This is a genomic window from Streptosporangium pseudovulgare (genome assembly GCF_014648055.1).
Taxonomy (GTDB): Bacteria; Actinomycetota; Actinomycetes; order Streptosporangiales; family Streptosporangiaceae; genus Streptosporangium; species Streptosporangium pseudovulgare.
Map to the genome: position 1 here is coordinate 759,356 of NZ_BMQJ01000001.1, position 57,671 is coordinate 817,026.

General features: G+C 74.0%; 50 protein-coding genes and 1 pseudogene (2 of these 51 running past the window's edge). 22 read left to right on the forward strand and 29 right to left on the reverse strand.

The window, feature by feature from the left end; all coding sequences use genetic code 11:
• Positions 1-118 carry the 3' portion of an NAD(P)/FAD-dependent oxidoreductase gene (locus IEZ10_RS03325; protein WP_189244901.1) on the forward strand. Its footprint begins 1,013 nt before the window's first position, so the window shows 118 of its 1,131 coding nt (coding positions 1,014-1,131); the start codon falls outside the window, past its left edge; the stop codon is at positions 116-118.
• A 178-nt stretch (positions 119-296) separates the two neighbouring features.
• On the opposite strand, the gene IEZ10_RS03330 is transcribed toward IEZ10_RS03325, so the two are convergent.
• The 14 genes from IEZ10_RS03330 to rimP form a co-directional block, all read right to left on the reverse strand.
• Complete coding sequence (locus IEZ10_RS03330; protein WP_189244902.1) at positions 297-812, reverse strand: GNAT family N-acetyltransferase; 516 nt, start codon at positions 810-812, stop codon at positions 297-299.
• Between the two features lie 408 nt (positions 813-1,220).
• Entirely contained in the window at positions 1,221-1,958 is a 738-nt protein-coding gene (dapB, locus tag IEZ10_RS03335; protein ID WP_189244903.1) for a 4-hydroxy-tetrahydrodipicolinate reductase, read from the reverse strand.
• A 290-nt stretch (positions 1,959-2,248) separates the two neighbouring features.
• The gene (locus IEZ10_RS03340) at positions 2,249-3,559 is read right to left on the reverse strand and encodes a M16 family metallopeptidase (RefSeq protein WP_189245093.1); all 1,311 of its coding nucleotides are present in this window, start codon (positions 3,557-3,559) and stop codon (positions 2,249-2,251) included.
• Positions 3,559-5,898, reverse strand: coding sequence for a polyribonucleotide nucleotidyltransferase (locus IEZ10_RS03345; protein WP_189244904.1), 2,340 nt, complete (start codon positions 5,896-5,898; stop codon positions 3,559-3,561). The genes IEZ10_RS03340 and IEZ10_RS03345 overlap by 1 nt, the downstream gene beginning before the upstream one ends.
• A 321-nt stretch (positions 5,899-6,219) precedes the next feature.
• Positions 6,220-6,489, reverse strand: coding sequence for a 30S ribosomal protein S15 (gene rpsO / locus IEZ10_RS03350; RefSeq protein WP_179818888.1), 270 nt, complete (start codon positions 6,487-6,489; stop codon positions 6,220-6,222).
• Between the two features lie 265 nt (positions 6,490-6,754).
• The gene (locus IEZ10_RS03355) at positions 6,755-7,732 is read right to left on the reverse strand and encodes a bifunctional riboflavin kinase/FAD synthetase (RefSeq protein WP_189244905.1); all 978 of its coding nucleotides are present in this window, start codon (positions 7,730-7,732) and stop codon (positions 6,755-6,757) included.
• Between the two features lie 240 nt (positions 7,733-7,972).
• On the reverse strand, positions 7,973-8,872 hold the full coding sequence (gene truB, locus IEZ10_RS03360; RefSeq protein WP_189244906.1) for a tRNA pseudouridine(55) synthase TruB: 900 nt from the start codon (positions 8,870-8,872) through the stop codon (positions 7,973-7,975).
• Positions 8,873-9,012: 140 nt separating this feature from the next.
• Positions 9,013-10,029 (reverse strand): DHH family phosphoesterase, encoded by a 1,017-nt coding sequence (locus IEZ10_RS03365; RefSeq protein WP_189244907.1) that lies wholly within the window; start codon positions 10,027-10,029, stop codon positions 9,013-9,015.
• A complete protein-coding gene (gene rbfA, locus IEZ10_RS03370) occupies positions 10,026-10,514 on the reverse strand; it encodes a 30S ribosome-binding factor RbfA (protein ID WP_189244908.1) in 489 nt (162 codons plus the stop codon). Before rbfA ends, IEZ10_RS03365 begins: the two co-directional genes overlap by 4 nt.
• A gap of 64 nt (positions 10,515-10,578) precedes the next feature.
• Positions 10,579-10,878, reverse strand: a complete 300-nt coding sequence (locus IEZ10_RS03375; protein WP_189244909.1) for a DUF503 domain-containing protein — start codon at positions 10,876-10,878, stop codon at positions 10,579-10,581.
• A gap of 128 nt (positions 10,879-11,006) precedes the next feature.
• Entirely contained in the window at positions 11,007-14,114 is a 3,108-nt protein-coding gene (gene infB / locus IEZ10_RS03380; RefSeq protein ID WP_189244910.1) for a translation initiation factor IF-2, read from the reverse strand.
• A 142-nt stretch (positions 14,115-14,256) separates the two neighbouring features.
• Complete coding sequence (locus IEZ10_RS03385) at positions 14,257-14,559, reverse strand: YlxR family protein (RefSeq protein WP_179818896.1); 303 nt, start codon at positions 14,557-14,559, stop codon at positions 14,257-14,259.
• A complete protein-coding gene (gene nusA / locus IEZ10_RS03390; protein WP_189244911.1) occupies positions 14,543-15,547 on the reverse strand; it encodes a transcription termination factor NusA in 1,005 nt (334 codons plus the stop codon). Before nusA ends, IEZ10_RS03385 begins: the two co-directional genes overlap by 17 nt.
• Positions 15,548-15,558: 11 nt before the next feature.
• Complete coding sequence (gene rimP / locus IEZ10_RS03395) at positions 15,559-16,059, reverse strand: ribosome maturation factor RimP (RefSeq protein WP_189244912.1); 501 nt, start codon at positions 16,057-16,059, stop codon at positions 15,559-15,561.
• A 153-nt stretch (positions 16,060-16,212) separates the two neighbouring features.
• On the opposite strand from rimP, the gene IEZ10_RS38650 reads away from it, so the two are divergent.
• From IEZ10_RS38650 to IEZ10_RS03410, 4 genes are all read left to right on the forward strand, one after another.
• Positions 16,213-16,776: a hypothetical protein gene (locus tag IEZ10_RS38650; RefSeq protein ID WP_229810886.1), complete on the forward strand. Its 564-nt coding sequence runs from the start codon at positions 16,213-16,215 to the stop codon at positions 16,774-16,776.
• The gene (locus tag IEZ10_RS38655; protein WP_229810887.1) at positions 16,773-17,351 is read left to right on the forward strand and encodes a ferritin-like domain-containing protein; all 579 of its coding nucleotides are present in this window, start codon (positions 16,773-16,775) and stop codon (positions 17,349-17,351) included. Before IEZ10_RS38650 ends, IEZ10_RS38655 begins: the two co-directional genes overlap by 4 nt.
• Before the next feature lie 176 nt (positions 17,352-17,527).
• Complete coding sequence (locus tag IEZ10_RS03405; protein ID WP_189244914.1) at positions 17,528-17,716, forward strand: DUF4236 domain-containing protein; 189 nt, start codon at positions 17,528-17,530, stop codon at positions 17,714-17,716.
• 178 nt (positions 17,717-17,894) lie between these two features.
• A complete protein-coding gene (locus IEZ10_RS03410; protein WP_229810888.1) occupies positions 17,895-18,092 on the forward strand; it encodes a CDGSH iron-sulfur domain-containing protein in 198 nt (65 codons plus the stop codon).
• Positions 18,093-19,264: 1,172 nt separating this feature from the next.
• On the opposite strand, the gene IEZ10_RS03420 is transcribed toward IEZ10_RS03410, so the two are convergent.
• The 4 genes from IEZ10_RS03420 to IEZ10_RS03435 all read right to left on the reverse strand — a co-directional run bounded on the left by IEZ10_RS03420 (position 19,265) and on the right by IEZ10_RS03435 (position 23,970).
• Positions 19,265-20,401 carry an iron-containing redox enzyme family protein gene (locus IEZ10_RS03420; protein WP_189244915.1) on the reverse strand — a complete coding sequence of 379 codons (1,137 nt, stop codon included), beginning with the start codon at positions 20,399-20,401 and terminating at the stop codon, positions 19,265-19,267.
• 117 nt (positions 20,402-20,518) lie between these two features.
• Positions 20,519-21,250: a class I SAM-dependent DNA methyltransferase gene (locus IEZ10_RS03425; RefSeq protein ID WP_189244916.1), complete on the reverse strand. Its 732-nt coding sequence runs from the start codon at positions 21,248-21,250 to the stop codon at positions 20,519-20,521.
• A gap of 116 nt (positions 21,251-21,366) precedes the next feature.
• Positions 21,367-23,109, reverse strand: coding sequence for a proline--tRNA ligase (locus IEZ10_RS03430; RefSeq protein ID WP_189244917.1), 1,743 nt, complete (start codon positions 23,107-23,109; stop codon positions 21,367-21,369).
• A 216-nt stretch (positions 23,110-23,325) separates the two neighbouring features.
• Positions 23,326-23,970, reverse strand: a complete 645-nt coding sequence (locus IEZ10_RS03435; RefSeq protein WP_189244918.1) for a hypothetical protein — start codon at positions 23,968-23,970, stop codon at positions 23,326-23,328.
• A 321-nt stretch (positions 23,971-24,291) separates the two neighbouring features.
• Here IEZ10_RS03435 and IEZ10_RS03440 point away from each other — a divergent pair, with 321 nt between their 5' ends.
• Both IEZ10_RS03440 and IEZ10_RS03445 read left to right on the forward strand, forming a co-directional pair.
• Positions 24,292-25,596 (forward strand): FAD-dependent oxidoreductase, encoded by a 1,305-nt coding sequence (locus IEZ10_RS03440; protein ID WP_189244919.1) that lies wholly within the window; start codon positions 24,292-24,294, stop codon positions 25,594-25,596.
• 104 nt (positions 25,597-25,700) lie between these two features.
• Positions 25,701-26,882, forward strand: a complete 1,182-nt coding sequence (locus tag IEZ10_RS03445; protein WP_189244920.1) for a DUF6986 family protein — start codon at positions 25,701-25,703, stop codon at positions 26,880-26,882.
• 93 nt (positions 26,883-26,975) lie between these two features.
• Here the strand turns inward: IEZ10_RS03445 and IEZ10_RS03450 are convergent, their stop codons facing one another.
• From IEZ10_RS03450 to IEZ10_RS03460, 3 genes are all read right to left on the reverse strand, one after another.
• Positions 26,976-27,650, reverse strand: coding sequence for a copper homeostasis protein CutC (locus IEZ10_RS03450; protein ID WP_189244921.1), 675 nt, complete (start codon positions 27,648-27,650; stop codon positions 26,976-26,978).
• Between the two features lie 79 nt (positions 27,651-27,729).
• The gene (locus tag IEZ10_RS03455; protein WP_189244922.1) at positions 27,730-28,422 is read right to left on the reverse strand and encodes a GNAT family N-acetyltransferase; all 693 of its coding nucleotides are present in this window, start codon (positions 28,420-28,422) and stop codon (positions 27,730-27,732) included.
• 429 nt (positions 28,423-28,851) lie between these two features.
• Positions 28,852-29,598, reverse strand: coding sequence for a GntR family transcriptional regulator (locus tag IEZ10_RS03460; protein WP_189244923.1), 747 nt, complete (start codon positions 29,596-29,598; stop codon positions 28,852-28,854).
• A 92-nt stretch (positions 29,599-29,690) separates the two neighbouring features.
• Between IEZ10_RS03460 and IEZ10_RS03465 the strand changes: the two genes are divergently transcribed.
• The 5 genes from IEZ10_RS03465 (at position 29,691) to IEZ10_RS03485 (ending at position 37,133) form a co-directional block, all read left to right on the forward strand.
• A complete protein-coding gene (locus tag IEZ10_RS03465) occupies positions 29,691-30,086 on the forward strand; it encodes a hypothetical protein (protein WP_189244924.1) in 396 nt (131 codons plus the stop codon).
• Between the two features lie 598 nt (positions 30,087-30,684).
• Positions 30,685-31,134 carry a flavin reductase family protein gene (locus IEZ10_RS03470; RefSeq protein WP_189244925.1) on the forward strand — a complete coding sequence of 150 codons (450 nt, stop codon included), beginning with the start codon at positions 30,685-30,687 and terminating at the stop codon, positions 31,132-31,134.
• A gap of 236 nt (positions 31,135-31,370) precedes the next feature.
• A complete protein-coding gene (locus tag IEZ10_RS03475; RefSeq protein ID WP_189244926.1) occupies positions 31,371-34,748 on the forward strand; it encodes an AfsR/SARP family transcriptional regulator in 3,378 nt (1,125 codons plus the stop codon).
• Positions 34,749-34,969: 221 nt separating this feature from the next.
• Positions 34,970-36,196: an FAD-dependent monooxygenase gene (locus tag IEZ10_RS03480; RefSeq protein ID WP_189244927.1), complete on the forward strand. Its 1,227-nt coding sequence runs from the start codon at positions 34,970-34,972 to the stop codon at positions 36,194-36,196.
• A 97-nt stretch (positions 36,197-36,293) separates the two neighbouring features.
• A complete protein-coding gene (locus tag IEZ10_RS03485; protein WP_189244928.1) occupies positions 36,294-37,133 on the forward strand; it encodes a DMT family transporter in 840 nt (279 codons plus the stop codon).
• 107 nt (positions 37,134-37,240) lie between these two features.
• Here IEZ10_RS03485 and IEZ10_RS39760 read toward each other — a convergent pair whose 3' ends face one another.
• Positions 37,241-38,551 carry an MGDG synthase family glycosyltransferase gene (locus IEZ10_RS39760; protein WP_268246268.1) on the reverse strand — a complete coding sequence of 437 codons (1,311 nt, stop codon included), beginning with the start codon at positions 38,549-38,551 and terminating at the stop codon, positions 37,241-37,243.
• A 29-nt stretch (positions 38,552-38,580) separates the two neighbouring features.
• On the opposite strand from IEZ10_RS39760, the gene IEZ10_RS03495 reads away from it, so the two are divergent.
• From IEZ10_RS03495 to hpnH, 7 genes are all read left to right on the forward strand, one after another.
• Positions 38,581-39,525, forward strand: coding sequence for a polysaccharide deacetylase family protein (locus IEZ10_RS03495; RefSeq protein ID WP_229810890.1), 945 nt, complete (start codon positions 38,581-38,583; stop codon positions 39,523-39,525).
• 154 nt (positions 39,526-39,679) lie between these two features.
• Positions 39,680-40,549: a squalene synthase HpnC gene (gene hpnC, locus IEZ10_RS03500; protein ID WP_189244929.1), complete on the forward strand. Its 870-nt coding sequence runs from the start codon at positions 39,680-39,682 to the stop codon at positions 40,547-40,549.
• On the forward strand, positions 40,536-41,561 hold the full coding sequence (locus tag IEZ10_RS03505) for a phytoene/squalene synthase family protein (RefSeq protein WP_189244930.1): 1,026 nt from the start codon (positions 40,536-40,538) through the stop codon (positions 41,559-41,561). Before hpnC ends, IEZ10_RS03505 begins: the two co-directional genes overlap by 14 nt.
• A gap of 53 nt (positions 41,562-41,614) precedes the next feature.
• Complete coding sequence (gene hpnE, locus IEZ10_RS03510; protein WP_229810892.1) at positions 41,615-43,060, forward strand: hydroxysqualene dehydroxylase HpnE; 1,446 nt, start codon at positions 41,615-41,617, stop codon at positions 43,058-43,060.
• On the forward strand, positions 43,057-45,213 hold the full coding sequence (gene shc / locus IEZ10_RS03515; protein ID WP_229810893.1) for a squalene--hopene cyclase: 2,157 nt from the start codon (positions 43,057-43,059) through the stop codon (positions 45,211-45,213). The genes hpnE and shc overlap by 4 nt, the downstream gene beginning before the upstream one ends.
• The gene (locus IEZ10_RS03520; protein ID WP_189244932.1) at positions 45,210-46,025 is read left to right on the forward strand and encodes a phosphorylase family protein; all 816 of its coding nucleotides are present in this window, start codon (positions 45,210-45,212) and stop codon (positions 46,023-46,025) included. Before shc ends, IEZ10_RS03520 begins: the two co-directional genes overlap by 4 nt.
• Before the next feature lie 5 nt (positions 46,026-46,030).
• Positions 46,031-47,035, forward strand: a complete 1,005-nt coding sequence (hpnH, locus tag IEZ10_RS03525) for an adenosyl-hopene transferase HpnH (protein ID WP_189244933.1) — start codon at positions 46,031-46,033, stop codon at positions 47,033-47,035.
• A 109-nt stretch (positions 47,036-47,144) separates the two neighbouring features.
• Here hpnH and IEZ10_RS03530 read toward each other — a convergent pair whose 3' ends face one another.
• Positions 47,145-47,879 carry an SDR family NAD(P)-dependent oxidoreductase gene (locus IEZ10_RS03530; protein WP_189244934.1) on the reverse strand — a complete coding sequence of 245 codons (735 nt, stop codon included), beginning with the start codon at positions 47,877-47,879 and terminating at the stop codon, positions 47,145-47,147.
• A gap of 323 nt (positions 47,880-48,202) precedes the next feature.
• On the opposite strand from IEZ10_RS03530, the gene IEZ10_RS03535 reads away from it, so the two are divergent.
• Entirely contained in the window at positions 48,203-48,847 is a 645-nt protein-coding gene (locus IEZ10_RS03535; protein WP_189244935.1) for a class I SAM-dependent methyltransferase, read from the forward strand.
• A 168-nt stretch (positions 48,848-49,015) separates the two neighbouring features.
• Entirely contained in the window at positions 49,016-50,314 is a 1,299-nt protein-coding gene (locus IEZ10_RS03540) for a DUF2252 domain-containing protein (protein WP_189244936.1), read from the forward strand.
• A 122-nt stretch (positions 50,315-50,436) separates the two neighbouring features.
• On the opposite strand, the gene IEZ10_RS03545 is transcribed toward IEZ10_RS03540, so the two are convergent.
• The 6 genes and pseudogenes from IEZ10_RS03545 to IEZ10_RS03570 form a co-directional block, all read right to left on the reverse strand.
• Positions 50,437-50,622 carry a hypothetical protein gene (locus tag IEZ10_RS03545; RefSeq protein WP_189244937.1) on the reverse strand — a complete coding sequence of 62 codons (186 nt, stop codon included), beginning with the start codon at positions 50,620-50,622 and terminating at the stop codon, positions 50,437-50,439.
• 82 nt (positions 50,623-50,704) lie between these two features.
• Positions 50,705-51,718, reverse strand: coding sequence for an ABC transporter ATP-binding protein (locus tag IEZ10_RS03550; RefSeq protein WP_229810894.1), 1,014 nt, complete (start codon positions 51,716-51,718; stop codon positions 50,705-50,707).
• Between the two features lie 263 nt (positions 51,719-51,981).
• Positions 51,982-52,935 (reverse strand): annotated as a pseudogene (locus IEZ10_RS03555) (ABC transporter ATP-binding protein); the annotation flags it as partial.
• Positions 52,932-53,780 carry an ABC transporter permease gene (locus IEZ10_RS03560; RefSeq protein ID WP_229810932.1) on the reverse strand — a complete coding sequence of 283 codons (849 nt, stop codon included), beginning with the start codon at positions 53,778-53,780 and terminating at the stop codon, positions 52,932-52,934. The pseudogene IEZ10_RS03555 and the gene IEZ10_RS03560, both read right to left, overlap by 4 nt.
• Positions 53,781-53,923: 143 nt before the next feature.
• Positions 53,924-54,979, reverse strand: coding sequence for an ABC transporter permease (locus IEZ10_RS03565; RefSeq protein WP_189244940.1), 1,056 nt, complete (start codon positions 54,977-54,979; stop codon positions 53,924-53,926).
• Between the two features lie 7 nt (positions 54,980-54,986).
• The gene (locus tag IEZ10_RS03570; RefSeq protein ID WP_189244941.1) at positions 54,987-56,843 is read right to left on the reverse strand and encodes an ABC transporter substrate-binding protein; all 1,857 of its coding nucleotides are present in this window, start codon (positions 56,841-56,843) and stop codon (positions 54,987-54,989) included.
• Between the two features lie 380 nt (positions 56,844-57,223).
• On the opposite strand from IEZ10_RS03570, the gene IEZ10_RS03575 reads away from it, so the two are divergent.
• Positions 57,224-57,671 carry the 5' portion of an SDR family oxidoreductase gene (locus IEZ10_RS03575; RefSeq protein ID WP_189244942.1) on the forward strand. Its footprint extends 314 nt past the window's final position, so only the first 448 of its 762 coding nucleotides appear in the window; it begins with the start codon at positions 57,224-57,226; the stop codon falls past the right edge of the window.

Genomic DNA, 57,671 nt, shown 5'->3' on the forward strand with positions numbered 1-57,671 from the left:
CGGGGCGGCGGCCAAGGAACGGAAGGAGCTGATCCTGAGGATGATCCGGCCGCCGCTCGACGACGCCGGGGAGATCTTCCGCGCGGCCTCCCGTCAGGGCGTGGGCGTCCCTCGCTGATCCCCGTGCCCCGCCGTCCCGGCCCGGGAGCCGGAGACGGCGGGGGCGGGACCGGCACGGCCGCACCCGGGACGGCGACGCGGCACACCCTGGACGGCGGCGCGACCGCGGCCCGGGTACGGCCGCGACCGCACGTCGAGACGGACCACGGGAACCGGCCCGGCCGGCGAGGCGGGGCTCAGCCGGACAGCGGGCGGCGCATCACCACGCGGGGCGCGAGCTCGATGCCCAGCTCGCGTTCATGCGCCACCAGCGCGGCCATCTCCGGCCCCCACTCGGCGGGGTCCAGTACGGCGAAGCCCCGCCGGGCGTACCAGGGCGCGTTCCACGGCACGTCCCGGAACGTCGTCAGCGTCACGGCTGCCGCGCCGGTCGAGGCCGCGTGGTCGCAGACCGCCTCCAGCAGCCGTCCCCCGATGCCGCGCCGCCCGTGATCGGGGTGGACGGCGAGCTGATCGAGGTGGACGTCGCCGTCCACCCGGCCGATCATGGCGAAGCCGACCGGCGGCGTGCCGGCCACCAGGACCCGCGACGGGTCGCCGGCCTCCTCGATCATCGTGGTGCCCGGCGGGAAGGTGATGCCCACCGCGGCGAACACTCCGTCCGCGGCGGTCTCCACCGCGGCCAGCCCGGCCAGCTCCCCCGCCTCGGCCCAGCGCACCCCGGCTGGGTCCGGGCGTCGATCTCCTGTCACGGAACCGGAGGATACCGGGGACGCGTGCCTCCTCGCCGGGTGACCGGGCCGTTGGGAAGGCCCGCGGCAGCCGGGTGCCCGGGATCTCGGGACGCCGGGGGATCCGGCGGAGGTCCGGAGTTCGGCGCCCGCGCCCCGGACGACGCGACAGAACGCCTCCGCGCCCCGGACGACGCGAGAGGACACCTCAGCGCTTCGGACGACCTCAGCGCCCCGGACGCCACGAAGGGACGCCTCCACGCCCCGGACGACGCGAGAGGACACCTCAGCGCCCCGGACGACATGAAAGGACGCCTCCACGCCCCGGACGACGCGAGAGGGCGCCTTTGCGCCCGGACGGCACGAAGGACGGCATCGGACGGCCCGCCGGGCCCGTCAGATGCCGCCGGACGGGCCCAGGACGGCCGCTCAGAGGTCGAGCAGGTGCTCCAGGCCCACGGTCAGCCCCGGCGTCTCCCGCACCCGGCGCACGCCCAGCAGGACGCCGGGAGTGAACGACGAGCGGTTCATGGTGTCGTGGCGGATGGTGAGGGTCTCGCCGTCCCCGCCCATCAGCACCTCCTGGTGGGCGATCAGCCCGGCCAGCCGTACGGCGTGGACGTGGACCCCGTCCACCTCGGCGCCGCGCGCGCCGTCCAGCTCGGCGCTGGTGGCGTCGGGCATCGGCCCGGTCCCGGCCTTGCGCCGCGCCTCGGCGACCAGCTCGGCCGTACGGCGGGCGGTGCCGGAGGGCGCGTCGGCCTTGTTCGGGTGGTGCAGCTCGATGATCTCGACGGAGTCGAAGTAGCGGGCGGCCTGCTGGGCGAAGCGCATCATCAGCACGGCCGCGATGCCGAAGTTGGGGGCGATCAGCGCGTTGACGCCGGGGTTGGCGTCGAGCCAGCCGCGCACGGTGGCCAGGCGGCCGGCGTCGAAGCCGGTGGTGCCGACCACCGGGTGGACGCCGTGGGCGATGCACCATTCGAGGTTGCCCATGACGACGTCGGGGTGGGTGAAGTCCACCACCACGTCGCAGCCGGTGAGCCCCTCGATCGGGTCGCCCTTGTCGAGGGGGGCGACCAGCTCCAGGTCACCGGCGGCCTCGACGGCCTTGCACACTTCCCTGCCGACGCGTCCGCGCGCGCCCAGAACTCCAACCCTGATCACGGCCACCAGGTTATACCGTCGGCCGTCCCGCCCCTCGCGAGCGCCGCCCCGCGCGGCGGGGCGACGCCACGGGAACGGCCCGGACGCGGCCCGGATGCGGAACGGCCCGAGCGAGAGACAGCCCCGACATGAGGCGAAACGGAGCGCAACGACCCGGACGCGGGACGACACGGACGCGGAACGGCCTGGACCTGGGACGACACGATCCCGGACGCGGAACGGCCCCGGCGCTCGGGAGCGCCGGGGCCGTCCGTCGGGCGTGGGACCGACTGCCCTGGGAGGGCCGCCGGTCAGCCGGTCAGAGCCGCGCTGAAGTCCTTGCCCTCGTAGGGGCCGATGACCGCGAGGCTCATCGGGCGGCTGAGGACGTCACGGGCGACGGCGGTGATCTCCTCGGGGGTGACCGCGTCGATCCGGGCGAGGATCTCGTCCACCGACAGGTGCTCGTCGAAGACCAGCTCGCCCTTGCCGATCCTGGACATCCGGGAGCCGGTGTCCTCCAGGCCCAGCACCAGGCCGCCGCGCATCTGCCCCTTGCCCCGGGTGATCTCCTCCTCGGAGATGCCCTCGGCGGTGACCCGCAGGAGCTCCTCGCGGCAGATCTTCAGCACCTCGTCGATCTTCGACGGCAGGCAGCCGACGTAGACGCCGAACTGGCCGGTGTCGGCGTAGGAGGAGGTGTAGGAGTACGCCGAGTAGGCGAGCCCCCGCTTCTCCCGGATCTCCTGGAACAGCCGCGAGGACATGCCGCCGCCGAGCGCCGCGTTCAGCACGCCGAGCGCGAAGCGGCGGTCGTCGGTGCGGACCAGGCCGGTCGTGCCGAGGACCAGGTTGGCCTGCTCTGTCGGCCGGTGCAGCACCCGGACGCCGGAGCGCGACTCGACGCCGGGCCCCGAGACGCGCGGCGGAACCGGCGCGGCGTCCCCGCCGAGGGCTCCCGCCCGCTCGTAGGCGGCGGCGACCAGCTCCACGACCCGCTCGTGGGTGACGTTGCCCGCCACCGCCACGACGGTGTGCGTGGGCAGGTAGTACCGCCGGTAGTACTCGGCGATCCGGTCGCGGTCGATGGCGTTGATCGACTCGACCGTGCCGAGGATCGGCCGGCCGACGGGCGTGTCGCCGTACAGCTCCGCGGAGAACTGCTCGTGCACCACGTCCGACGGGTCGTCGTCGTGCATGGCGATCTCTTCGAGGATCACGCCGCGCTCGGCCTCGACGTCCTCGGGGGTGATGACCGAGGAGGTCACCACGTCGGAGAGGACGTCGATCGCCACCTGGAGGTCCTCGTCGAGGACCCGCGCGTAGTAGCAGGTGTACTCCTTGGCGGTGAAGGCGTTGATCTCACCGCCGATGCCCTCGATCGCCGCGGAGATCTCCAGCGCGTCCCGCGTGGGGGTGCCCTTGAACAGCAGGTGCTCAAGGAAGTGGGAGGCCCCCATGTGCTCGGGGGTCTCGTCCCTCGATCCGATGCCGACCCACATGCCGACCGCGACGGAACGCACGGTCGGCATGGACTCGGTCACCACCCGGAGCCCACCGGGGAGGACGGTGCGCCGCACCACCCCGGCGCCGTCCTTGCCGGGGTGCAGAGTGGTCGTGATCACGAGTTGCGGTCTTCCCCCCCGCGGCTGCCGCCGCCGCTGCTGCTGCGGGTGCGGGTGCGGGTGCGGCGCGGCCGCTCCTCACCCGACGCGGCCGCCGGGGCGGTGGACGCGACGGGAGCGTCGTCACCCGACTCCGGGGTGCCGGCCTCGCCCTTGGCCTCCGCCTCCCGCTCGACGACCTCGACCGGGACCAGGGACAGCTTGCCGCGCGAGTCGATCTCGGCGATCTCCACCTGGATCTTCTCACCGACGTTCATGACGTCCTCGACGTTCTCGATGCGCTTGCCGCCGTGCAGCTTGCGGATCTGGGAGACGTGCAGCAGGCCGTCCTTGCCCGGCATGAGGGAGATGAAGGCGCCGAAGGCGGCGATCTTGACGACCGTGCCCAGGTAGCGCTCCCCGACCTCCGGCATGTGCGGGTTGGCGATGGCGTTGATCGCCGACCGGGCCGCCTCGGCGGACGGGCCGTCGGTGGCGCCGATGTAGATCGTGCCGTCGTCCTCGATCGTGATCTCGGCGCCGGTGTCGTCCTGGATCTGGTTGATCATCTTGCCCTTCGGGCCGATGACCTCGCCGATCTTGTCGACCGGGACCTTGATCGTGATGATGCGCGGCGCGGTGGCGTTCATCTCCGCCGGAGAGTCGATGGCCTCCTGCATCACGTCGATGATGGCCAGCCGCGCGCCCTTGGCCTGCTTCAGCGCGGCGCCCAGGACCGAGGCGGGGATGCCGTCGAGCTTGGTGTCGAGCTGGAGCGCGGTGATGACGTCCTTGGTGCCGGCGACCTTGAAGTCCATGTCGCCCATGGCGTCCTCGGCGCCGAGGATGTCGGTCAGCGTGACGTACTGGTCGCCCTCGTTGATCAGGCCCATCGCGATGCCCGCGACGATGCCCTTGAGCGGGACGCCCGCGTCGAGCAGCGCCATCGTCGAGGCGCAGACCGAGCCCATGGAGGTCGAGCCGTTGGAGCCGAGCGCCTCGGAGACCTGGCGGATCGCGTAGGGGAACTCCTCGCGGGCCGGCAGGACCGGGATGAGCGCCCGCTCGGCGAGCGCGCCGTGGCCGATCTCGCGGCGCTTGGGCGAACCCACGCGGCCGGTCTCGCCGGTGGAGTAGGGCGGGAAGTTGTAGTTGTGCATGTAGCGCTTGGTGCGCTCGGGGTTGAGCGTGTCGATCATCTGCTCCATGCGGAGCATGTTCAGCGTCGTGATGCCCAGGATCTGGGTCTCACCGCGCTCGAACAGGGCCGAGCCGTGCACCCGGGGCACGACGTGGACCTCGGCGTTGAGCTGGCGGATGTCCTTGACCCCGCGGCCGTCGATGCGGACGCCCTCGCTGATGACCCGCTCGCGCATGAGCTTCTTGGTCACCGTGCGGAAGGCCGCGGAGATCTCCTTCTCGCGGCCCTCGAAGTCGGCGCCCAGCTTCTCCAGCGCCAGGGCCTTGACGCGGTCGAGCTCGGCCTCGCGCTCCTGCTTGCCGGCGATGGTCAGCGCCGCGGCGAGCTCGCTGCGGATCGCGGTGGTCACCGCCTCCAGGACGTCGTCCTGGTAGTCGAGGAACAGCGGGTACTCGGCGGTCTCCTTCGCGGCGACCTTGGCGATCCTGGCCTGCGCGTCGCACAGCACCTTGATGAACGGCTTGGCCGCCTCAAGGCCCTGCGCCACGGTCTCCTCGGTCGGCGCGACGGCGCCCTCGGCGACGAGCTTGAGCGTGTCGCGGGTGGACTCGGCCTCGACCATCATGATCGCGACGTCGCCGTCCTCCAGGACGCGGCCGGCGACCACCATGTCGAAGGTGGCGCGCTCCAGCTCCGGGTGCGTCGGGAACGCGACCCACTGGCCGTCGATCAGCGCGACGCGGACGCCGCCGATCGGGCCGGAGAAGGGCAGCCCGGCGAGCTGGGTGGACAGGGACGCGGCGTTGATCGCGACCACGTCGTACAGGTGGTCGGGGTGCAGCGCCATGACGGTCGCCACGACCTGGATCTCGTTGCGCAGGCCCTTGACGAACGACGGGCGCAGCGGGCGGTCGATCAGCCGGCAGGTGAGGATGGCGTCCTCGGAGGGACGGCCCTCACGGCGGAAGAAGGAGCCGGGGATGCGGCCCGCGGCGTACATCCGCTCCTCGACGTCGACCGTCAGCGGGAAGAAGTCGAGGTTCTCCTTGGGATGCTTGGAGGCGGTGGTGGCCGAAAGGACCATCGTCTCGTCGTCGAGGTAGACGACGGCGGAGCCCGCCGCCTGGCGCGCCAGCCGCCCGGTCTCGAACCGGACGGTACGCGTGCCGAATGAGCCGTTGTCGATGACGGCTTCGCTGTTGTGGACACCCTCCACGGGGGACCTCCTTGTGGGATCGGTCGCCCGCGCCCGGTCAGGCACGCGTGCCGCGCCTGATCGCTTTCGTGCCGGCCTCCCCGTAGGTGCAGCGCCGGTCTTCGATCGAAGCGCCCGGTTCCGTACGGCTCTCGCCGTGATGACCGGGGGCCACTACCGAGGACCGGCCCTCCCACGCCGTGGGGCGCGCTTGCTGGCGGACGCGGGGCAGTTGTCTCGGCTGTTCAGTTTTGCGCACCGGGCCGGTGTCCCCATGGCGCGACGCGCCGGACACCGCCCGATGAGGCCGGGGAGCGGCGCGTACGCCGCTCCCCGATCATTCTATCGCCGCAGGCCGAGCCGCTCGATGAGCGAGCGGTAACGCTCGATGTCCTTGCTGGCGAGGTACTTGAGCAGACGGCGACGACGACCGACGAGCAGCAGCAGGCCGCGGCGGCTGTGGTGGTCGTGCTTGTGCACCTTCAGGTGCTCGGTGAGCTCGCTGATGCGCTTGCTGAGCAGCGCGATCTGCACCTCGGGGGAACCGGTGTCGGTCTCGCCCTTGGCGTACTCACCGATGATCTGCTTCTTTGCTGCGGTGTCGAGCGACACGTCTCTCCTTGAACCTCTACGGGCACGCGGGATCTCAGATGCCCGAACGACCATGCGTGCCTACAGTCGCCGTGGCGGTGTCAGCACCGGCGTCGCGACCTCGTCGACATCGCCGGTTACAGAACTGACATGCCAGATTACCACCCGGCTCCAAGGTCTCGCACATCCGGCGCCGCGCGCCCCCGGGCGCCCGGCGTCATGCCCGCTGATACCCCTCGCGGCCCGTTCCATGCCCGCCGGTGGGAACCGGGGCCCCCGGGACGGCTCAGAAGGAGTCGGGAGGGGTCCAGACGGAGGTGAGACGGCGGGCCTCGTCGACGTCGGCCCGCATCTGCCCGATGAGCGCCTCGACCGAGTCGAACCTGAGGTTGTCGCGGAGCCGCGGTCCGAAGTCGACGGCCACGTGGGCGCCGTACAGCTCCAGGTCGTCGCGGTCGAGCGCGTACGCCTCGACGGTGCGGGGCACGCCCTCGAAGGTCGGGTTGGTGCCCACGGAGATCGCGGCGGGCCAGCGCTCACCGTCGTAGGCGACGGGGAGGTTGCCGTTCGGGACGCACTGCAGCCAGCCGGCGTAGACACCGTCGGCGGGGATCGCGGTGAAGGCGGGCGACTCGACGTTGGCGGTGGGGAAGCCGAGCTGCCGGCCCCGCTGGTAGCCCCGGACCACCACGCCCTCGACCCGATGGGGGCGGCCGAGCGCCACCGCGACGGCCTCGGTGTCGCCGGCGGCCAGCCGGTCCCGGATGAGGGTGGAGGAGATGATCCCCCCGTTGCTCACCAGCGGGACGGCCTCGGCCACGAAGTCGTACTTCTCGCCGAGCGTCTGCAGCGTCTCGATGTCGCCGGCGGCCTTGTGGCCGAACCGGAAGTTCTCGCCGACCACGACACCGCCGGCGTGCAGCCGGTCGACCAGGATGGTCTGCACGAACTCGTCCGGGCTCATCCGGGAGAACTCCAGCGTGAACGGCAGCACGCAGACCGCGTCCACGCCGAGCGCGGCCAGCAGCTCGGTGCGGTGCCGGGGCGTCGTCAGCCTCAGCGGGTGCGTGCCCGGCCGCACCACCTCCTCCGGGTGGGGGTCGAAGGTGATCACGACCGAGGACATGCCGAGCTCGCGGGCCATCTCCACGGCACGGGTCACCATCTTCTGGTGACCGCGGTGGACCCCGTCGAAGACGCCGATCGTGATGACGGACCTGCCCCAGTCCCCGGGCACGTCTTCCAATCCGTGCCAGCCTCGCACCGCAGCCTCTTCCCTCGTACCGGATCGACTTCCTAAAGCCTGCCACGTTCCGGGGGCTTTCCCGCAACCGGGGAGGCCGACGGAGATGACAGGCCACCTTACCTCGGACGGGGGAGCCGCCCTCCCGGGCACCGCCCTCAGCGCACGAAGACGCACCGTGCCCGGGGCACGAAGACGCGCCATGTTCAGGGCACGGAGACGCGCCGTGCCCAGAGCACGAAGACGCGCCGTGTTCAGGGGTCAGGGCACGAAGACCGCCAGCGACCTGGTGGACCTGCCGCGCTCCTCGACCAGCGCCAGGAGCGTGCCGTCCGGGCCGAACACCCCGATCGGCCCCTCACCGGCCCCCAGGGCGGGCAGCCGCCCGCCGTGCCCGACGACGGCCGCCTCCTCGGCGGTCACGTCCCGCCGTGGGAAGGCCGCGGCCACCGCCTCGGCCATCGGCGTGATCACGCAGTCCGCGGCGAGCTGCTCGATGGTCCGGGCCGCCGACAGGTCGTAGGGGCCCACCCGGGTGCGGCGCAGGAACGTCAGGTGCCCCCCGGTGCCCAGCGCGGCGCCCAGGTCGCGGGCCAGCGCCCGGATGTAGGTGCCGCTGGAGCAGGTCACCGAGGCGTCGACGTCGACGACGTCGCCCTCGCGGCGGACGGCGGTGACCTCGAAGGCCGACACCGTGACCGGCCGCCCCCGCAGTTCGACCTCCTCCCCCGCCCGGACCCGCTTGTAGGCCCGCTCGCCGTTCACCTTGATGGCGCTGACCTGCGGCGGGACCTGCGTGATCCGGCCGGTCAGCGCGGCGATGCCCTCGGCGATCCCCTCGTCGGAGACGTGTGCGGCGGACGCGGTGGCGGTGACCTCGCCCTCGGCGTCGTCGGTGTTGGTGGACACCCCGAGCCGGATCGTGGCGTCGTAGCCCTTCTCGGTGAGCGCGAGGTGCCCCAGCAGCCGGGTGGCCTTCTCCACGCCGACCACCAGCACCCCGGTGGCCATCGGGTCCAGCGTGCCGGCGTGCCCCACCCGGCGGGTGCCGGCGATGCCGCGGAGCTTGCCGACGACGTCGTGGGAGGTCCATCCGGCGGGCTTGTCCACCACGATCAGCCCGCTCGGCGGCGGGGTGCGCTTGGCGCGAGCCGTACTCATGTCGGGGTCGTCCTTCTGCGAGAGCCTCTGCGGGAGCTTCGGCGGGGTTCTTCCGGGCGCGGGTTCTTCCGGGCGCGGGTGGTCCGGGTCGGGTTCTCCGGTGCGGGTTCTCGGCGCGGTCCCTCCGGGCGCGGGGTTCCTCAGGCGGCGCGGCGCAGCAGCGCGCGGAAGGCGGCCATCGTCTGCTCGACGGGCTGGTGGGAGGTGAAGCCCGCCGCCTTGGCGTGCCCGCCGCCGCCCAGCGTGGCGCAGACGCGGGAGAGGTCGATCCCGCCCTTGGAGCGGGTGGAGACCTGCCAGGCGCCCCCGTCGTCCTCCTTGAGGATCACCGCCACGTCCGCGTCGTCGGTGCGGCGGACCACGTCGATGATGCCCTCCACCTCGTGGTACGGCAGGCCGTAGGCCGCCCGGTCGTCGCGGGTGACGTACGTCCAGACCAGCCCCAGGCCGTCGCCCGTCTCCGGTTCCAGGACCACCCGCTCCAGGGCGAGGCCGAGCACCCGGAGGTAGCCGAACGGGGAGCGGTCCCACAGTTCCCGGGCGATCTCCTCGGGGTTCAGGCCGGTGGCGATGAGCCGCCCGGCCATGGCGTGCACCTCGGAGGTGGTCGAGGAGTGCCGGAACGACCCGGTGTCGGTGACCAGCCCGGCGTACAGGCAGGTCGCGATGTCGCGGTCGACCGGCAGGCCGAGCCGCCGGATCAGCTCCTCGGCGAGCACCGCGGTGGCCGCGGCTCCGGGGTCGACCAGGTTGAGCGTGCCGAAGCCGACGTGGGACGGGTGGTGGTCGACCACCACCAGCTCGCGCGCCTTGCCCGCGACGCGGGCCAGCTCGCCCAGCCGGTCGGCGGTGGGCGCGTCGAAGGAGATCATCAGCTCGGGCGCGGCGGGGTAGTCGTCGGGGTCGACGAGGAGGTCCTGGCCCGGCAGGAAACGCAGCAGCCGGGGCACTGTGAAGCCGCGTTCCCCGAAGGAGGCCACGACCCGCTTGCCCACCGCCCGCAGCGCCAGCCCGACCGCCAGGGTCGAGCCGAGCGCGTCGCCGTCCGGGGAGATGTGGCAGGCCAGCGCGACCTCCTCGGCGGAGGAGACCAGCTCGACGGCCCGGTCCCAGTCACGGCCGGGAACCGGGCCCTCGTCACGCGGCTGCGGCGTCACGTCGCCGAGCGTCCCGCGCGCTCGGACGGCTCGCCCTCGGCCTCCTCGGCCTCCTCGGAGCCGTCCCTGTCCTCGGGCCTGCGGTAGGGGTCGGCGTCACCGGCGTGCCGCGCGGTCTCCGCCCGCCTGGCGATCTCGGCGTCCCTGGCCCTCGCCTCGGCGAACAGGTCGTCGAGGTGCCGGGCGTTGTCGGGGAGGGGGTCGTGGGTGAACAGCAGCGTCGGCGTGTGCCGCAGTCCGGTCTGGCGGCCCACCTCCGAGCGGATGAGCCCCTTGGCGCTCTCCAGCGCCGCCGCCGAGTCGGCCCGCTCGGCCTCGGAGCCGAACACGGTGTAGAACACCGTCGCCTCACTCAGGTCGTTGGTGACCCGCGTGTCGGTCACCGTCACGAAACCGAGCCGAGGGTCCTTGATCCGGCGCTCCAGCATCTCGGCGACGATCTGCTGGATCCGGTCGGCGATCTTACGTGCGCGTCCTGCGTCCATGTTCGCTCTCCCCCCTTCTCACAGTACGGCCGGACGCAAGCGGGGGGCGGCCGGCCGTCTGCGGCTAGTCCTCGTTGTCGTTGTAGAGCCGCTGCCTGGCCGACAGCAGCTCGATCTCCGGGTGGAACGCGACCAGGCGCTCGCAGTCGTCCATGACCGCGCCGCAGTTCGCGGCGGTCGCCGAGACGACCGCGATTCCGATCTCCGTACGGCGGTGCAGGTCCAGATGGCCGGTCTCGGCGACGGCCACACCCGGGAACCGTCGCTGCACCTCGGCGATGATGGGTCGCACCACGGAGCGCTTCTGCTTCAGCGAGTGGACGTCGCCGAGCAGGATGTCCAGTGTGAGGGCACCTACATACATGTCGGATCACGCCACGAGTGTCGTCGTGCCGCCGGCGGGCGCGGGACCGCCCGCCGGCCGGTGGCCCCCGCCCACGAGGTGGGCGGGGGCCTTCCGGCCGGCGGGCGGCCCGTCACCGGACCGGGACATCAGACGCGCGGCTTCTCCCGCATCTCGAACGTCTCGATGACGTCGTCGATCTTGATGTCGCTGTAGCCGACACCGATACCGCACTCGAAGCCCTCGCGGACCTCGGTCGCGTCGTCCTTGAACCGGCGCAGCGAGGAGACCGTGAGGTTGTCGGAGATGACGACCCCGTTGCGGATGAGCCTCGCCTTGCTGTTGCGGACGATCGTGCCCGAGCGGACCAGCGCACCGGCGATGTTGCCGATCTTCGGCACCTTGAAGACCTCGCGGACTTCGGCGGTGCCCATCTGGACCTCTTCGAACTCGGGCTTGAGCATGCCCTTGAGGGCCGCCTCGATCTCCTCGATCGCCTGGTAGATGACCGAGTAGTAGCGGATGTCGACGCCCTCGCGCTCGGCCAGGTCGCGCGCCCGGACCTCCGGACGCACGTTGAAGCCGATGATGACGGCGTTGTCGTCGGCGACGGCCAGGTTGACGTCGTACTCGGTGATGGCGCCGACGGCGCGGTGGAGCACCCGCAGGCGCACCTCGTCACCGACGTCGATCTTGAGCAGGGCGTCCTCGAGGGCCTCGACCGAACCGGAGACGTCACCCTTGATGATGAGCTTGAGCTCGTCGACCTGGCCCTTCTCCATCTCGCTGAAGAGCTCTTCGAGGGTGCGGCGACGGCCGGACCTGGCCATGTCCGCGGTGCGCTTGCGCGCCGCCCGCTGCTGGGCGATCTGACGCGCCATGCGGTCGTCGGTGACGACGATGAAGTTGTCACCGGCGCCCGGCACCGCGGTCAGACCGAGGACCTGGACCGGACGCGACGGGCCGGCCTCGTCGATCGACACGCCGTTGTCGTCCAGCATCGCCCGGACGCGGCCGAAGGCCTCGCCACAGACGATCGAGTCGCCGACGCGGAGCGTGCCGCGCTGCACCAGCACGGTCGCGACCGGGCCGCGGCCCCTGTCGAGGTGCGCCTCGATGGCGACGCCCTGGGCGTCCATCGCGTCGTTGGCCCGCAGGTCCAGCTCGGCGTCCGCGGTGAGCAGGATGGCCTCGAGCAGGTCGTCGATGCCGGTCCCGTTCTTGGCGGAGATGTCGACGAACAGCGTGTTGCCGCCGTACTCCTCTGCCACCAGGCCGTACTCGGTGAGCTGGGCACGGACCTTGTTGGGGTCGGCGCCCTCCTTGTCGACCTTGTTGACCGCGACCACGACCGGAACCTCGGCCGCCTGGGCGTGGTTCAGCGCCTCGATGGTCTGCGGCTTCACACCGTCGTCGGCCGCGACCACCAGGACGGCGATGTCGGTGACCTTGGCACCTCGGGCACGCATGGCGGTGAACGCCTCGTGACCCGGGGTGTCGATGAAGGTGATCTTCCGGTCTTCGCCCTCGTGCTCGGCGGCGATCTGGTAGGCGCCGATGTGCTGGGTGATGCCACCGGCCTCCCGCGCCACCTCGTTGGTGTGCCGGATCGCGTCGAGCAGCTTGGTCTTACCGTGGTCGACGTGACCCATGACGGTCACCACCGGCGGACGCGCGACCAGGTCGCCCTCGTCGCCCTCGTCCTCGCCGAACTCGATGTCGAAGGACTCGAGGAGCTCGCGGTCCTCCTCCTCCGGGCTGACAACGAGCAGGTTGTAGTCCAGCTCGGCGGCCAGGAGCTGCAGCGTCTCCTCGTTGACCGACTGCGTGGCGGTCACCATCTCGCCCAGGTGCAGCATGATCTGCACCAGGGACGCCGGGTTCGCGCCGATCTTGTCGGCGAAGTCCGCCAGGGAGGCGCCGCGCGACAGCCGGATCGTCTGGCCGTTGCCGCGCTGGACCTGCACGCCGCCGATCGCCGGGGCCTGCATGTTGTCGAACTCTTGACGCCGCTGGCGCTTGGACTTGCGACCGCGGGTCGGGCGTCCGCCCGGACGGCCGAAGGCGCCCGCCGTGCCGCCACCGCGGCCACGGCCACCGCCGCCACCGGGACGGCCGGCGAACCCGCCGCCACCGCCACCGGGACCACCGGTGCCGACGCCGGGACGGCCACCGCCGCCACCCGGACGGCCGGCGAACCCGCCGCCACCCGGACGGCCACCGCCGCCACCGGGACGACCGGCGCCGCCACCGGGACGGCCACCGCCGCCACCGGGACGACCGGCGCCACCGCCGGGACCGGCGGGACGGCCCTGGGGCATCATCATCGGGCTGGGACGCGGACCGCCGGGACGCGGGCCGGCGACACCGGCGCCGCCACCCGGACGCGGACCACCCGCGCCGGGACCCGGACGCGGTCCGGCCGCGCCGGGCGGGCCGGGGCGGGGCCCCGGACGCGGTCCGGCGCCCTCGCGCTGTCCCTGCTCGCGGGGACCGCCGTCGCGCGGACCGGGACGCGGGCCGCGGTCGCCCGGGCCTCCGTCACGGCCGCCGGGACGCGGCGGACGGGCCTGGCCCATGCCGCTGGCGTTCGAGGAGAACGGGTTGTTGCCGGGACGCGGGCCACGCGGACCCGGACGCGGACCCGGCTTGGGACCGCCGGCGCCGGCACCGGAACGCGGAGCCGAGGGGGCGCCGCCGGGACCGCCCGCGGGGCGGCCCTCCGGACGCGCCGCCTCGGGACGCGGACCCGGCTTGGGGCCGGGAGCCGGGCGCGGACCCGGCTTGGGGCCGGGAGCCGGGCGCGCGGCCTCGGGCCGGGGCGCCTCGAAGCGCGGCGGCTGGACCGGCGAGGCCGGCGGCTGCTGCTGAGGCTGGGGCTGGGAGACCTGCGGGGCCTGCTGAGCCTGCGGCGCGGGGGCCGCGGGACGGGCCGCGGGGCCGGGCCGCGGGCCCGGCCTGGGAACAGGTCCCGGCCTGGGAACTGAGGATCGCGGCGCCGCGGGGGCGCCGGTTCCGGCCTGGCCTTCGGCCGGCCGGGGTGCCGCCTGCGGCGGCCTGGACGGCCTGTTGCCGCCCCTGTCGGACGACCCCTTGGCGGGGCCGCCCAAAGCTTCGGTGAGCCGACGGACCACCGGCGCCTCGATGGTCGAGGACGCCGAACGCACGAACTCGCCCATCTCCTGGAGCTTGGCCATGACGACCTTGCTCTCGACGCCGAACTCCTTGGCGAGCTCGTATACCCGGACCTTCGCCACTGCACTCCCTTACTCGGCCCGGGAGGCACAGCCGCCGGACCGTCGTTACGTAGACGTACTCATCGCCGCATGCTCATCAGGCGCTCATAGCTATCTGACCAGCCCATCAACTCGGCGTCCTACATGACAGTTGGCAACCATTTCACCCGATCCTTTCGGAGTGGAGCTCTTCCAGGTGAGCCCGTACCGGCGACGGGTCGAGCGGTCCCGCGACGCGAAACGCCCGCGGAAACGCCCGCCGCCGCTCGGCGAGCTCCAGGCAGCTCAGGGAGGGGTGCAGTGAAGCACCACGCCCGTGGAGCCGTCTTCGCAGGTCGGGGACGATGACGCCCTCGACCGCCACCAGGCGGAGCAGCTCGGAGGAAACCGTGCGAACCCGGCACCCCACACACGTTCGCAGTGGGGCGGCCTGGTCACCATATTCCAGCTTACCGCGTGGGCGCATCTGCGGAACCGGCCGCCTCCCCCGTCTGGGTGTCGGACCGGATGTCGATGCGCCACCCGGTGAGGCGATTGGCCAGCCGGGCGTTCTGCCCCTCCTTGCCGATCGCCAGGGAGAGCTGGTAGTCCGGCACGGTCACGCGGGCGGCACGCCCCTCGGTGTCGATCACCTCGACATGCGAAACACGCGAGGGCGACAGGGCATTCCCGACGAACTCCGCCGGGTCCTCCGACCAGTCGATGATGTCGATCTTCTCACCGTGGAGTTCGGCCATCACGTTGCGCACCCGCGAGCCCATCGGGCCGATGCAGGCGCCCTTGGCGTTGACGCCGGGCCGCCGGGAGCGGACCGCGATCTTCGTACGGTGGCCCGCCTCGCGGGCGATGGCCGCGATCTCGACGGTGCCGTCGGCGATCTCCGGCACCTCCAGGGCGAACAGCTTCTTCACCAGGCCGGGGTGGGTGCGCGACAGGGTCACCGACGGCCCCTTGGGGCCCTTCTTGACCTGCACGACGTAGCAGCGGATGCGCTCGCCGTGGACGTACTCCTCGCCCGGCACCTGCTCGTTGTGCGGCAGCACGGCCTCGATCTTGCCGAGGTCGACCAGGACGACCCGCGGGTCCTTGCCCTGCTGGATGATCCCGGCCACCAGCTCGCCCTCGCGGCTGGCGAACTCGCCGAAGTTGATCTCGTCCTCGGCGTCCCGGAGCTGCTGCAGGATGACCTGCTTGGCGGTGGTCGCGGCGATGCGGCTGAAGTTGCCCGGGGTGTCGTCGTACTCCCGGAGCACCTGGCCGCCGTCGTCCAGCTCGGCGGCGTAAATGGTCACGTGCCCGGTCTTGCGGTCGAGCTCGGCGCGGGCCTTGGCCGCCGCCCCCTCGCTCCGGAAGTACGCGATCAGCAGCGCGTCCTCGATGGCCTTGACGACCAGGTCGAAGGAGATGTCCTTCTCGCGTTCCAGGCTGCGCAGGACGCTCATGTCGATGTCCACGAGGCTCCCCCTTAGCCCTCGTCGCCGTCTTCGCCGTCGTCTTCGGCGTCGTCGAACCGGCGGAACTCCACCTGCACCCGTCCTCGGGTCAGGTCCTCGTACTCGACGCGGCGCGGCGTGCCCGCCACGTCGAACTCCACGCCGGTCTCGTCGGTGGCGACGATCCGGCCCTCCACGCTCGTGCCGTCCCGCAGGTCGGCCTTGACCAGCCGCCGCACCGCCCGGCGCCAGTGGCGCGGCTCGGTGAGCGGACGGTCGACCCCGGGGGAGGAGACCTCCAGCACGTAGGGGGAGCCTCCCATCACGTCCCCGGCGTCCAGCGCCTCGGAGACGGCCTGGCTGACCTCGGCGACGTCGTCCAGGCTGACGCCGCCGTCGCGGTCGACGACGACACGCAGCAGGCGCCGCTTGCCCGCCGGAGTGACCGTGACGTCCTCCAGGTCGAGCCCGGAGGCGAGGGCGACGGGTTCCAGGAGCTTCATCAGGCGGTCGCGGGATGTGGCGCTGCCCATGCCGACCTCCCATTTTCACGATCTACAGCCGGGCGGACCTCGCCCTTGCGGTTCACAAGCCTATCCACATCAGGGCGCGGAAGAAGCGCCACTCGGCGCGGCGAGCCCGTCCGAGAAGCGCGGTGAATGGTTTCCCAGCCCTTACGATGCTAGATGCGTCAGCAGCTCACCCGTACCCGGAGGTCGTCCGTGCGTTTCCTGTCCCGGCGTGACCTGCTGCGGGACACCGCCGTCGGGGCCGCCGCCGCGACGGTCGCCGCGACGGTCGGCGGATGCGCCGCCGAGGAGCCCGAGCACCAGCGCGCCGAGCCGCCCGACCCGGATACCGTGCTGCTCAGGCAGCTCATCGCCGACAAGGAGCGGATCATCGGGCTGTACGCCTCCGCTCCCTCGGCCAAGCTCCTGCCCTTCAGGCGGCGGCACGAGGCCCACCTCGCCGAGCTGCGCCGGAGACTTCCCTCCGCCGCCCGGGGCGCCGGGGTCTCCGCGACGCCGGGGCCCTCCGGGGGCGCCGCCGCATCTTCCGCGCCGTCCGCCTCCGGGACGCCCGCGCCGGAGCCCCGCGCCTCCCTGCGGAGCCTGCGGGCCGCCGAGCGGAAGGCCGCCGACTCGCGCCCCCGGCAGGCCGAGGGCGCCTCACCCGCGCTGGCCCAGCTGGTCGCCTCCATCGGCGCCTGCGAGGCCGCCCACGCCGTGGCCCTGGCGAGGCCGCTGTGAGGGCCCCGGACATCGCGCGGAACGCGAGGCCGGCGGGGGCCGCCGGGCCCGCCGGAACGGTGGGGGCCGCGGGGGCGGTCGCGCCGGCTCGGCTCGCCGCGCCGGTCACCCCCGCCCCCGGAGCCGGCGGGGGGCTCGACACGGCGCTGGCGGCCGAGCACGCGGCCGTCTACGCCTACGGAGTCCTCGCCGCGCGGGCCGAGGGGGCGCTGCGCTCCACCATGACCGCCGCCTTCACCGCCCACCGCGCCCGCCGCGACCGGCTCCGCGCCATGATCATCGAGCGTGGCGGCACCCCGGCCGAGCCCGACGCGAGCTACCGGCTGCCCGCCGTACCCTCCACCCCCGACCAGGTGGTGGAGCTGGCCGTGTCGGTGGAGCGGGGGGTGACCGCCGCCTACCTCGAGACCGTCGCGTCCGGCGACCCGGCCGTCCGGCGGATGGCCGCGCTGGCCATGCAGGAGTGCGTCGTGCGGGCGTACGGCCTGCGCCCGGAGATCGAGACCTTCCCCGGCATGCCCGCCCCCGCGTCCCCCTCCCCCGCTCCCACCCCGGCGCCGTCCCCGCCGTCCTGAACACGGGCCCCGCGCGGCCTTGGACCCCGTGTGGGCGCCCGGTGCGGCCCGGGATCCTCGGACTCGACCCAGTCCGGGCCACCTCAGGGGCCGTTCGACACGGCTCGGGATCACATGGTCCGTTTGCCGCCGATCACCCGGGTAGCTGGAAGGGGCAGACGGTCAAGGAGGAAGCAATGGGCTGGGAATACAGGAAGTCGCTGAAGTTCGGTCCGCTCCGTCTCAACCTGTCGCGCCGCGGCGTCGGGCACAGCTGGGGCAACCGGGCCTTCCGCGTCACGAAGGGCGCCGACGGCAGGAAGACGCTGAGCGTGAACCTGCCCGGCGGGTTCCACTGGCGCAAGACCCTCAGCGGCTCCCGCTGAGCCGCCTCCGTCCGGGGGTGCGTGACGTCTCCCGCCCCCGGACGGGCGCGCGGCGTCTCCCGCCGCGTCCGGACGGGCACGCCGCGCTCGGACCGGGCACACCGCGTTTCCCGCCCCTCTCCGAGGGCACAGTCGCCACGTGACGGATAAAACGGACATAGGGGATGACCGTGTCACGGTGACCCCGTGCGAGGACGGGCCGCTGCTACTGCGGGGCCCGTTCGTCCTCACCACCCAGGACGGCGCCGTCATCGACCCAGGCCGGTCCACGGTGGCGCTGTGCCGCTGCGGGCGATCGGCGGCCAAGCCCTTCTGCGACGGCTCGCATCGGCCCGCCCGCTTCCGCGCCCCGAGCGAGCCCGAGCCGCCCGCCTGACGGCGCCCCCGACCCCGGGTCTCCGGTCCCGCGGCGCGCTCCCCGCCCGAGCTCTCCCGCCGGGTGACGCTCTCCCGGCCAGGAGGTCTCCGCCGGGCCGTGCTCCCCCGCTCCGGACGCCTCGGTCCAGACGGCTCCGGACGCCTCGGTCCGGGCCGCTCCGGCCACGCCGGGCCGGCCGGTCCGGCGGTTCCGGTGCGCCTTGATCCATCGGACCGAGTGCGCCGCCGTCCGCATCCGGCGGCCCGCGTACGGCACGCCGCCGAGGAACAGCCGCGCCGCCAGCGCCAGCCAGGCGCAGACCGCCCGCTCCAGCAGCCACACCGGCGCGAACAGCGCGGCGGAGAAGGGGAAGACCCACCGCCCGCCGGCCCGGCGGCGACCGGTCTCGGCGGCCCCGACCGCCAGCCCGGCGCAGACCAGGACCCTCCCGTACCTGCGGCGCGACAGCGCGACGGCCAGCGCGGGCAGCACGGACAGGAACGCCGCCAGGCGGACGGGCTGCGCGAGGTCGTCGTAGGCCTGCCGGACGCGCTGGGACCAGAACCGGGCCGGGTCCGGCGGCAGGCGGCGGACGTACAGGCCGAGCGGGCGGCACTCCCGCCCGCCGTGGGCGCGGACCGTGCGGATGAGCTCCAGGTTCTCGAACAACACGTCGCCGTCGTAGCCGCCCATCTCGTGGAAGACCGACCGGCGCACGCCGAAGGTGCCCGGGTAGTCGGCGCCGAAGGCGCGGTTGAGGAGGGTCCTGGCGGTGTCCCAGCGGGCGTGCCAGGGCAGCGGGTCGAAGTGGTTCTGCGGCCTGACCAGGTCGGCCCGTCCGAGCAGGGCGCCGATCGCGGCCAGTTCCGCCGCGCCGTAGCGCACGTCGTCGTCGGCGATGACCACGCGCTCGGCGCGGGCCCGGCGCATCCCGGTGACCACCCCGTTGACCTTGCCGTTGACGAAGGCGAGGTCGTCGTCGGGCCGGAGGTGCTCGGCGATCCCGGCCCAGGCGGCGGCGTGCCGCTCGAAGACCGGGGGCGGGGAGCCGTCGACGACGATGACCCGCGCGTGGCGGGCGAGCCGGCGCAGGTAGCCCGTCAGCTCCGCCAGGCCCGCCTCGTCGCCGTCGTCCCAGCGCAGCGGCAGGACGTAGTCGAGGCCGGGGCCTCCCGTCCGGCCGCCGTCCGTCATCGGCCGCTCACCGCCAGACCGGTCCCGTGCGGTCCGCTCCCGTTCCGCCCGGTCCCGCGCGGCCCGGCCCCGTCCGGGGCGGTCTCATCCGGGGCGGTCTCGTCCGGGGCGGTCTCGTCCGGGGCGGTCCCGCGCGGTACGGCGTCGCGCAGCGAGGTGACCCCGCGCTCCCAGCTTCCCAGGAGATGCTCGGCGAAGAGCCGGTCCAGGGTGAGGGCGCACGCCGCGCCGTACAGGACGTCGGCGGCCAGGTCGGGGCGGTCGGCGGCGAACGCGCCGCACATGTCGTGCGCGGCGATCTGCTCGTGGACCGCGTCGGCCTGCACGTGCTCGACGTAGAAGCGGCAGGCCGCGTCGTCGCCGCCGAGGCGGCGCAGTCCCCGGGCGTACCTGCGGTTGGGGACCGAGGAGGTCATCTCGAAGGCCGCGAGGTGGCCCAGCAGCGCGCCCCGGTGCCGCCGGTGCAGCCCGAACAGCGAGATGACGTTGCCGGTCGCCAGCGTGACCGCCGGGACCCGGTCGAGGTGGGCGCCGTAGGAGTCGTCCAGGCCGAGACCGCGCATCGTGGCCCGGAACAGCTCCGAGTGCATGCGTCCGGGCCGGCCGCCGCCGTACTCGTCGGCCTGGATCTCCACGAGGGCGGCCTTGGCCGGACCGCGCAGCCGTGGGATCGCCCAGGTGTGCGGGTCGGCCTCCTTGAGGTGGTAGACGGAGCGGTGGACAACGAACTCACGGAACCGCTCCAGGTCGGCCCGCCGTTCCAGGAACGCCGCCAGTGACGGACCGCCGTCGGCGGCGGCCACCAGTTCGGCGAGCGCCCGGCGCATGCGCGCGGGCGTCCCCGGCGGTACGGCGGGCGGCCGGGGCACGGCCTGCGCGAGACCCGCCTCGAACCGCCGTTCCAGCGTCCGCCGGACCGCCAGCAGCGACGGCTCCCACTCCCAGTCCTCGGCCACCTCGCCGAACCCCTGGTAGTGCAGCTCGTAGCAGGCGAAGAGGGCGAGCTGGAGGTCCTCGTCCCCGATGGGCGGTCCCCCCTCGGGTTCCGGCGCCGGACCGAGGTCGTGCGGCGGGCGGACCAGCCGGTCGAAGAGGAAGTCGGTGAGAGGCCCCCGAGGGGCGGGTAGCTGCATTTCACGGAACTCCAGGGCGGTACGGCGGTGACGGGGCCCGGGGCCGGCCCGGGAGGCGTCGCGGGGACGCCTCGGGGACGGTTCCGGGGACGGTTCCGGAGACGCGGCGGGTCCGGTTCAGCGCCGGTAGACCGACACGTGCCCCCGGCTGTCGCCGGTGAACGGGGCGGCCTGCCAGTCGGACCAGCGGTGTTCGAGCCGCATGCCCGCCAGGCGTGCCATGAGGTCGAGCTCGGCGGGCCAGGCGTAGCGGTGGTTGGCGGGCAGCAGCCGCACCTCGCCGGAGGCCAGGACGATCTTGGTGGTGTACATCATCTGGTCGGCGGGTGACAGCCGGGCCGCCTCGGCGACCACCCCGTCCTCGCGCAGCGACACCAGCCGCAGCGCCGTGCCGTGGCGGAACGCCCCCACGTCGGGCACCCACGCCTCGACCACGAACCGGCCGCCGGGCACGAGGTGGGCGGCGGCGTTGCGGAAGCAGTCGACCTGGGCGTCCTGCGAGGGCAGCGCGTAGATCGTGTTGTAGGCGAGGAGGACGAGGCCGAACTCACCGTCGACCCGGGTGGTGGAGAAGTCGCCCAGCGTCACCGGGACGCGGTCGCCGCCGGGCTTGGCGCGCAGCACCGCCGTCATCTCGGCCGAGCCGTCGATGCCCGCGACGGTGAGCCCCCTGGCGGCCAGCGGGAGGGCCAGCCGGCCGGTGCCGACACCGAACTCCAGGACGGCCCGGCCCTCGGCCAGCTCCTGCAGCCGGTCCACCGCGGGCTCGGTGGGCAGGTGCGTCACGACCTCGTCGTAGACGTCGGCGGCGGCGCGGCCGTAGGCGGAAGGGTCGAACTCCTGCACCATGCGTCCCCCACCCCCCGAACTGCACAAAAAGAACTTTCCCTTCCATAAGCTCACAAAAACCCCCGTGCCCGGTCCGGGGGACGGACCGGGCACGGGGGCTTCGGGTGTGCGGGACCTCAGGCGCGGCAGGCGGCCTCGACGCGGTCGGCGGCCTCGGCGACGGGGATCTCCTCCTTCGCGCCGGTGGCGCGGTCGCGCAGCTCGACGACGCCCTGGGCCAGGCCGCGCCCGACGATCAGAATCGTCGGCATGCCGAGCAGCTCGGCGTCCTTGAACTTCACGCCCGGGGAGACGCCCGCGCGGTCGTCCAGCAGGACGCGCAGGCCGCGCGCCTCCAGCTCCCCGGCGATCCGGCCGGCGACCTCGATCTGGTCGTCCTTGCCGGTGCCGACGATGTGGACGTCGGCCGGGGCGACCTCGCGGGTCCAGCGCAGGCCCAGCTCGTCGTGCCGCTGCTCGGTCAGCACGGCCACGGCGCGGGAGACGCCGACGCCGTAGGAGCCCATGGTGATGCGGATCGGCTTGCCGTCGGGGCCGAGGGCGTCGAGCTTGGCCGCGTCGGCGTACTTGCGGCCGAGTTGGAAGATGTGGCCGATCTCGATGCCGCGGTCGATGGACAGGCCGGAGCCGCAGACCGGGCAGGCGTCGCCCGCCTTGACCTCGGCGGCCTCGATCGTGCCGTCGGCGACGAAGTCGCGCCCGGCGACGACGTTCACCGCGTGCCGGCCCGGCTCGTTGGCGCCGGTCACCCACGCGCTGCCGTCCACCACGCGGGGGTCGACGAGGTAGCGGATGCCGAGGTCCCTGAGCACCTGGGGGCCGATGTAGCCGCGGACCAGGCCGGGGTGCTTGACGAAGTCCTCGGCCTCGAAGATGGCGGGCTCGCCGGGGGCGAGCGCCGCCTCCAGGCGCTTGAAGTCGACCTCGCGGTCGCCGGGCACGCCGATCACCAGGGTCTCGGTCTTGTCGGAGCCGGGCGTCGTGACCTTGACCACGACGTTCTTGAGCGTCCGGTCCGCGGTGACGTCCAGGCCGTGGTGGGTGTTGAGGTGCGCGACCAGCGTCTCGATGGTCGGCGTGCCGGGGGTGTCGAGGACCTCCAGGGCGGGCTGCTCGCCGGTGACCGCGGCCGGGGCCGGGGTGGTGACCGCCTCGGCGTTGGCCGCGTAGCCGCAGCTGTGGCAGGCCACGAAGGTGTCCTCGCCGGTCTCGGCGGGGGCGAGGAACTCCTCGGAGGCCGAGCCGCCCATCGCCCCGGAGGTGGCGAAGCAGATGCGGTAGTCGATGCCGAGCCGGTCGAAGATGCGGATGTAGGTCTCGCGGTGCCGCTCGTAGGAGCGCTTGAGACCGTCGTCGTCGAGGTCGAAGGAGTAGGAGTCCTTCATGACGAACTCGCGACCACGCAGGATCCCGGCCCGGGGACGGGCCTCGTCGCGGTACTTCGTCTGGATCTGGTACAGCGTCACCGGGTAGTCCTTGTAGGAGGAGTACTCCCCCTTGACCATGTCGGTGAACATCTCCTCGTGGGTGGGCCCGAGGAGGTAGTCGACGCCCTTGCGGTCCTTGAGGCGGAAGAGCAGGTCGCCGTACTCGGTCCAGCGACCGGTGTTCTCGTAGTACTCGCGCGGCAGCAGGGCGGGGAAGAGCACCTCCTGGCCGCCCATGCGGTCCATCTCCTCGCGCACGACGCGCGCGACGTTCTCCAGGACCATCTTGCCGAGCGGCAGCCAGGAGTAGATGCCGGGCGCGACGCGGCGGACGTATCCGGCGCGGACGAGCAGCTTGTGGCTCGGGACCTCCGCGTCTGCCGGGTCGTCCCTCAGAGTTCGAAGAAACAGCGACGACATGCGCAGCAGCACGGCTACTCCTACCTAGCAGGGATCGAATGGCTACAGGCTATCGAGTCGCGCAACCGGGTTGCCGGTCATCCGGCGTTCCCCGGCGTTCCCCGGCGCCCTGACGCCCCGCGCGGGCCGCGGCCCGCGCGGCCGTCCCACGGCTCGGAGGAACGCCGCTCGGAGCAACGCCGCTCAGAGGAACGCCGCTCAGAGGAACGCCGCTCGGGTGAACACCGCTCAGAGGAATGCGGCGCAGGCGCCCATGATGGCGAGCACCACCGCGGCCGAGCGGGCGCGGCCCCACCCGCGGCGGGTCGTGACGAGCAGGCCCAGCACCAGCACCCCGACGACCAGGGTCTTCCACGGCCAGAAGCCCGGGACGTACTCCGGCCCGCCGGGCAGCGCCTTGTCCAGGCCGTCGAGCGCGACGAGCCCGGCCAGCACGCCGCCCGCCAGGTCGCCCCACAGGGTGCCGCGCCGGGCGAGATGGGCCAGGACGCCGATCACGACCAGGGTCGCCACCGTGACGTTCATGGCGGCGCCGCTGCCCGCGCCCAGGAGCATGGCCCCGGGGTCGAAGAACGTGGCGGCCAGCAGCGACAGCAGCGGGCCGAAGGTGGCCAGCGCGCAGCTCAGCGCCGCCCAGCCGAGACCGGCGGCGGTGTATCCCGCCACGACGACGAGCAGCACGTAGGCGTAGGGCTCGTAGAGCGAGCCCAGCGGATTGTGCGTGTGCGACAGCACCGCGCCCAGGCTGCCGAGCAGCATCCCCACGATGAGCGACAGCACCATGTGCAGCACGATGCCGCGCTGCCGGCGGTCCAGTTCCGCGCAGTCCACCTTCCCGCAGTCGTACTCGAAGGTTGGTTCAAGCTGTGCCACAGATCCCCCGATCATCACCTGCTCGTGGCCCCGGAAAGCATATGTGACCTGCAAGAATGCACAAAATTCCACCAAGCGCCGTTAAATCGGGACAGCTCCCGGCGGTGCCGCTCCACGCGGACTCCGCCGGGACGCTTTCCGCCTCCCCGGCGGGCCGCTCTGGCGGCGACGGCTCCGGTGGTACAGAGTCGGGGGTGAGAGCCGTCGATACGGTCGTCGCCGGCGCGGGGCCACCGCCCCGGAGCACCCCGGACCGCCCCGGGCCTTCCGGTCCACCGGGGCGGGACCCACGCCCGCGACGTCCGACGCCGAGGAGGCCGCGTGTCACTGCGAGTGGCGATTGTCGGGTCGGGCCCCGCCGGGATCTACACCGCCGAGGCGCTGACGAAACAGGCGGGCGCCGGGGTCGAGGTGGACGTCCTGGAACGGCTGCCCACGCCGTACGGGCTGGTCCGGTACGGCGTGGCCCCCGACCACACCTCCATCAAGTCGATCGCCGGATACCTGCGCCGGGTGCTGGAGCTGCCCAACGTCCGGTTCCTGGGCGGCGTGGAGTTCGGCCGGGACGTGGGCGCCGCCGACCTGCTCGGCTGCTACGACGCCGTGGTCTACTGCACCGGCGCGATGGTGGACCGGCGGATGGGGATCCCCGGCGAGGACCTGCCGGGCAGCGTGGCGGCCACCGACTTCGTGAACTGGTACTGCGGCCACCCCGACATGCCGGCCGACCGGTTCGTCCTCGACTGCCCCGAGGTCGCGGTGGTCGGCGTGGGCAACGTGGCGGTGGACGTGGTGCGGATCCTGGCCAAGACCGCCGAGGAGCTGCGCGCCACCGACGTCCCGGAGGAGGTGCTGGCCCGCCTGGCCGGCAGCCGGGTCAGGACCGTCCACATGCTCGGCCGCCGCGGGCCGGAGCACGCCAAGTTCACCCTCAAGGAGCTGCGGGAGCTGGGCGAGCTGGCCAACGCCGACGTGTGCGTGCGGCAGGAGGAGGCGGTGGCCGACGTCACGGGCCTGCCGCGGCAGGTGCGGGGCAACGTCGAGGTGCTGCGGGGCTGGGCCGCCCGCGACCCGGCGGGCCGTCCCCGGCGGCTGGAGGTGCGGTTCTGGATGCGCCCGGTGGAGATCCTCGGGGAGGACCGGGTGACGGGCCTGCGACTGGAGCGCACCCGCCTTTCGGGTGGCCGGGTCGTGGGCACCGGCGAGTTCGAGACCCTCCCTGTGGGCATGGTGCTGCGCTCGGTCGGCTACCGCAGCGTCCCGCTGCCCGGCGTGCCGTTCTCCGAGGAGACCATGACCGTGCCGAACGAGGCCGGGCGGGTCCGCGACCGCGAGTACGTCGCGGGATGGCTCAAGCGCGGTCCCACCGGGGTGATCGGCACCAACAAGTCCGACGCCGCCGAGACGGTCCGCACCCTCCTCGCCGACCTCGCCGGTCTCGCCCGCGACCCGGTGCGGCGCGGCGACATCGACGCCCTGCTGGCCTCCCGGGACGTCTCCCCGATCACCTACCGGGAGTGGCTGGCCATCGAGGCGGCCGAGGCCGAGCTGGCGCGGAGCCTGGGACGCGGCGAGCGCGTCAAGCTCCTGGGCCTGGCCGCCATGCACGCCGCCTCGGGCCGCTGAGCCGTACGGCGGGCGTGTCCACCCGGAGGGCGTCCGGCGCGTCCACTTCAGGCACGTCCGAAAGCCCCCCGAACGCCCATCACGCACCACAAGGAGCAACCCCCATGCGCGTCACGCTCGGCGACCCGCTGGCTCTGATACCCGGCTTCGAGCAGGCCCACCGCCGGCAGACGGCGACCTACCCCCCGGCCTCCCCGGAGGAGATGGGGTGGCAGCCGGTGCACACCGTCTACGTGCCCGCCGACCGCTTCGACGCGGGCACGGTCGCGGCCTGGGGCGAGGCCGCGCTGGACCTGATGCGCCGGCACCTGTCCAGGAAGGACATGGCCCGGTTCTTCGAGATGCACGAGCAGACGGCCAGGGCCGTGCACGAGAGGGTGACGGCGAAGCTCGCCGCCGAACCGGTCGAGGACCTGCGGATCGACTTCGAGGACGGCTACGGCGGGAGTCCCGCCGAGGAGGACGGCCACGCCGTCCGGGCCGCCGAGGCGGTCGCCGCCATGCACGCCGGTGGAACGCTCCCCCGCCGGTGGGGGCTGCGGGTGAAGTCGTTCGCCGACGGCGACCCGGCCAGGAGCGTCCGGACGCTGGACGCCTTCCTCACCGGGGTGGTCGAGCGGGCGGGTCACCTGCCCCCGGGGTTCGTGGTCACCTTCCCCAAGGTGCTGATGAGGGACTACCTGGAACAGTTCGCCGCCTGCCTCGCCGCCCTGGAGAAGGGGCTGGGGCTGGGTGAGGGCGAGCTGCGGTTCGAGATGCAGGTCGAGGCCGTCCAGACGCTGCGATTCCTCGACGCCGGGCTGGTCGCCGCACTCGGCGGCAGGCTGGCCGCCGCGCACTTCGGCGTCTTCGACTACACGGCGAGCTGCTCGCTGCCCCCGCACGAGCAGCGGCTGGACCACCCCGCGTGCGACCACGCCCGCCAGGTCATGCGGACGGCGTTCGCCGGGACCGGGGTGGAGCTGTCGGACGGCTCGCTGGCCGCCGCGCCCGCCTCCGACGACCGGTACGCCGTGCGCAACCTGTGGTGGCGGCACGTGAGCCTGATCCGGCACTCCCTGTCGGACGGCTTCTACCAGGGCTGGGACATGCACCCGGCGCACCTGGTCAGCCGCTACGTCGCGGTCTACCACTTCCACCTGTCCCGCTACGACGAGTACCTCGGCAGGGTGCAGGCCTGGGAGGAGCGGCGCGCGGCCGAGGGCGGGACGCTGGAGGAGCCCGCCACGATCAGGACGGTGGCCGCCGCCCTGCGCCGCGCCGACCTGGCCCTCGGGAACGCCTGACCCCGGGTCCGGCCCGGCCGGGCGCGGCGGACCGCCCGTCCGGCGGGGCCGTGCGGCGAGGAACCGCGCGGCGGGCGGGCCGTGCGGCGGACGTCAGTCGATCAGCGTCCGCCACTGGCGGACGCGGTGCGGGTCCACCGGGTGGGACCACGACGCCCGTACGGCGCTGCCGACGTGGAAGGCCCGCACGCCGTACTCCTGCAGAACCGGGACGTGGGACGGCCGCAGCCCGCCACCCGCCATGATCAGCGGCCCGTCTCCGGCGGAGCAGCGGGCCCGGAGAACGTCCAGGCCGTCCCGCACGCCGCCGGGGGCGCCCGAGGTGAGCACGGTGGCGAGGTTGGGCAGCAGCCGTACGGCCCGCCAGCTCGCCCTGACGTCGGCGGCGTGGTCGACGGCACGGTGGAAGGTCCACGGCAGCGGTGTGACGGCGTGGATGAGCGCCTCGGTGGCGGCCAGGTCGACCGCCCCCGCGGCGTCGAGGAAACCGAACACGAACCCGGCCGCGCCCGCGTCGGCGAGGGCCCGGGCGTCGCGCCGCAGGCCCTCCAGCGACTCGGGCGTGGCCAGGAACGACGCCTCACCGCGCAGCATGACCATCTGTGGCAGCGCGCATTCCTTGGAGATCGCGGCGACCGTCTCCACCGCCGGGGTGAGCCCGTCGGCCGCCATGTCCGCCACGATCTCCAGGCGGTCGGCGCCGCCCTCCTCCGCCGCGACGGCGTCGCGCACGTCGAGGGCGATCACCTCAAGCAAGGATCTGGTCATGGAGGTGAGGCTATCTGATGGCTTTGTCCTGGGATCTCCTTGGTTCAGCGGCGCCGTTCCAGAGACGGTCCATGGCCTCTCATCGACGGACCCCGACGGTCCGCGGTGAACCGCCGTCCTCCGCGCCGGTCCCGCCGGCCACGGCCGGCTCACCCGGGACGGCCGGCGGGCCGGTCAGCGGGCCGCGGAGGTCGGCGAACGGCAGCGCACCGGCGAGGACGTCGCCGCGCAGGCCGCCCGCCCTCTGGAACAGCGCCCCGGAGGCGCGGTGCGGCAGGTCCACCGTGCGCAGGTGGGTGAAGCGCTGGCCGCGGTAGTACCGCTGGAGCCCGGGGTTGTCCTTGGAGCAGTCGAGGCGCAGCCACCTGCGGCCCGCCGCCAGGGCCCGCAGTCCCGCCCAGTCGAGCAGGGCCTGCCCCAGGCCGAGCCCCGCGTAGGCGCGGGAGACGGACAGCTTGTGGACGTAGAGCGCCGTCCCGGGAGCGTCCTCGGCGGTCCAGAACTCGGGGTCGGCGTGGCCGTCCAGGGCGAGGGTGGCCGCGGGGCCGTCCTCGCCGTCGAGCACGTACATGGTTCCCTCCTCGATCAGCGGGCTGATGCGCTCGGCCGGGAAGCCCCCCGCGGGCCACTGCCGCACGCCGCGACGGTTGAGCCAGTCGGCGGTCTCGGCCAGGAGCGCGAGCACGCCCGCGAGGTCGCTTCCGTCCGCCCGGCGCAGAGTGAGACGGGCGGTGGTGGTGGGGTGGGTGGGGCGAGCGGTACCGGAGTGCATGGTGCATCCCTTCGTTGCGATGGGTGGATGAGAGGACACGGAGAGTGCCGGTCCGATGGCATACGGCGACCGTGTCCGGCCAGGCGGAACGCCTAGGGGTCGAAGACGCGTAAGGGGAACGCGGAGGGGGGCCGGGAGCAGGTTCCGGCGGAGAGGGCCCGGCGGCGGCGGCCGGGGAGCCGATGGCCCTCGGGGGCCGCCCGGCGGCGGCGCCCGGAACCGGGCCGGTGGTGATCCATGGGGCCGGACCGGTGACGACCCGGGCGGCCGGCCCGGTGACGAGCCTCGGAGGCGTCCCGGCGGCGGCGCCCGGGGCCGGACGCGAGTGGGGAGGGAACGCCGTGCCCGCCGGGACCGCGGGCGCGGCCCGGTCCTCGCCCGCGGGGCGGGCGGGACTGGGGCCGCCCCGTCAGGGCGGTCACGGAGGCGTCAACGGCTTTCCAGCTCGTACCTGATCAGATGCTTGTCGGCGGGCAGCACGGACACCGCGACGCGCACCGGGGCGTCGGAGGAGTCGTAGCCGACCCGGACGTAGACCATGACCGGCGTGCCCTGCTGGAGCTGTAGCCGGTCCGCCTCCGAGCTGGTGGGCATGCGCGCCCAGATGTCGTCGACGACCCGGACCTGGGGGTGGCCGAGCTCCGCCAGCACCCGGTTGGCCCCCCGGGTGATGTCGCCGGGGCGGGCGATCTCGGAGTCGGAGACCAGCTCCAGCGGGAAGTAGGAGTCGTTGGTGTTGTACGGCTGGCCGTCCACGAACCGCAGTCGGCGGCGGACCACGGCGTGCTCGTCGTCGGCCAGTTCCAGCCTGCTGGCGATCTCCTCGGCCGGCCGTACGATCGCGACCTCGATGTGCTGGCCGGGCGAGCGTCCCTCCTGGGAGACGGCCCAGGCGAACGCCTCGCGGGTCTCCCCCGGCTGGGGCCGCAGCTCGCGCTGGGGATGCATGAGCAGCGGGCGGCGCTCCCTGACCACGGTCCCCCGGCGGGGGGTGCGGGTGACCAGGCCCTCGTTGACCAGCTCGCCCAGGGCGAGCCGCACGGTGTTCCTGCTCACCTGATGGGTCAGCATGAGCTCCGCCTCGGTCGGCAGCTGATCCCCCGGTCCGAGCGCACCGGAGTAGATGGTCCTCCTGAGTTCGGAGGCCACCTGCTGATACAGCGTTGACCGTGGCATTAAGTCCCCTTTGTGCCAACAAACTAGACGATCTGGTTCTAGCGGGAAACCGGCCCTTGACCCAACCTCCCGCAACCCGCATCATCCAATCGTTGGTACAAATCCATCGAAAGGTCGGCGAGGGGGTGAAGGTCCCGGTGTTGCCGGTCCCCGTGGACGCGCCATATGTGCCCTGGCGCGAACCCCGCGAGGCAACGCGTTTACTGCGCTACGCGCTGCACCGCCAGGGGTTCACCCACACCTACCAGAGCAACGGGAACGGGATGTCGGTCCTCTCGGTCCAGACAGACCTGACCGTCTGGTGCAGAAGCGGGCTCTTCGTCTGGGACGAGGAAGGCCGCGAGACCTGCCACCCCGCCGACGACCCCGCGGGGGCGGCCCGCGTCATCTCCCTGCACTACCGGAGACCCGCGTTCGCCGCCCCCGTCCGGGAGAGGACGGGCTTTCGCGCCCCCGCCTCTCCCGTCGCCTACTCCGTGCGCGACTGAACGGCCCGAGGACCCCACCCCTCGCCGGGGTCCTCGGGCCGGCGCGCCGGGGCGGAGCGCGTCCTGGCGGGTCCCCCACGCCCGCCAGGACGCGTATCCCGCGCCCTCCGCACCCTCGGCCCCGGCTCCTTCCGGCGTGGCTCCTCCCGTCCCATGTCTCTCCGCCTCGGAGTCCCCGGCCGCAAGCGTCCCCGCCGCCCCGCCCTCCATGGCGGAGATCCGGAGGGCCCGGCGGGCCCGGGGGGCCCGGCGCGCGTCCCGGGCCGCGGATGCGACCATGGGCTCCTACGCGACCCGGGCACCGGAGCCGGGCCGCCGCCCACGCGCCGCCCCCGAGGGACGCGGGGCCGGCCTCGACGGAGTCAGCATGCACAGCGGCCTTCCCCAGGACCCGCCAGGCGATCGGGACACGCCCCGTAGCGCACCCGGCGGGGCGCCCGGCCGGTGGGGCGCGCCCGGCGGCCCGGAGACACGCGAAGGCCCGGAGACGCGCGAAGGTCCGGAGACGCGCGAAGGTCCGGAGACGCGCGGCGGCCCGCGAACGGCCGGAGGGCCGGGGGGCCGCCCGTGGGGTGTCGACGAGCGGCGGTTCCGCTCGGTGCTCGGTCACTTCGCCACCGGCGTCGTCGCCGTCACCGCGCTCGCCCCCGGCGGCCGCCCGCACGGCCTGGCCGTCGGCTCCTTCACCTCCGTCTCCCTCGACCCCCCGCTGGTGGCCTTCTGCGTGGGCAGGACCAGCACGAGCTGGCCGCACCTTCGGGCCGCGGACGTCCTGACGGTCAACGTGCTCGCCGAACACCAGCGGCCGGTCTGCGACGCCCTTGCCACCAGCGGCGGGGACAAGTTCGCCGGCCTGGACTGGACCCCCTCCCCCGCGGGCAACCCGGTGTTCGACGGGGCGCTGGCCTGGATCGACTGCTCGGTCGAGGTCGAGTATCCCGCCGGGGACCACATGATCGTGGTCTGCCGGGTGCGTGACCTGGACGTCCACGCGGGTGGCGGGCCGCTGGTGTTCTTCCGGGGCCGCTACGGCGCGCTCCGCCCCTGACACCTCCCCATCCTCCGCCCCTCCGTCCATCTCCACCCTTCGCCCCTTCGCCCCTTCGCCCCTTCGCCCTTTCGCCCTTTCGCCCCTGAGGATCTCCCCGACCCGGTTTCCGGCACCCGCCTGCCCGCCATGCCTGTCCGCCTCCGGCGCCCCGTCCCGGCATCCCCGCCCCGGCCTCCCCACCCCGGCATCCCCCACCGCTCCCCGCACCGGCGGAAGACGGGGACAATTGCCGGGTGCGATTCGGGATTCTGGGGACCACACAGGCGTGGCGGGACGACGAGGGCGAGGTGAACCTCGGGGGGCCGGCCCGGCGGGCGCTGCTGACCCTGCTGCTGGCCCGGCCCGGAGAGGCGGTGGCGGCCGATCGCCTCATCGACGACCTGTACGGCGAGCGGCCGCCGGACGGCGCCGGGCACGCCCTGCAGTCGCAGATCTCCCGGCTGCGCCGGGCCCTGGGCCCCGGCGCGATGATCGAGGCGGCCCCGCCGGGCTACCGGCTCGCGGCCGGCCCCGGCGACGTGGACGCCCACCGCTTCGAACGGCTGGCCGACGAGGGGCGGCGGGCGCTCACGACCGGGGACGCGGCGCGGGCCGCCACGCTGCTGCGCGAGGCCCTGAACCTGTGGCGGGGGCCGGCCCTGGCCGACGCCGCCGCGGCCGGGTCCGTCCAGGCCCTGGTCACGCGGCTGGAGGAGCTCAGGCTGGGCGCGCTGGAGGACCGGGTCGAGGCGGACCTGCGCCTGGGCGGGCACCGCTCCGCCGTACCGGAGCTGCGGGAGCTGGCGGACCGGCATCCGCTGCGGGAGCGGCTGCGCGGCCTGCTCATGCGGGCCCTCGCGGCCGACGGCAGGCAGGCCGAGGCGCTGGTGGCCTTCGAGGAGACCCGGCGGCTGCTGGCCGACGAGCTCGGCGCCGACCCCTCCGCCGGGCTGGCCGCGATCCACCGGTCCATCCTCCGGGGAGAGGCGCCCGCCGTCCCCGGCCCGACCGCACCGTCCGGGGCGTCCGCACCTCCCATGACGGCCATGACGGCCGGGACGCCCGGGATGCCCGGAACGCCCGGGACGCCCGGGATGGATGGGGCGTTCGTGTCTCCCGTGACGGCCGGAGCCCTCGAAGAGACCGGTGTGCCGGGACCGTCCGCCTCGGGCGCGCCTCCCGCGCCGCCCGCGCTCGCCGCGCCGCCCGCGCAGCTGACGAGCTTCGTCGGCCGTACCGGGGACCTCACCGAGATCGCCCGCCTCCTGGACTCCGCGCGCCTGGTCACCCTGCTCGGCCCCGGCGGCGCGGGCAAGACCCGGCTGGCGGTCGAGGCGGTGAGCGGCCGGTCCGGCGTCTGCTTCGTCGAGCTGGCGCCGCTGCGTGACGGCGCGGAGCTGCCGCGGGCCCTGCTCGGCGCGCTCGGCCTGCGCGAGGGCGGGCTGCTCGCCGTACCGGCCGGGACCACTCCCCTGTTCCGGCTGGTCGCGGCGCTGGCCGACCGGCCTCCGCTGCTGGTCCTCGACAACTGCGAGCACGTCGTCGCGGCCGTCGCCGAGCTGGCCGGGCACCTGCTGGCCGCCTGCCCCGGGTTGCGCGTCCTGGCCACCAGCCGCGAACCGCTCGGCATCACCGGCGAGCACCTGTGGCCGGTCCGCCCGCTGGCGCCGGACCAGGCGGCGCGCCTGTTCACCGACCGGGCCTCGGCCGTACGGCCCGGCTTCGCCCGGACCGAAGCCCGGACCGAAGCCGGGAACGAAGCCGGGAACGAAGCCGGAACCGAGGCCGAAACGGAGGCCGTGCGGCGCGTCTGCGCGGCGCTCGACGGCCTGCCGCTGGCGATCGAACTGGCCGCGGCGAGGACCCGCACCCACGACGTGACGGAGATCGCCGCCCGCCTGGACGACCGGTTCCGCCTGCTGTCGCGCGGCAGCCGCGTGGCCGACGCCAGGCACCGGACGCTGCGCGCGGTCGTGGCGTGGAGCTGGGACCTGCTGAGCGAGGAGGAGCGGGTCGTGGCCAGGCGGCTGACGGTCTTCTCCGGCGGCGCGACCGCCGGGGCCGCGGGGCGCGTCTGCGGGATCGAGGACGCCGAGGACGTGCTCGACTCATTGGCCGACAAGTCCTTCGTGGAGTTCGGCGGCGGGCGCTACCGCATGCTGGAGACGATCCGCGCCTACTGCGCCGAACGGCTGGAGGAGGCCGGGGAGGCCGGCGCCGTACGGCGGGCGCACGCCGGCCACTTCCTGGATCTGGTCAGGGACGCCGCGCCCGGCCTGCTGCGCGCCGGGCAGCTCCGCCGGCTGGAGGTCCTCACCGCCGAGCACGAGAACCTCCACGCGGCACTGCGCTGGGCCGTCGAGGCCGGGGAGACCGGGACCGGCCTGGGCCTGCTGGGGGCCATGTCGGGCTATCTGTGGATGCGCGGCATGCGTTCCTCGGTGACGGCACAGGCCGTCGCGCTGCTGGAGGAGATCGGCCCCGACCCCGACCCGGCGTTCGGGGACGACTACGTCATGTGCGCGCTCACCGCCGCGGCCGGCGAGGCCGGCAGGCGGGCGTGGGAGCGTCACCGGGGGGCCGCGGAGGCGATCGTCCTGCGCCCGGACCGGCCTCGGCGCAATCCGCTCACCGCGTTCCTGTGGCCGATGCTCAACAGCGGCGGGTCCGGTGAGGACGTGGAGGTCGCCCTCGCGGTGATCACACGCGGGCGGATCTCCCCCGACCCGTGGGAGCGGGCGGCCGCCTGCCTGGTCTGGGGCTACCCGCAGCTGGCGAGCGGTGACTTCGCCCAGGCCGAGCGGGAGTTCACCGCCGCCGCCGACGCCTTCCGGGCGCTCGGCGACCGCTGGGGGACGGCGCTGGCCCTGGACGCGCTGGCGGGGCTGGCCGGATGGTGCGACGACCCGGCGCGGGCGATCGCGCTGACCGACGAGGCGCTGACCCTCACCGAGGAGCTGGGGGCGGACGAGGACAGTTCGGACCTGCTGTGCAACCGGGGCGACCACCGGGTCCGCCTGGCTCACCTCGTCGGGGCGCGCGCCGACTACGCGCGGGCCGCCGGGCTGGCGCGCCGCGCGGGCAGCCCCACCTGCCTGGCCGCCGCGCTGCGCGGCCTCGGTGACATCGCCCGGCTGGAAGGAGACCTGACCGGGGCGCGGAGGCTGTACGAGGAGGCGCTGGAGCGTTTCGACCCGCACTGGGTCAGGAGCGTGGGCAACCGCGTGGGCGCCCTCGTCGGGCTCGGCCGGGTCGAGGAGTGCCGGGGCCGGATCGCCGAGGCGCGGGCGCGGTACCGGCAGGCCGTCGAGCTGGCGGTGAGATCGGGGCCGCTTCCCGACGGCGCCCGGGCGGTGGAGTACCTCGCCGGGACCGCGCTGGCCGAGGGCGACGCCGCCTCGGCGGCCCGGCTGCTCGGCGCGGCCACCGCGCTGCGCGGCGTCACGGCCACCGGGGACCCGGACGCGGCCCGGACGGCATCCGCCGCGCGGGACGCGCTGGGTGAGCGGGCGTACGAGGCGGCCCGCCGCGAGGGGCTGCGGCTGACCCCGGAGGAGGCGCTGCGCCTGGCCGGGGTGTCCGAGCACGTCATCCGTTCCTCGCCGGCCCTCGGCTTCGCCGCCGAGGGCTGAGAGCGCGGGACGCGCCGGAACGGCGGGCGGACGGCGGGCGGAAGGCGGGGTGACGGCCGGTGGAGCGGCGGGGGCACCGGCGGGTGGCGACCGGCGGCGGGCGCCGGTGAACCGTCGGCGAACCGGCCAGTGGACCTCCGGTGAGCGGCCGGTGAGGCGCGGCGGGAGGCGGTGAGGCGGGGGTGAGGGCGCGGTGAGCGCCCCCGGACAGGCTCGCCGTCATGAACACCACTTCGCGGCCCGAGAACAAGCCCGAGAACAAGCCCAGGAACAAGAACGTCCTGATCTCCGGCGCGAGCGTCGCCGGCCCCGCCCTCGCCTACTGGCTGCGCCGTCACGGCTTCACCCCCACCGTGGTGGAGCGGGCGCCCGCGCTGCGCGACGGCGGCTACGCGGTCGACTTCCGCGGCCAGGCCCACCTGACCGTCCTGGAGCGGATGGGCATCCTGGACGACGTCCGGCGCGCCCGGACGGGCATGGGCGCGATGTGGTACGTCAACGAGTCCGGGAAGAAGCTGGCCGCGATGCCCGCCGACCTCTTCAGCGGCGACATCGAGATCCTCCGCGGCGACCTGGCCCGCATCCTGTACGAGGCGACCCGGGACGACGTCGAGTACGTCTTCGGCGACTCCATAGCCGCCATGACGGAGGACGACCACGGCGTCGAGGTCACCTTCGAGCGGGGCGCTCCCCGCAGGTTCGACCTCGTGGTGGGCGCCGACGGCCTGCACTCGACGGTGCGCTCACTGGCCTTCGGCCCGGAGTCCCGGTACGTGAAGGACCTGGGGCTGCACTGCGCGGTCTTCACCACCGACAACTTCCTCGGACTCGACCACACCGGGCACCTGTACAATACCCCCGGCAGGCTCGTCGGCCTCTACAGCTCCCGGAACAACACCGAGGCCAAGGCCGTGTTCTACTTCGGCTCGCCGGAGCGGCCCTACGACCGCCACGACACCGGGCAGCAGAAGAAGATCCTCGCCGAGACGTTCGCCGGGGTCGGCTGGGAGACCCCGCGGCTGCTGCAGGCGATGTGGGACGCGCCCGACTTCTACTTCGACTCCATCAGCCAGGTCCGCATGGACGGCTGGTCGCGCGGCCGGGCCGTACTGCTCGGCGACGCCGCCGCCTCCCCCTCGCCGCTGTCGGGCATGGGCACCGGCCTGGCCATGGTGGGGGCGTACGTCCTGGCCGGGGAGCTGGCGGCGGCCGGCGGCGACCACCGTACGGCGTTCGCCCGCTACGAGGCGGAGATGCGCGGCTACGCCGACGGCTGCCAGAAAGGGGCCGAGGGGACCGCGAAGGTGATGGTCCCGGAGAACCGCTTCGTCGCCTGGTTCATGAACCAGAACTACCGGCTGCTGCCGTACGTGCCGTGGAAGGGGATGATCGCCAGGGGGGTCCGCAGGACGGCTGAGGCGATCACCTTGAAAAACTACGGCCTCTGACCCGGCGTCACCCTGGGTACCACAGCACCATGGAGCGAACGGCACGATCCGGTGGTCCCGGTCTCCGCACTGCCGGGGGCCGGGGCGCGGAAAGCCGATGATCGCGGTCATCCTGGCCCTGTGCGCCGCCGCGTGCAACGCCACCGCGTCGGTGCTGCAGCGCAAGGCGGCACGCGCCCTCCCGGAGAGCGGGGTGTCCGGCCTCACGCTGGCCTGGCGGCTGGTGCGGACCCCGGTGTGGCTGGGCGGCATCGGCGCGCTCATCGGAGGCTTCCTCTTCCAGGCCGCGGCACTGGACACCGGCGGCCTCACGCTCGTGCAACCCCTCCTCATCACCGAGCTGCCCTTCACGATCGCCCTCGCCGCGAAGGTCTTCGACATCCGGCCGAACCTGGAGACGTGGCTGGCCATCGGCTCCCTGACCGGAGGACTCGCCCTCCTGCTGGCGGCCGCCTCCCCCTCACCCGGGCGGAGCTATCCCGACCCGGACGAATGGCTGATCACCGTCACGGTGACGGTCTGCGTGGCGGGGGGCCTCATCGCGGTGGCGAAGGCCTCCCGCGGACACCTCCGCGCGGCCCTGCTCGGCACCGCCTCCGCCCTGGGATTCGCCTTCACCGCCACGCTGATGAAGGAGGCCACCCATGTCCTCTCCACGGAGGGGACCGGGGTGCTGACCACCTGGTCGCCGTACGCCATGGCCGCGGCCGGCCTGGTGAGCGTGGTGCTCCTGCAGGAGGCGCTGCGAAGCGGAAGCCTGGTGGTCGTGCAGCCGGCGCTCAGCGTCGTCGATCCGGTGATCAGCATCGTGTACGGCGTCGTGCTGTTCGACGAGACGATCCGGCTGGGTCCGTGGGTCGTGGCGGAGCTGGCCGGTCTGGGACTGATCCTCTACGGCACCGTACGGCTGGCCCGCTCGCGGTTCATCCAAGGATGAGCCGCGGCACCGGCGACCAGCGAACGATGACCGGTGACCGGCGACCGGCGAACGGCGAACGGCGGTCGCCGGTCGCCCGGCATCGGCTCCCCGGGGCGGCGCGCCGGTCAGCGTCCCGGAACGGGAGGATCCGCGAGGCCGAAGAACGACTCGACGGGCGGCGCGGCGAACAGCGCCGCCGCCCGGGCCGCCCACCGGTCGCGTTCCCCGTCGCGCCCCAGCCGGTCCAGCACGGCGGGCAGCTCCCCGGGGCCGGGGACGTACACGCTCAGCCCGGCTCGCGCCATGGCCAGGACGCCGTCCCTGCCGTGCCCGGGGATCGGCCGGCAGGAGACGACCGGCACCCCGGCCGCCATCGCCTCCCGGCACGTCAGGCCCGCCGCGTTGTCCACCAGCGCGTAGGCGGCGGCCATCAGCCCCGGCATGTCGTCGCACCAGCCGAGGGCGATCGCGGTGCGTGCCAGGCGGCGGCGCAGCTCCCGGTTGCGCCCGCACAGCACGACGGGCACGTACCGTCCCGAACCCGCCAGGACTCCGGCCGTCTCCTCCACCTCCCCCACGCCCCACGAGCCCGCCGAGACCAGGACCAGCCGCTCCTCCGCCCGCACGCCGGGCGGGAGCCACGCCGGACCGGAACCGGAACCGGTGCCGGGGGCCGAGCCGGGGCCGGGGCCGGAACCGGGGGTGAAGCCGGTGTCAGGGCCGGCGCCGGGGCCGGGGCGGTGGAACCCCGGGCGTACGACGGGGGCGTGGCAGGCGGCCGGGCGGCCGGTGGCGGCCCGCACGGCGCGCGCGGTCGCCCGGTCCGGGCACAGGTAGCGGTCGTTGCCCGGGTGCAGCCAGAGGCGGTGCGCCGCGAAGTCGGTCAGCAGGACCGTGCTGTGCGCCCGCAGGAGGCCGCGCCGCCGCAGGTGCCCGGCCGCCTGCGCGGCCAGATGGAAGGTCGAGACGACCTCGGACGGCGGTCTGCGGCGTACCAGCCGGCGCAGCCCGGCCGCGGCCAGGAGCGTCAGCGGCGACACCGGGGACGTCCGGCCCGGCGCGGGCACCGCACCTGGTCCGCCCCCGCCCTCCGCCCGCTCGGGTTCCCCGTCCGCGCCGAGCCATCCGTCCACGCCGAGCCGCCCGTCCGCCTCAGGCGTCCCGTCCGCCTCGGACGTCCCGTTCCGTACGGGCGTCCGGCCGGGTGTGAAGAAGACCCGGTAGATCAGCGCGTACATCCAGGGGGCCGAGCGCATCATCCAGCCGTACCACCGGCGCAGTCCCGCCCCCAGCCGGAGCGGCAGCAGCTCCAGCACGTCGGCCACCTCGGCGTCGACGCCCCCGGCCGACAGCCGCCTGGCCAGCTCCGCCGCGACCGCGTCGTGCCCGGCGCCCATGCTCGCGCTGAGGATCAGCACCGTGCGCCGCGTTGGCATCGCGTCCCCTCTCGCGCAGACTCTGAAGGGTGAGACGTTCCGCGCCGGTCCCGGCCGGCTCCGGTGAACCGGGTCGCGGGAGGACGGGCCTCGGGAAGGCGGGCCGTGCCGCGCCGGCCGCGCACACGCCCGGGGCGGCGGGCCGGGCCGCGCTGGCGGTCGCGGGCCTGGCGCTGCTCCACGCGGGACCGGCGGCGACCTGGCTGCCCGCCGTACGGCGCCTGCTGCCCGGACTGGCCGGGGCGGGGGCGGCCGACCACGTCGCCCTGACCTTCGACGACGGGCCCGACCCGCGCTCCACCCCGCGTTTCCTCGACGAGCTGGCGCGGCTCGGCTGCCGGGCCACGTTCTTCGTGCTCGGCGAGATGCTCGAACGCCATCCCGCGCTGGGCCGGCGCGTCGTCGCCGACGGCCACGAGATCGCGGTGCACGGCTGGCACCACGGCAACGCCCTCGCCGCCCCGCCGGGCCGGACGGCGGCCGAGATCGGCGGGGCGGCCCGGCTGGTGGCGGACGTCACCGGCGTCCGCCCCGCCTGGTACCGGCCGCCCTACGGCGTGCTCAGCGCCGAGGCCCTGGTCGCCGCGCGGGTCCTGGGCCTGCGCCCGGTGCTGTGGACCGCCTGGGGTCGCGACTGGACCCGGTCGGCGACGCCGTCCTCCGTGCTGTCGGCCCTGGCCCCCGGCCTGCGCGGCGGGGCCACGCTCCTGCTGCACGACTCCGACCACACCTCCGCTCCCGGGTCCTGGCGCTCGGGGCTCGGCGCCCTGCCGGAGCTGGTGGGGCGCTGCCGCTCCGCGGGCCTGCGGGTCGGGCCGCTGCGGGACCACGGCGTCAGCGACTTCGGCGGTTCCAGCGGCTTCGGCGGCACTGCCCGCTGCCATCCGATCCTCCACGACGCCCCCGAGACCGCCGCGCCGGGAAACACGGGCGACGCGGAAAACACCCCGGGCACCCTGGAACGGCTTTCATGACAATCCACTACCTACCACCCGGAAGGAAAAGCCCGGCGCTTTCCAATGACTAGGTAAGGGCAAAACATCAAACGCTCTCCCACCTCATTTCCGGTAAACATCAATGGGCCGCAAGCCCATGTTTGCCCTGCACGACGAGGGACATCCTCTGTTCATGCATTCGGGGGAGGGCGATGCGGCGGGCGTCACGCCCAAAGCACACGGGGAGAATTTCCCGGTGGCCGCACTGGTACTGCCGCGCGATATCCGCCGTCACCTCCTTTCGGTGTACGGCTTCGCGCGGTTCGTCGACGACGTCGGTGACGAGGGCCGCGTCCGCGACCCGCTGCGGCTGCTCGACGACGTCGACGCCGACCTCGACCTCCTGTACGCCGGGCGGCTCCCCCGCCTGCCGGTCGTCCGCGCCCTGACACCGGTCGTCGAGACCCGCGCCGTCCCCGCCGAGCCGTTCCACCGGCTGGTCGAGGCCAACCGGCGCGACCAGACCGTCGGCCGGTACGGCACCTTCGAGGACCTGCTGGCCTACTGCGAGCTGTCGGCGAACCCCGTCGGCCACATCGTGCTGCACGTCTTCGGCCTGGCGACCGCCGGGCGGATGGCCCTGTCCGACCGCGTCTGCACGGCGCTGCAGATCGTCGAGCACTGCCAGGACGTGGGTGAGGACCACGCGCGGGGCCGCGTCTACCTCCCCGAGGAGGACCTGCGCCGGTTCGGCTGCGGTGAGCGCGACCTCGCCGGGGGGACCACCCCGGCGAGGTTGCGCGACGTCGTCGCCCTCCAGACGACGCGGGCCGAGCGGCTGCTCGACGAGGGGGAACCGCTCGTCTCCTCGGTGGGAGGCGCCGCCCGCGTCGCCGTGGCGGGTTACGTCGCGGGCGGCAGGGCCACCGTCGCGGCGCTGAGACGGGCCGGTCACGACGTCGTCGGGCGGGCCGTGCGCCCGCACCGCGTCCGGCTTCTCTCGACGTGGCTGGGCGTCCTGGCACGAGGCACACGAGGGGGGAACGGCCGTGGACGTCTCTGACGCCTACCGGCACTGCGAGCAGGTCGTCAGCCGGGAGGCGCGCAACTTCTTCTACGGCATGCGGCTGCTGCCGCCGCCCAAGCGCCGCGCGCTCAGCGCCGTCTACGCGTTCGCCCGCCGGATCGACGACATCGCCGACGGGGACGAGCCTGCCGATCGGCGTCTCGCGCGGCTGCGCGAGGCGCGGGCGGCACTGGACACGGTGTGCTCCGGGGTGCCGGAGCCCTACGGCCTGCGCGAGCCCACCGGGGTGCCGGAGCCCGCCGGAGTACCTGAGCGCACCGGCGCGCGGGAACCCTCCGGAACCCGGGACGGCTCCGGGGCGCCGGAGCCGTCCGGCGTCCGCGCCGCGCCCGGCTGGCCGCCGCCCGGCCCCGAGGACCCGGTGCTGGTCGCGCTGCGTCACGCCGCCCTGTGCCATCCCATCCCCCTGCGGGCGTTCGGGGAGCTGATCGACGGGTGCGCCGCGGACGTGCGGGGGACGGGTTACGCGCGGTTCGAGGAGCTGCTGGCGTACTGCCGGTGCGTCGCCGGGTCGATCGGGCGGCTGTCGCTCGGCGTCTTCGGCGTCCAGGGCGACCGGGACGTCCGCGAGGCCGAGCCGCTGGCCGACGCGCTGGGGGTGGCGCTGCAGATCACGAACATCCTCAGGGACGTGCGCGAGGACCGGCTGGCCGGGCGGATCTACCTTCCCGCCGAGGACCTCGACCGGTTCGGGTGCACCCTGGACGTCGACTCATCCGGCGGGCTCACCGACCCGCCGGACCGGCTCGCAGCCCTGGTGCGGTTCGAGGCCGACCGGGCGCGCGGCTGGTTCGCCGAGGGCATGCGCCTGCTGACCGTACTGGACGGGCGCAGCGCGGCGTGCACGGCGGCGATGGCCGGCATCTACCGGTGCCTGCTCGGCGGGATCGCGGCGGACCCCGCCGGGGCGCTGGCCACGCGGCTGTCGCTGCCCCCGTGGCGGAAGGCGATGGTGGCGGTGGGCGCGCTCGCGGGGACGGTCCGATGAGGGGCGGCGGCACGGCGCCGGGCGGTCCGGCGGGGAGCGGTCAGGACGGTCCTGTGGAGAGCACGCCGGACGGTCCCGGTGGAGGCACCCCGGACGGCCCGGCGTGGGACCCTCCGGCGGGGAGCGTCCCGGCCCGGGACGGCGCTCCGGTCGTGGTCGTCGGCGGCGGCCTGGCGGGCATCGCCGCCGCCGTCGCGCTCGGGGAGGCCGGTCACCGCGTGACCCTGTTCGAGGCCCGGCCGAGGCTGGGCGGCGCGACCCACTCCTTCAACCGCGGCGGCCTGACGGTCGACAACGGCCAGCACGTGTTCCTGCGCTGCTGCACGGCCTACCGGGGTCTGCTCGACCGGCTCGGCCGCACCGGGCTGGTGCACCTGCAGGACCGGTTCGACGTGCCGGTGCTCACCCCCTGGGGGCGGTCCGGGCGGCTGCGGCGCACGGCCCTGCCGGGGCCGTTCCACCTGCTGCCGGCGCTGGCGCGGTACCCGCTGCTGGGACCGGCCGACCGGCTGCGCGCGATGCGGGCCTCGCTGGCCCTGCGCCGGCTCGACCCGGCGGACCCCGCGCTGGACCGGATCGACCTCGGGAGCTGGCTGGCCGCCCACGGGCAGAGCGACGCCGCGCTGCGGGCGCTGTGGGAGCTGTTCGCGATGGCGGCGCTGAACGCCGCCGTCGAGGACGTGGCCCTGGGCCCGGCCGTGATGGTCTTCAGGACGGCGCTGTTCGGCCGGGCGGACGCGGCCGACATCGGGCTGCCCGCCGTACCCCTGGGCGAGCTGCACGGCGCCGCGGCGCGGGCCGCCGTCGAGCGGCTCGGCGGCGCGGTTCACCTGTCGTCGAAGGTCACCGCCGTCGGGCCCGGCCCGGCGGTCACCGTGGGCGGCGGCCGGGTCGAGGCGTCCGCCGTCATCGTGGCCACGCCGCACGAGCAGGCCGCGGCGTTGCTCCCCGAGGACGCCGTGCCCGGCGTCCGGCGCTGGAGCGGCCTGGACGCGAGCCCGATCGTCAACGTGCACGTCGTCTACGACCGGCGGGTCACCGAGACGCCGTTCGCGGCGGTCGTGGGCTCTCCCGTGCAGTGGGTCTTCGACCGGTCGCGGGTGGCGGGGCTGGAACGCGGCCAGTACCTCGCCGTGTCGGTCTCGGCGGCGGACCGCTGGATCGACACGCCCACCGCGCTGCTGCGGGCCGTGTTCGAGCCCGCCCTGGAACGGATCTTCCCCGCCGCCCGGCGGGCCGAGGTCGTCGACTTCTTCGTCACCAGGGAGCGTCGCGCCACCTTCCGCCAGGGTCCCGGCAGCGGCGCGCTCCGTCCCGGAGCCGCCACCCGGTGGCCCGGGGTCTTCCTCGCCGGCGCGTGGACCGACACGGGCTGGCCCGACACCATGGAGGCCGCCGTGCGCAGCGGGCTCTGCGCGGCCCGCCTGGCCGGACGCCACCTCGGCGGGCCGGCGGCCCGGCCTCCCCGGACGTCCCACCACCGGGAGGCACTGACATGACCACCGAGACCGCCGGGGACACCGGAGAGGCCACCGCGACCGACGGAACCACCGGGGTCTCCGGGATCGCCGGGATCGCCGGGATCGCCGGGATCGCCGAGATCACAGCGATCACAGCGATCACCACGGCCGCCCCGGCCACCCCGGCCGCCGGAACCGCCGTGCCCCTCGCCACCCCGGTGATCGCCGCGTCGGCCGTGACCGTCGCGCCGGCCGGGATGACCGGCCTGGCCGGACGCGCCGCGCTCGCCCTGGACGCGGCGTGCGAGCACCTGCTCGGCCTGCAGTCCCCCGAGGGGTGGTGGAAGGGCGAGCTGCAGACCAACGTGACCATGGACGCCGAGGACCTGCTGCTGCGGGAGTTCCTCGGCATCCGCACCGAGGAGGACACCGCCGCGTCGGCCCGGTGGATCCGCTCCGAGCAGCGCGGCGACGGGACGTGGGCCACCTTCCACGACGGGCCCGGCGACCTGTCCACCACGGTGGAGGCGTACACGGCGCTGCGACTCGCCGGCGACCCGCCCGATGCCGCCCACATGCGGGCCGCGGCCGGTTTCGTCCGGGACATGGGAGGCGTCGAGGCGGCCCGGGTGTTCACCCGGATCTGGCTGGCGCTGTTCGGGCGGTGGCCGTGGGAGCGGCTTCCGGCGCTCCCCCCGGAGATGATCTTCCTGCCGCCGTGGTTCCCGCTCAACGTCTACGACTGGGCCTGCTGGGCCCGGCAGACGGTCGTGCCGCTCACCGTCGTGGCCGCCCACCGGCCCGTGCGGCCGCTCCCGTTCGACCTGGGCGAGCTGCGCACCGGCCGCCATCCCGGCGGGCGGCCCCGCCCCGGATGGGAGGCGGCGTTCACCACCCTCGACCGGGTCCTGCGCCGGTACGAGCGGCGGCCCGTCCCGGGCCTGCGGCGGGCCGCGCTGCGCCGCGCCGCCGAGTGGATCGTCGCGCGGCAGGAGGCCGACGGGTCGTGGGGCGGCATCCAGCCGCCCTGGGTGTACTCGCTGATCGCCCTTCACCTCCAGGGCTACCACCTCGACCACCCGGTGATGCGGAAGGGCGTGGGGGCGCTCGACCGCTTCACGATCAGGGACGGCGGGACCCGCAGGCTGGAGGCGTGCCAGTCCCCGGTGTGGGACACCGTGCTCGCGGTCAACGGCCTGCTGGACGCGGGCCTGCCCGGCGACCACCCGGCCCTGCTGCGGGCCGCCGGCTGGGTGCTCGCCGAGGAGATCCGCGGGCCGGGCGACTGGTCGGTGCGACGGCCGGACCTGCCGCCCGGCGGGTGGGCGTTCGAGTTCGACAACGACGGCTACCCCGACATCGACGACACCGCCGAGGCGGTCCTCGCCCTGCGCCGGGTGCGCCACCCGGGGGTACGGCCGGCCGTCGACCGGGCGGTGCGCTGGATGACCGGCATGGCCTCCCGCGACGGCGGCTACGGCGCCTTCGACGCCGACAACACCCGCGTGCTGTGCACGAAGCTGCCGTTCTGCGACTTCGGCGAGGTCATCGACCCGCCGTCCGCCGACGTCACCGCCCACGTCGCCGAGGCGCTCGCCCACGAGGCCCCCGGCTCCCCCGCCCTGCGGCGGGCCGTGGTGTGGCTGCTGCGGGCGCAGGAGGCCGGCGGGTCGTGGTTCGGCCGCTGGGGCGTCAACCACGTCTACGGCACCGGGGCGGTGGTGCCCGCGCTCGTCGCGGCCGGCGTGCGGCCGGACGGCCCCTGGATCCGGCGGGCCGTCGCCTGGCTGGAGCGCCACCAGAACGCCGACGGCGGCTGGGGCGAGGACCTCCGCTCCTACACCGACCCGGCGTGGATCGGGCGCGGCGCGTCCACGCCCTCGCAGACGGCGTGGGCGCTGCTGGCGCTGCTCGCCGCCGGGGAACGCTCGCCGGCGGTGGACCGGGGCGTGGCGTGGCTGGCCGACCACCAGCGGCCGGACGGCACGTGGGACGAGCCGTACTTCACCGGGACCGGCTTCCCCGGCGACTTCTCCATCAACTACCACCTCTACCGGCTCGTCTTCCCGGTCAGCGCGCTCGGCCGCTACCTGGGCCGGGAGCGGCGGGCCGATACGGGAAGCGGCCCCTCCCCGGACAGGGCGGACCGGGAGCGGCGGGCCGGTGCGGGGGGCGGGGAGGTGCCGCCGTGACCGCCCTGCTGGTCTGCACCGCCCTGGGGATCGAGGCGCGGGCCGTACGGCACGGCCTGCCGGCCGGGGACGCGCTGGTGCTCCGCACCGGGATGGGACCGGAGCGGGCCGCGCGGGCGGCGGCGCGGCTGCCGTCCGCGGACGCGCTGGCCGTGGCCGGATTCGGCGGCGCCGTGCGGGAGGACCTGCGTGCGGGCGACGTGCTGGTGGCGACCGAGGTCCGCTTCGGGGAGCGGGCGCTGCCCTGCCCCTGGGCGCCGCTCCTCGCCGCCGAGCTGGCCCGGCACGGCCTGCCGGTGCGGACCGGGCCGCTGGTGACCTGCGGCCACGTGGTGACCGGCGCCGAACGGGGGCTGCTCGCCGAGCGGGGGGCGCTGGCCGTCGACATGGAGACCTGGCCGCTCGCGGAGGCGGCGGGCGGCCTGCCGTTCGCCGCGCTGCGCGTCATCGCCGACACCGCCGACGTCCGGTCGCCGTGGGCGGTCCCGGCGTACGGCGTCGTGGCGTACCGGGTGCTGCGGCGGATCGGCCCGGCGCTGGTCCGCTGGGCGGCACACGCCTCCGGCGCCGACCACACGACGGGCGCCGACCACACGACGGGCGCCGACCGCGCGGCGGACGACGACCACGTGATGGACGACGACCACACGACGGGCGCCGACCGCGCGATGGACGCCGACCGCGCGGCGGACGCCGACCGCGCGGCGGACGACGACCTCGCGACGGGCGCCGGCCGCGGAACAGGACCGGACGCGGACGACGGCTCCGCGCCCCGGAAAGAACGTCCGTTTCCGTCATCCAGGGAGGGGTGATCCGGATGGCGATGCCAGTACGCCAGTGCCTGCGCATCGGCGGTTACATCCTCGGCCAGCGACTTCGCGGGCGGACGAGGTTCCCGCTCCTGCTGGAGCTGGAGCCCCTGTTCGCGTGCAACCTGGCCTGTTCGGGCTGCGGGAAGATCCAGCATCCCGCGGGGGTGCTGAAACAGCGCATGGACGTCGCGCGGGCCGTGGCCGCCGCCGAGGAGTGCGGCGCTCCCATGGTGTCGATCGCGGGCGGGGAGCCGCTGATGCACCCGCGGATCGGGGAGCTCGTCCGGGAGCTGGTCTCCCGGAAGAAGTACGTGTTCCTGTGCACCAACGCGCTGCTGATCCCGCGCAAGATCGACGAGTTCGAGCCCTCGCCGTACTTCGCCTGGACGGTCCACCTGGACGGCCTGCGCGAGCGTCACGACGAGTCCGTGTGCAAGGAGGGGGTGTTCGACGCGGCCGTCGCCGCGGTCCGGGAGTGCCGGCGGCGCGGCTTCCGGGTCACCACGAACACCACCTTCTTCAACACCGACAGCCCGCAGACCGTCATCGAGGTGCTCGACTACCTCAACGACGAGCTGAAGGTCGACCAGATGATGATCTCCCCCGGGTACGCGTACGAGAAGGCGCCCGACCAGGACCGCTTCCTCGGCGTGCGGGAGACGCGGGAGCTGTTCCGCAAGGCGTTCTCCGGCGGGAACCGGCGGCGGTGGAGGTTCAACCACACGCCCCTGTTCCTGGACTTCCTGGAGGGCAGGGCCGACTTCCCGTGCACGGCCTGGGCCATCCCGTCCTACTCGGTGTTCGGCTGGCAGCGGCCCTGCTACCTCATGGCCGACGGCTACGCGGCGACCTACCGGGAGCTGCTGGAGGAGACCGACTGGGATTCCTACGGACGGGGCCGCGACCCGCGGTGCGCCAACTGCATGGCCCACTGCGGATACGAGCCGACGGCCGTCTTCGCCACGCTGTCCTCCCTGCGGGAGTCGCTGCGTGCGCTGCGCGAGGCCTGAACCGGCCCCCGGGGCGCCACCGTTCCGCGGGCGGCGGAGGTCACCGTCGGATGTGCGGCGGCGGTCACCGTCCCGCGGGCGGCCGAGGTCACCGTCGGGTGTGCGGCGGTCACCGTTCCGCGGACAGTCCGGCGAGCGCCCGGAAGGGGCCGGGGGCCGCGCCCCTCAGCCGAGCCGGGAAGCGCAGCCAGCCGGGGACGTACGACTCGGTACGGCCGCGCTCGACGGCCGTGACGATCGCCCGGGCGACCCGCTCGGCGGGGATCGGCGCCGGCCACCGGCGGGTGTACGGCGTGCCGCGCCGTTCGAAGAACGGGGTGTCCACCACGCCGGGCAGCACGACCGACACGCCGACCCCGCGCAGCTCGTACCGGAGGCTCTCGGCGAAGCAGAGGAGGCCGGCCTTGGTCGCCGCGTACACCGCCTCCCCCGGCACGCCGACCGCCCCGGCGATCGACGCGACGAAGACGACGTGTCCCCGCCCGCGTTCCACCATGGCGGGCAGCAGGAGGCGGGTCAGCCGGATGGGGGCGGTCAGGTTGCCCGCGACCAGGCGTTCGATGGCGTCGTCCGGCATCGTCTCCAGCGGCCCGGCCCACCCGGCGCCGGCGTTGGCGACCAGGACGTCCACCGGCCCGGCCCGCCGGGCCAGGTCCGCGGCGTCCGTCACCAGGTCGCCGGCCAGCGCCCGCCCGCCGGTCCCGGCGGCGACGGCGTCCAGCCTGCCGGGGTCGCGGCCGGCCAGCACCAGGCGGGCCCCGGCCGCCGCCATGGCCCGCGCGGTCGCGGCCCCGATGCCGGACGACGCGCCGGTGATCAGCACACGGGCGCCCGCGATTCTCATGGTCACACCACCCTCGTCACCGGGGGGAGACCGGAACATCATCAACGCCGTCAACGCCGTCTCCGGCGTCCTTCCCCGCGGCGGCCCGCCGTACGCGTCGCCGCACCGGTGAGGCGCCGGAGACGTGGGGAGCGGAGCAGGGCGTGTCCGGGGCGTCCGGGGTATGGGGAGCGGAGGGGCCGAGCCGCGGCGGCGGGCGAGGGCCGGGGAGGCAGGAGGGCGGGCCGATGGCCGGAGTGAGCGAGACAGAGGCGGATCGGTGACCGGAGTGAGCGAGACAGAGGCGGATCGGTGACCGGAGTGAGCGGGACGGAGGCGGGCCGGTGAGCGGGACGGCGGTGCGGCACCCCGTCTTCGCGCGCTGTTACATCGGCGTCAGCGAGACGCTGGAGCGGCTCGGCCTGGCCGGGCGCCGCCGGGAGCTGCTGGCCGGCCTGTCCGGCCGGGTGATCGAGGTCGGGGCGGGGAACGGCCTGAACTTCGCCCACTACCCGCCGGCCGTGACCGGCGTGCTCGCCGTCGAGCCGGAGCCGGAGCTGCGCCGCCGGGCCGCGCGGGCGGCGCGCCGGGCCCCGGTCCCGGTCGAGGTGGTCGCCGGGCTGGCCGACCGGCTTCCCGCCCGGGACCGGAGCTTCGACGCCGCGGTGGCGTCGCTGGTGCTGTGCTCGCTGCCCGACCCGGTGGCCGGGCTGCGGGAGGTGCGCCGGGTGCTCGTCCCCGGCGGGCGGCTGCGCTTCCTGGAGCACGTGCGCGCCGACTCCCCCGGCCTGGCCCGCGTCCAGCGCCTGCTGGACGCGACGGTCTGGCCCCGGCTGGCGGGCGGCTGCCACACCGGCCGGGACAGCGCCGCGGCCGTCCGGGCGGCCGGGTTCACCATCACCGCGCTGGACCGGTTCGTCTTCGCCGGGGTCCCCACCCCGATCTCCGTCCTCGTTCTCGGTACGGCCTCGGCCCCGCCCGCCGGCTGACCTCCGTCCGGACCGGCACCGGATCGGAGCCGTCCCGCCGCGTCCGGCTCGTATCCCCCATCGCATCCGGCCCATTCCGGTGTCCCGGACCCGCCCGTGACCTCGTGTTTCCCGGCTGCCGACGCCCCGGGTTGGCGGGGCTTCCCCGTTCCCCCTATCGTGCGCGCCATGACCGACGATGGGCGCTCGGCCCACATCCTCGACGTGCTGGTCACCGAGTTCGGTGACGCCATGAAGCGCGACCCCGCCGCCTTCCGGCGCAAGTTCCGGAAGATGGCCGCCTCCCCCTTCGCCTTCTACCGCGGCAGCGCGGCCCTGTTCTACGCGGACATGACGGGGTCGTTCGCCGACGACGCGTTCCTCGACGAGCGGACGAGGCGGGTGTGGATCCACGGTGACCTGCACGCCGAGAACTTCGGGACCTACATGAACGCCTCGGGCGTCCTGGTCTTCAACGTCAACGACTTCGACGAGGCGTACGTCGGCCCCTACGTCTGGGATCTCAAGCGGTTCGCGGCCAGCGTCGCGCTCATCGGATACGCCAAGGCCCTGTCGGACGAGGCGATCACCGGCCTGGTGACCGGCTTCGCCCACGCCTACCTGACCGAGCTGACCGCCATCTCCGAGGGCGGGGACGACGCGATCGGCTCGCTGACCCTGGAGACCACCACCGGCGTGCTCCACCGGGTGCTGCAGCTCGCCCGGCTGAACACGCGGGTGGCGCTGCTGGACGCCGAGACCACCGTCGAGGACTTCGACCGCAGGTTCGCCGTGATGGAGGGCCGCCGCCCCGTCGACGACGAGACCCGGCAGGCGGTGGAGGCGGCCTTCCGCGACTATCTGACCACGCTGCCCGAGGTCTCGCCGGTCGAGCACAGGATCAAGGACTTCGCGCTCCGCACGGGCGTCGGCATCGGCTCGGCGGGGCTGCCGTCGTACAACATGCTGCTGGAGGGCCACACCCAGGCCCTGGAGAACGACGTCATCCTTTATATGAAGCAGGCGCAGGTCCCGGCGGTCGCCCGGTACATCACCGACGAGCGGGTGAGCGGCTACTTCAGGCACCAGGGCCACCGTACGGCCGAGTCGCAGCGGGCCCTGCAGGCGTACGCCGACCCCTGGCTCGGCCACACCACGCTGAACGGCGTGGGCCAGCTCGTGGCCGAGGTCTCCCCCTACTCCGCCGACCTCGACTGGGGCGACGTCAACGAGCCCGAGGACCTCGCCTCGGTGATCGGGGACCTGGGCCGGGCGGTGGCCCGCATGCACTCGGTGGCCGACGACGAGTCCAGCCACGACCTGGTCGACTTCTCCACCGAGGACGCGATCGTCGCGGTGATCGGCGGCGACGCCGCCGGTTTCACCGCCATGCTCGTCGGCTTCGCGCACGCCTACGGCGTGCGGGCCAGGGCCGACCACCAGCTCTTCGTGGATCTCTTCCGCAACGGCCGTCTCCCCGGCCTCTGACCGCGCCCGCGCGACCCGCCCTGGATGCTCCGGACGCTCCGGACGTCCGTACGGCGGGCCGCGCGGGCAGCCGTGCCGGGCCGTGTCCTGCCGTGCCGGGCCGAAGACCGTGCCGGGCCGTGTCAGACCTCGGTCGGCCTCTCGTAGCCCTCGGCCTCCCCGTAGACGTGCTCGTCGGGGTCGGACTCCGGCTGGCCCGCCGGGTCGGTCTCCGACGTGGTGAACTCGCCCGCGATGTCGGGCTCGGCGTACGCCTCGGGATCGTCCCGCCGGTCGGCGAGCGACCTGTTCTCCTCTGGCTGTGACATGTGTTCCCCTCCTCCTCGTGCGGGGAGGATGTGCCCGCCGGGAGCCGGTGTATGTCCCGGCGGGCTCGGAAGGGCGCGGGCGTCAGGAGCGGGCCGGGGCGGTGGCCTCCGCGTAGTGGCAGGCCACGTGGGCCTCCCCCGACGACGGCGCGGCGGGCAGGATGTCCAGGAGCTGAGACCTGCACCGCCCGTCCACCCCCGCCTCGGCCGCTGCTCCGGAGGCGAGGACCTGGCAGCGCGGGTGGAAGCGGCAGCCGCCGGGGATGCGGGTCGGGTCCGGCGGCTCGCCGCCCAGCACCACGGGCTCGGGCGACTCCGGCAGTACCGACAGCAGCGCCTGGGTGTAGGGGTGCGACGGCGAGGTCAGGATCTGCTCGACGGGCCCGGACTCGACGATCCGGCCGAGATACATCACCGCGACGCGGTCGGCGATGTTCCAGGCCAGTCCGAGGTCGTGCGTGACGACCAGCGCCGACAGGCCCAGCTCGTCGCGCAGCCGCAGCAGCAGGGCGAGGATCTCCCCGCGCACCGAGGCGTCCAGCGAGGCCACCGGCTCGTCGGCGATCAGCACCCCGGGGTCGAGGGCCAGCGCGCCGGCGATGACGACGCGCTGGCGCTGGCCGCCGGACAGCTCGTGCGGGTAGGACTGCAGGAACCGCTCGGGCGGGCGCAGCCCGGCCCGGGACAGCGCCGAGACGACCCGCTCGTGCTCGTCGGCCATGCCGTGGATGCGCGGTCCCTCGGCCACCGCCTCGTAGACGGTGTGCCGGGGGTTGAGCGACCCCATCGGGTCCTGGAGCACCAGCTGCACCTCGCGCCGGTAGGCCTTCAGGGCCCGCGAGGAGTAGTTCAGTGGGGCGCCGTCGTAGCGGACCTCACCGGAGGTGGGGCGCTCCAGCCCGAGCAGGGTGCGCGCCAGGGTCGTCTTGCCGCAGCCGGACTCGCCGACCAGGGCGACGATCTCCCGCCGGCCGACGGCGAGGTTGACCCCGTCGACCGCGCGGGCGCGCCGTCCACGCGCGTTGAACTCCACGCGCAGGTCACGGGCCTCCAGCAGGGGGGTCTCGGCGTCCGTGCCGCCGTTTCGCCCGTTCACTGGACCTCCTTCGCCGGTCGCATGACCGGAATGTCGTGCTCGACGGCGTCGGCGCCGTGCTCTCCCGCGCCGGTCTGCGTGCCGGTCTGCGTGCCGATCTCCACGCCGCCGCCTCCGCCGGTGCCGGCCGGTACGGCGTGCGCCCCGTTCGGCGGTTCCCCGGGGCCGTCCGCGCGTCCTCCGGGACTGTCCGAAAGCTCCCCGGGGCCGTCCGGGACCTCCCCGGAGCCCGCCGGCAGGTCCTCGGGCAGCGCCGGGTCCGGCAGGACGTGCACGCACGCGGCCCGGCGCCCCTCCCCGGCGGGCCACAGCTCGATCGGCCGCGACGCGCACGAGGGCAGGGCGACGTCGCAGCGCGGGTGGAAGGAGCAGCCGGACGGCAGGTGCATGGGGTCGGGCGGGTCACCGGCCAGGCCCCGGGGCGACAGCCGGGAGGCGGGGTCGCCGACCGTGGGGAAGGCCGCCGACAGCGCGCGGCTGTAGGGATGGCGGGCGTCGGCGAACACCTCCCGCGAGGGCCCGTGCTCCACCACCTGGCCCGCGTACATGACCGCCAGCCGGTCGCACATGGAGGCCAGGACCGACAGGTCGTGCGAGATCATGATCATGCTGATGCCGTGCTCGGCGATGAGCGAGCGGATCAGTGTGAGCACCTGCGCCTGGATCATCACATCCAGCGCGGTCGTCGGCTCGTCGGCGATGATCAGACGCGGCGAGCAGGCCAGCGCCATGGCGATCATCACGCGCTGGCGCTGCCCGCCCGACAGTTCGTGCGGGTAGTTGCGGCCCCGCCAGGCGGGCAGGCCGACCTGCTCCAGCAGCTCGGCGACCCTGCGCCGGGCCTGGGCGGCGGTGGCCTTGCCGTGCACCAGCAACGGCTCGGCGATCTGCTCGTCGATGCGGCGCACCGGGTTCAGGGCGTGCTGCGCCCCCTGGAAGACGACCGACGCCGACGCCCAGCGGACCGCGCGCAGCCGTCCCCACTTCATGGTGAGGACGTCCTCGCCGTCGAGCAGGATCTCGCCGGTCACCCGGGCGTCGCGGGGCAGCAGCCGCAGCAGGGCCATGGCCAGCGTCGACTTGCCCGACCCCGACTCCCCGGCGACGCCGAGGGCCTGGCCGGCCGCGAGGTCCAGGGAGACCCCCCGTACGGCCGGAACCTCGCCGGAGGCGACCCGGTAGGTCACCGAGACGTCGCGAAGCTGAAGCAGGCTCATCGGGAAACCCCCCGCAGGCGTGGGTTGAGTACGGCCTCCAGTGCCCGGCCGCACAGCGTGAACGCCATCACGACCGCGACGATGCACAGACCCGGCGCGAGGATGTACCACCAGGCGCCGGCGGTGGCGGCGCCCCAGTCGTAGGAGCCGCGCAGCAGGCCGCCCCACGACACCTGGCCGGAGGAGGCGCCGAGGAAGGCCAGCGTCGACTCGGTGACGATGGCGTGCGCCACCTGGAGGGTGGTGTTGGCCAGCACCAGCGGGGCGACGTTCGGCAGCACGTGGCGGGTCATGACGTGCCAGTGCCCGGCGCCCAGCGCGCGGGACCGCTCGATGTACGGCCTGGCCTCCACCGACAGCGTCTGCGCCCGGATCTGCCTGGCCGTGGACGCCCAGGACGTCACGCCGATCGCCACGATGATCGTGACGATGCTGCCACCGAGGATGGCCGCGAGAACCAGGGCCAGCACGAGCGAGGGCAGGACCAGGAACCAGTCGGTGATCCGCATCAGCACGGCGGAGGTCCAGCCTCGGAAGTGGCCGGCCGTGATGCCGACCACCGTGCCGATGACCATGCTGAGCAGCGCCGCCAGGAAGCCGACGAGCAGCGAGACCCGCGAGCCCCACAGCACCATCAGCAGGACCGACCGGCCCGACTCGTCGGTGCCGAACGGGAACTCCAGGCTCGGGGGTGCCATCTTCGCGCCGGTCGCCTGGGTGACGTCGAGTCCGGCGGAGTCGGTGAGCAGCGGGGTCAGGAGGGCCAGGAGGACGGCCACGATCAGGATCGCCGCGCCGTACAGTCCGGCGCGCTGGCGGCGGTACTCGCGCCAGAAGCGTGCCAGCGCGAGCCTGCGGCGGGCCCGGGCGAGGCCGGCGGTGTTGACCGCGCCGGCGGCGCCCGCCGTGCTCCCCGCGCCGGTCGTGCTCCCGCCGCCCGGGTTCCCGGTGCTCCCGGTGCTCCCCGGGTTCGCGGTGTTCGGAGTGCTCACGCCGACCTCACCCTCGGGTCCAGGACGCGGTAGGCCACGTCGGCGAGCGTGTTCATGATGATCACGGCGGTGCACACCACGATGAACGTCCCCTGCATGACGGCGAAATCAGGGCCCTTGATGGCCTCGTAGAACAGCAGGCCCAGGCCCGGCCAGGAGTAGACGGTCTCCACCGACACCGCCCCGCCGACGACGAAGCCGATGTTGATGAACACCAGCGTGATGGTCGGCAGCAGCGCGTTGGGCACCGCGTGCCGGCGGCGCACCTGGTCGTCGCGCAGGCCCTTGGCGCGGGCGGTGGTCACGTAGTCCTGGCCGATCTCGTCCAGCAGCGAGGACCGCATGACCAGCAGGTACTGGGCGTAGACCACGGCGACCAGGGTCAGGCACGGCAGCGTCAGGTGCAGGGCGACGTGCGGGATGTAGGCCAGGCCGTCGGGCGCGTCCACGCCCTCCATGCCGCGGGTGGGGAAGATCCCCGGGATCGGGCCGATGCCGGCGGCGAAGACCATCAGCAGCAGCAGGCCGAGCCAGAACGTCGGCACCGACCACAGCACGAGCGAGACGCCGGTGGACATCCGGTCGAACCGGCTGCCGTGCTTCCACGCCGCCCGGGTGCCCTGCCACAGGCCCAGGCTGACCGAGATGACCAGGCCGGTGCCGACCAGCACCAGCGTGGGACCCAGCCGCTCGCCGATGAGGTCGAGGACCGGGCGCCGGTACTCGTAGGAGGTGCCGAAGTCCAGGCGCAGGGTCCGCAGCACGAAGTCGAGGAACTGCTGCATCAGGGGCTTGTCCAGGCCCATCTGGCGGCGCAGCAGGTCGAGCTGGTCCGGGCTGAGCGGCACGTTGCGCGTGTAGGCGATCGCGGGGTCGCCGGGGATCAGCCGGAACAGGAAGAACGTCGCGACGATGACCATGCCGATGCTGAGCAGGGCCCCGCCGAGTTTCGTCAGCGCGTAGCGCAGCACCCCCCGATGGGCGCTGCGTTCCATGGCGGGGCCCGCCGCCGCGGTCGCGGCGGCGGGCTCCGTGTCGAGAGGTGCCGTCATCGAGACGCTACTCGCGGTCGTCGGTGACGGAACGGCGGCGGCGGCGGGCCAGGAAGAAGCCCAGGGCGCCGATGACCACGACGGCCACGATGCCGCCGATGATCGGGCCGGTGCTGGAGCCGCCGTCATCGGCGGAACCCGCGGCCGCCGGGGCCGGGGCGTCCAGCGAGTAGATCGGCCAGTGGCCGCTGGCGCCGTAGAAGAGGCCCTTGTCCTCCGGCATCGGGGTGATGTTGGAGATCCGGTCCTTGCGGTAGCCCTCCAGGTCGTTCTGGTAGTAGAGGGCGATCACCGGGGCGTCGGTGTAGAGCTGCTTCTCCATCTTCTTGACGATCTCGGTGCGCTTGGCGCGGTCGAGCTCGCTGAGCTGCTCCTGGTAGAGCTTCTCGTAGTCGGGGTTGCAGTAGAACGACTCGGTGCCGCCGCCGTCGCCGCTGGCCGTGGGCCTGCGGCTGCACAGGTGGGTGGCGAGGATCTCCTCGGGGTCGGGGTTGACCGACCAGCCGCTGATCGCGATGTCGAACAGGCCGGTGAAGCCGGTCTCCTCGGTGAACTTGGTCGAGTCCAGCTTCCTGGTGGTCAGCGTGATGCCGATCTGCTTGAGCCAGCCGGTGAGGTACTGGGCGAGCTTCTCCTCGACGGGCAGGTCGGTGTGGATGCTGAACCGCATCTCCAGCTTGCGCTTGCCGTCGGGCATGGTCCGGACGCCGTCCGGGCCCTTCTTGTAGCCGGCGTCGTCGAGGATCTTGTTGGCCTTGTCGATGTCGAAGGTGACCTTCTCGTCACCCTCGGCCTGCCAGAAGAAGTCCTTGTACATCGGCGGGATGATCGACCCGTCGGCGGGCACGGCCAGGCCGTTCTGCACCTGGTCGACCAGGGCCTGCTTGTCGATCGCGTAGTGGATGGCCTGGCGGACCTTCGGGTCCTTCAGCGCCGGGTGGCCGTCGCCGACCGGCTTGTCGTCGATCGTGGTGGCGCCGTGGTTGATCTGGAGGTAGGCGGCCCGGCGGCCGTTGCCGTTCCACTGCACGATGTTCGGGTCGCCCTTGAGCGCCTCGTACTGCGGGGCGTCCAGGCGGCCGATCAGGTCGATGTCGCCCTTCTTCAGGCCGGTGATGGCGGCCTCGGGGTTCTCGTAGAAGACGACGTCCAGCTCGTCGATCTTGGGCTTGCCCCGCCAGTAGTCGGGGTTGGCCTCAAGCCTGACGTAGGCGTCCTTCTTGTGCTCGACCGCGATGAAGGGGCCGCTGCCGACGATCGGGTACTGGTCGTTCTGGAACTTGCCGGGGTCGCCGGCCTTCTCCCAGACGTGCTTGGGCACGATCGGGATGGGGTTGTCCAGCATCGACGCCTGCGGCTTCTTGGTCTTGATGACCAGGGTCCGGTCGTCGGTGGCGGTGACGCTCTCGAAGTTCTCCACGGCCGGGCCGTTGCCCTGCTTGGCCGCGTCGTTCGTCATGATCGTGTTGAACGTCCACGCGACGTCCTGCGCGGTGACCGGCTGGCCGTCGGACCACTTGGTGTCGCGGATCTTGAAGGTCCACGTCAGCTTGTCGTCGGAGGTCTCCCACGACTCGGCCAGCTCGGGGCTCGGCTCCAGCGTCTTGGGGTCGGGGACCGTGAGGTAGCTGTAGATCCACCGGTGGACCGACGAGGAGACCAGCCGGACCGCCAGGAACGGGCTCATCGAGTCGACGGCCTGCGTCGCGCCGATGCGGACGATCTTCTTTCCGGCCGCGGGAGCCTTCTGCTGTACGGTCTGCGCCCGAGTGGCCTGTGTCTGCGCCTGCCCTTGCGCAGCGGGGAGTGTGGCCACCACCAGCGCCACGCCCAGCGCCGCGAGGCGCCCGCCCAATCTGGTCATCGTTTCTGTCCCACCTTCGAACCGGTGAATCGTTGTAGAAGAAGGCACACCATAGGGACGGCGCGTGTCAACGAATGGTGGAAGATTGTTTCACTCTCGTTTCCTGGCGTGATATTTCTTTTCAGTCACGGCCCGAACCCCCGGTGAGACGGGGCTTGACGGCGCACGGGTGGCTGTGGGAAGCGGCGGCGGACGGTCCGGAAAGGGCGTTCGACGAAGTCCGGAAGGGGTGCCCCGCACGGCCGGGAAGCGCACCGGAGGCGGCTCCGCGTCCTCCCGGCGCGGCCCTCACGCCGCGGCCCTCGCACCCTCCCGGCGGATCGGGAGGCGGGGCGGAGCGGCATGGACGATGAAGCCGCCGGTACGGCATGCTGCAGAACATGACTCTGTTCTCCGTGGAAGGCAAGACGGTCGTCGTCACCGGCGGCTCCCGGGGCATCGGCCGAATGATCGCGGCGGGCTTCGTGCAGGCCGGGGCCACCGTCTACATCTCCTCGCGCAAGGCCGCCGAGGCGGAGAAGACCGCCGCCGAGTTGGGTTGCGTCGCCGTACCGGCCGACCTGTCCACCGAGGACGGCGCCGCCGCGCTGACGGAGGCGGTCTCGGCGCGCGAGTCGCGGCTGGACGTTCTGGTCAACAACGCCGGCGCCACCTGGGGGGCGCCCCTTGAGGAGTATCCCGAGGCGGCCTTCGACAAGCTCTGGGGGATCAACGTCAAGGGCGTGTTCGGCCTGACCCGGCGGTTCCTGCCGCTGCTGCGCGCCGCCGCGAGCCCCGGCGACCCGGCCAGGGTGATCAACGTCGGCTCTGTGGACGGCATCCGCGTCC

Bases quoted from the DNA above. Each gene is read 5' to 3' on its own strand.
- truB (WP_189244906.1), bottom strand. From the start codon at position 8,872: ATGAGTACGGCTCGCGCCAAGCGCACCCCGCCGCCGAGCGGGCTGATC.
- rbfA (WP_189244908.1), bottom strand. From the start codon at position 10,514: ATGGACGCAGGACGCGCACGTAAGATCGCCGACCGGATCCAGCAGATC.
- IEZ10_RS03375 (WP_189244909.1), bottom strand. From the start codon at position 10,878: ATGTATGTAGGTGCCCTCACACTGGACATCCTGCTCGGCGACGTCCAC.
- IEZ10_RS03385 (WP_179818896.1), bottom strand. From the start codon at position 14,559: ATGCGCCCACGCGGTAAGCTGGAATATGGTGACCAGGCCGCCCCACTG.
- rimP (WP_189244912.1), bottom strand. From the start codon at position 16,059: ATGGGCAGCGCCACATCCCGCGACCGCCTGATGAAGCTCCTGGAACCC.
- IEZ10_RS38650 (WP_229810886.1), top strand. From the start codon at position 16,213: ATGCGTCAGCAGCTCACCCGTACCCGGAGGTCGTCCGTGCGTTTCCTG.
- IEZ10_RS03405 (WP_189244914.1), top strand. From the start codon at position 17,528: ATGGGCTGGGAATACAGGAAGTCGCTGAAGTTCGGTCCGCTCCGTCTC.
- IEZ10_RS03420 (WP_189244915.1), bottom strand. From the start codon at position 20,401: ATGCAGCTACCCGCCCCTCGGGGGCCTCTCACCGACTTCCTCTTCGAC.
- IEZ10_RS03425 (WP_189244916.1), bottom strand. From the start codon at position 21,250: ATGGTGCAGGAGTTCGACCCTTCCGCCTACGGCCGCGCCGCCGCCGAC.
- IEZ10_RS03445 (WP_189244920.1), top strand. From the start codon at position 25,701: ATGCGCGTCACGCTCGGCGACCCGCTGGCTCTGATACCCGGCTTCGAG.
- IEZ10_RS03450 (WP_189244921.1), bottom strand. From the start codon at position 27,650: ATGACCAGATCCTTGCTTGAGGTGATCGCCCTCGACGTGCGCGACGCC.
- IEZ10_RS03455 (WP_189244922.1), bottom strand. From the start codon at position 28,422: ATGCACTCCGGTACCGCTCGCCCCACCCACCCCACCACCACCGCCCGT.
- IEZ10_RS03460 (WP_189244923.1), bottom strand. From the start codon at position 29,598: ATGCCACGGTCAACGCTGTATCAGCAGGTGGCCTCCGAACTCAGGAGG.
- IEZ10_RS03480 (WP_189244927.1), top strand. From the start codon at position 34,970: ATGAACACCACTTCGCGGCCCGAGAACAAGCCCGAGAACAAGCCCAGG.
- IEZ10_RS03485 (WP_189244928.1), top strand. From the start codon at position 36,294: ATGATCGCGGTCATCCTGGCCCTGTGCGCCGCCGCGTGCAACGCCACC.
- IEZ10_RS39760 (WP_268246268.1), bottom strand. From the start codon at position 38,551: ATGCCAACGCGGCGCACGGTGCTGATCCTCAGCGCGAGCATGGGCGCC.
- hpnC (WP_189244929.1), top strand. From the start codon at position 39,680: ATGCATTCGGGGGAGGGCGATGCGGCGGGCGTCACGCCCAAAGCACAC.
- shc (WP_229810893.1), top strand. From the start codon at position 43,057: ATGACCACCGAGACCGCCGGGGACACCGGAGAGGCCACCGCGACCGAC.
- hpnH (WP_189244933.1), top strand. From the start codon at position 46,031: ATGGCGATGCCAGTACGCCAGTGCCTGCGCATCGGCGGTTACATCCTC.
- IEZ10_RS03530 (WP_189244934.1), bottom strand. From the start codon at position 47,879: ATGAGAATCGCGGGCGCCCGTGTGCTGATCACCGGCGCGTCGTCCGGC.
- IEZ10_RS03540 (WP_189244936.1), top strand. From the start codon at position 49,016: ATGACCGACGATGGGCGCTCGGCCCACATCCTCGACGTGCTGGTCACC.
- IEZ10_RS03545 (WP_189244937.1), bottom strand. From the start codon at position 50,622: ATGTCACAGCCAGAGGAGAACAGGTCGCTCGCCGACCGGCGGGACGAT.
- IEZ10_RS03565 (WP_189244940.1), bottom strand. From the start codon at position 54,979: ATGACGGCACCTCTCGACACGGAGCCCGCCGCCGCGACCGCGGCGGCG.
- IEZ10_RS03570 (WP_189244941.1), bottom strand. From the start codon at position 56,843: ATGACCAGATTGGGCGGGCGCCTCGCGGCGCTGGGCGTGGCGCTGGTG.